This window comes from Bacillus sp. 196mf (assembly GCF_003217275.1).
In the GTDB taxonomy this organism is placed as follows: domain Bacteria; phylum Bacillota; class Bacilli; order Bacillales; family Bacillaceae_G; genus Bacillus_A; species Bacillus_A thuringiensis_S.
In genome coordinates, this window is the sequence record NZ_QJTG01000002.1 from 460,423 (window position 1) to 505,992 (window position 45,570).

The window sequence follows — 45,570 nt, forward strand, 5'->3', positions numbered from 1 at the left end:
CTAATATGGGGTATAGAATTCCAGAAGGCTGGCGGATATGTGGTGAAAATGTGTATGCTTGTCATAGTATTCACTATATAGCACTGACGTCCTATTTTTATGTCTTTTCAATATGGAATGAGAAAAATGAATGTTTATCGTGGGATGCAACAGTTGCATGGTGTAAAAAGTTAGGCCTTGCACACGTTCCATTGTTATATCGGGGCCCTTATAATGAAAAGGTAATTTATTCCATTTTAACTTGGTGAACGGTAGAGAAAATACAATGAATTGTAAATGAAATCTGTACGGGAATCTAGTACCGTATAGTACAGTGCATATGAAAAACTCCTCAATGTTATCTCTCAAAAAATAATAATTCTCGGCTTTATAAACTGTATTTTCAAAAATATTGCGAGCTTGTAAGAAAGATGAAAGGTAATTCAATATGAGATAAACAACTTTACTACTACAATGAAAAACAGAATCATTCTTAAAAATCATGAGATACGATATCAAGTTATTTGCGTGTTTAATTCATTTTACTAAATATTCCAGTTTCAATAAGGAAAGTCGAATCAGACTATTAACGAATGGTATATTATTCGTATTTTGGAAAAGTCAAAATGAAGACAAGTATCTTCTATCAAATCTCATTCTTGGTGTATACATTTGAAGGGAATTTCTCATATGAAATTAGTAAAAGTAAAAGATCTTAGTTAGGAGAAGGATGATAATGTTAACAAATTCTATGGGAAGGTGAAGAAAGAAGGTAGCGTAGGCCTAATCATTAGGGGGCAGACGCCTCTCTTTTTTTATGTCGCAAATAGCATTAATTCGTTAATTAATTTATATGAGATTATCTTAAATAAGTTAGTTAAGAAAGAAAAATAAAAGTGAGTAAAAAGATAAAAATACACAGGTACGTAAAAAATAAGGAAGTTGTATTTGCAAGTGTTTTAGTTGGGTGTGATATCAATTGTATTGGTAAAGGTGAATATTACGTTTAAATTGCCATGGATGGAAAAGGAGGGGTTTCAAAATCTATGGATGGTAAAGTGACGCGAAAGGAGTATGAATATACATTATCGGGTTTTGATAAGGAAGGTAAAGAAAAAGAGTTAGAATTTATTGCACAAAAGAATCTTCGTAAAGAAGCATTCCTACGTGTATATTATTCAGATAAAAAGGTGTAACAGCTTGGGAGGAAGTGCAGGAAGACGAGCTCCCGAAGAAAGCAAAAGAAAAACTAGGTGTGAAATAATCATTTATTTGTGATGGTGGATTCTTCTAGGTTGAGGGTCCGCCATTTTTTATTATATGTTATGTTGTAGTTTTTATATAAAGCATATTGAAAAGATAGGTTAAATCTTCTGGAATAATATCTCCATAATTAATAACTTGTACAATAACCTTTCAATTATCACTAAATCCATTCATATCAACAAGTTGTGCCATATATCCGTTTGTAGCAATATCTTTTAAAGTACGCTAAAAATACCTTTTATTTTATTTTATTTTATCTTATCTTTATCTTATCTTTACCTTATCTTTAAATTTTTATATTAAACTTGAAACCTTAAAGTATTGATGTATGAGTCTAAAAAGGGCGGGAGATAGGTGTTCATTACATAGTTTGTATATAACCAATTACCTTTGAAAAATTGAATTTCTTATACGAGGAGGAATATATGAAGGATACAAGTAAAAATCAAATTATAAAAGCGTTCCTTATTAGTATTTTAGGCTTAGGAACAATACTTGGAATGCTATATTTTAATCATAAAACCAATATTCAACAAAATAAAGCGCAAGCCACCGAAAAACGTGTATTGCAATATGAGTCTACCCTAAAAAAAGAATTAGAAAAATATAATTTAGGAGAGAAAACACCAATTTTATTAGGAATTATGTATCAAGAGAGTAGAGGTGAGGGAAACGACCCTATGCAGTCATCCGAATCACTTGGATTAAAGCCAAATGAAATTCAAGAGACAAGCTTGAGCATTAAACAAGGGGTAAAGCACTTTGCTAAAATGTACAAATATGGAACGGACAAAGATGTTAGCATAGATACAATTATTCAAAGTTATAATATGGGGCCAGGGTATATTGATTTTATTGCTAGTCAAGAAGTTAAACAACACTCGGAGGATTCGGCCAAAAAATTTTCTAAGATGAAAGTTGATCAAAATCCAGCCATGTATACTTGTGGTGAAAATAAAAATAATTTTAGGTATCCATATTGTTATGGTGATTTCACATATGCCACAAAGGTAAATGAAAAAACAAAACTTATTGAAGAACTTCTTCAAAATGTACATAGCTTTTCTAAATAAGTTGCAGAATGAAATATAATGATACCATCAGTTATTAACAATAATATCTAAGAAAAAACTACTTTCTTTCTTAGTTCGCATAATTTTCAAAAACAAATCCCGTAGATGTTAATATTTGTTATATAATATATTTGTCAAAACATTACCCCTAAAGTTTCTAAATTCAAGCTGTAAGATAGTTTGTTTGGCCCGTATTTTCACCTTGAAAGTGGAGTTTAAATATAGTTGCAATTTTTTGAGGGGGAAAAGTAAATGTTTATAAAAACAGAAAGATTATTAATACGAAAATTTGAGTTCAAAGATTGGCAAGCTGTTCATGAGTATACATCAGATATCAATGTTATGAAATACATACCTGAAGGGGTCTTTACTGAAGAAAATACAAGAAACTTTGTGAATGAAAACATTGGTGAAAACGCTAAAAACTTTCCTGTAGTATTAATTGATAAAGATATTCTGATTGGCCATATAGTCTTTCATAAATATTTTGGTGAGCATACATATGAGATTGGTTGGGTGTTCAATCCTAAATATTTCAATAAAGGATATGCTTCTGAAGCAGCAAAAGCTACTTTGAAATATGGCTTTAAGGAAATGAAATTACATAGGATTATAGCTACATGTCAGCCACAAAATACCCCATCATATCGAGTAATGGAGAAGATTGGAATGAGAAGAGAAGGCTATTTCAGGAAGTGTATACCACATGGGAATGAATGGTGGGATGAATATTATTACGCTATTTTAGAAGAAGAGTAGTGCCTAGGAACGCATCATTTAAATTGACACTCCTATTCTTAAATAGGCAAGTTGGCTATCTTTAATGGGGATCCTTGCTACTAAAGGCGAACTTTATTTCCGGTATCGCTGACGTGCAAAACTTTGTATAATCTGATCTTATCTCTAAATCACAACTGTTACTCCCATCACCATCAAGTTAAAGTTTCATTTTATTTTGCTAACTTGATGGTGATGTGACGTAACGTTAATTATTTGAAAATTTCAAAAATTCCCCTTAGTCATGTTAAAGGGACCTTGATCACGCAAATGATATGTAAGCCAATTTATTTTTGATATACAGATTATTTGTATAATAATTTTTATAAATAATTGCTAAATAGTAAATTTACATAAATGCTTTTAGAAGTTCTTGAATTAATGGGATTGCTCCACCTATAAATTTTAAAACTGCCATTGCGATTTCCATATTATTCTCTCCTCTTTTTCGTATTAAGATGTGATAAATCTTTATAACCTCATCATAGTAACCGCTTATAATAATAACAATACATTTTCGTATGCAATATTGCATATTTATACATTGGATCTCTATTATTCATTTTTTAATGGTACTATAGCGAGGTGAGAGTCTTTAAGAGTTCTCCTTAATAGGAGGAAATATGGAAAGAGTGCAAGCGATTTACAGTAATCAAAAATTTAAGAGTTGGGTTAAACAGGTATTAGCTGTAGGAGGAGTAATAGGGGGCTGTTATTTGGTGTTATATGTTTTCTGTTTCTTAGTTATCATGTAAATATTATACAACTAAACTAGTAGAGTCTTGCCTAGAGAGGTAAGGCTCTTTTATTGTAGTACCTGGAGATGAGCAAACTACATACAATATCTCTCAGGTTTTTCAGATCACTTTGTATAATTCCTTATTTAGAACACTAATTTCTATTATTGAAACTAAATAAACATCTATTTAAAAGTTTCAATTTATATTGAAAACAGAATTCCATTGATAAAAAATATGTTTTTACTAGATACATATTAAAAAGACAAGCATAAATTATATTAGATTTTGGCAAAGTCTTTTTGACTTGGAAAAGGATTTAAATCTTACTTATAGATTTGATTCCTTTTTATATACTATAATCATTATATTTCTACGTAAATATAATACATTAATAATGATTTAAAAGCAAGAATTTTAGTAGCGGTACGTTCACACATCCATCAACTTAAGATTTTAAAGTAGCTCTTAAACAAAAAAATTCTTTTTTTAATTGATTAATTAATAGTAAACAAGGAAGGTTGGCAAATTAACAACTAAAGAGATTTCTTCAGGTAAGCTAATAAGTAATCTATCAAAAAGTCCTTTACAAAATTTATACCTAAGTCAATTATAAGATCATGTAAATTTAAAATAATGTAAATATTATACATTTTTGCAAAAGGCACTCATTGACACTTGTGTATATAAGTAACTATACTCGTTACATCAAATTGAATGTGTGATAATACGATTTTATTATTATTACAAACATGTAAATATAAAAATAGAAAATCCCAATTTGATAAATACAATGGTAGAGGTGTTTATTTTAATGAAGCACAAATTAATTGCAACAGGTATCCTTGCAGGATCTATATTATCCTATTCTTCTAATATTTTAGCAGATACTCATACATTCCCTGATGTTCCTGTATGGGCCGATAAATCTGTTAATTATTTAGTTGATAAACAGGTATTGAATGGTTATCCAGATGGAACTTTTGGTTCAAATGACTCATTGGACAGAGCTTCGGCTACAAAAATTATGACAAAAGTTTTAGGGATACAAATTGATCCTAATGCAAAACCATCTTTTACTGATTCACAAAATCACTGGGCTACTCCTTATATTGCTGCTGCTGAAAGAGCTGGTATTGTTAAGGGTGAAGGTAATGGAATCTTCAATCCATCTGGAAAAGTAACTCGCGCTGCTATGGCTACGATGTTAGTAAATGCATATAAACTACAAAGCACAGCAAATCATAACGAGCAGGTTAGATTTGTAGATTTAAAAGGGCATTGGGGAGAAAAATACGCCAATATTTTAATAGATTTAAAAATCTCTAATGGTACCGAGAACGGTTGGCAACCAAATAGATTTATAACACGTGCTGAAGCTGCTCAACTTACTGCAAAAACAGATATGTTACAACAAAATTTAAACGATGAAAAAGAGATTATTACTGCTACCTCATATGAAGATTTAAATTTAACAGTGGCTTCGAAAATTACAGCTCAAGAGATTGATAGTTTTATTGCGAAATATCATTCGGATAGTCCTTTAGTTGGCCATGGGCAAGATTTTATCAATGCGCAAAATCAATATGGTGTGAGTGCTCATTATTTAGCAGCGCATGCGATTTTAGAATCTGGATACGGAAAATCAGAAATCGCATATCAAAAACATAATCTATTCGGTCTACGTGCATATGATGGAGATCCGTTTAAATATGCGAAATATTTACCAAGCTACGGCGATAGCATTGCTTATAATGCTAATTATGTACGAGAAAGATATTTGGAAGAAAGCGGTATGTATTATAACGGGCCAACATTAACTGGCATGAACGTGAAATATGCATCAGATAAAGGCTGGGCTAAGAAAATTGCAGGCATTATGGAACGTATTAAACCGTTTCGTGTAGAAGACTATACATATGCAAAAAAATTACCAAAGAATCCTGAAACATTAGATGTCGACGCGTTATCTAATGAAATTCCATATAAAATGTATGCAGACGATTCAAGCTCAAATGTTGTATCATCAGCTACTTACTATCAGGTACCTTATCCATTTAATTTAAAAATTAAAAGTAGACCAGATGTAGCTGTCGAGGAGAATAAAGTTGGTACAGTAACTCCTGGAACAACCATCTTTATTTATCGTGAAGATCCAAATGGATGGGTAGAATTCTCTTTTGAAGCGAATGGAGAAAAATACTGGACATTAAAAAGTAAATTAAGTATGTAATTAAAAAGATCTATTTCACTAGTTTTAATCTCATATAATTGAGAGACAAGTTTTTTACTTTCTTAAAATAAAGTTATGTATACAAGAAAAGTTAGAGAATTATTTTCTCTAACTTTTCTTCGCTAGTATTTGAAATTAAAAAGATGGTGGAGTTACTCCAAATATAACAGTGACTTTGTTTAAAGAAGTGTTTTCCCACTTATGCTTTGCATAAGGTGGGATTTTAACACTATCACCTGTATTGAGAAGTAAAACCGCATCATTTAGATATAGTTTCACTTGTCCTTCCATAATAAATGCTATTTCTTCCCCTTTATGTGCCACAGGCTCCATAGATGAAGCAGTTTGAGGTAACAGATTCATTAAAGCCAATTCTAGTGCTCCATCTAAATTAGGAGATAATAGCTCATACGAAACATTGCCGCTTTCAGGAAAAATTATTTTTTTCCTTTGGTTAGCTCGTACAACTAATTCTTCTGTATTGGTATCCTCTAAGAAAAAATTAAACAATGGAATATTTAATGCTACAGAAATTAATTTTAGTGTTTGTAATGAAGGATTTGTGATTCCTTTTTCAATCTGACTTAACATGGAAGGTGTTATATCAGCTAACTCTGCTAAACGCTTACTGGTTAATCCGGCACCTTTTCTAAATGCCCTAATTCTGTGACCAACATTAATATCGTTCATATATGTAATCCCCTTTAAATAAGTAAATAAAATTAAATAATTATTAATTTTATTTACTTATACTTAATATATTGTTAATATATACTTAATTATAATAAATTATGATTAAGTTTAAAACATCATATGTACATATGGCAGCAGCTGCGAAAAAGTGGGAAAAAGATTTACTTAGAAACAAAGGGGCTACTATTTTTGAATATACAGCGGGCTATAGTAAAGCAGTAGAAGAAGGAAGAATACAAGTTAATAAGAATCAAATGTGCTATTTGATTGACGATGAAAAATCAAAGCATTTATTTTAAGGTTATGCAGTAGCTGCTACTCGTCTGAATAATTGATATACAAATAAAAGTTGATGAATCGCATCCTCTATTTGTATATCTACCGTGTGGAGTAGGATTTGGTGGTGTTTCGTTCGGTTTAAAAATTATTGTACGGGATCATGGACATGTAATTTTTGCTGGGCCTACCATTTTCCGTATATGCTAATAGGTATGATGACCGTATTATATGATGGGATTTCCATACAAGATTTTTAATGAAAAGGATTCTAATAAGTAAAGGACAACTTAAGAGTAGACTTCAATGCTGTATTGTAAAATTTTTAAGGAAGTGAAAATAGTATGAAATCAGCTTTAAATAGTATTATGATCTCCTCGATTCTTGCAGTAGGAGGGATCCTTTCGCTTTTGTTTAATTTAATGGGGGATCAAGATTGGATCTGGAATTGGGTAGGGTTATTACTGGCATATCTATCTTTGGGCATTTTAATCGGTTTATATAATAAAACTGTGGATCACAAAACATTTCCTAAAATACTAAAAAGAACTTTGTTTATTTCCTTTAATGCTACTATATTAGGGATAATAATAGGGGTAACATACCAACTATTAGGAAAGTGGAATCTTACTATAATGATGTATTATTGGTTGATAATTTTATTATTACATTTAATTACTATAATAACATTAGTCATCCTAGTATTCGAAAACCGTAATAGTAAAAATTACAGATTACTATATAGTTTTATTATACTTTTAAACATTGTCCTTACCTTAGGACCAGTATTATTTCCAGTAGTTCTAACTATTATAGGAAATGCCATGAACGCTAGTGCAGGGCACTAATTTTCACCTATATAGATTATTAAAATGATTAGTCCAAAATTGAGATTGGTTAAGTTAAAAAACTTAATAAACAAATAGGATAGTAAAACTAAACGACATAAAGTGGAATGATTTGATAGAAAGAAGATTATAATATGAAAATTAAGCTTAAGAAAAAAAGAATTATAAGTGTATTGTTGGCTATTACATTAGTAGCAATAGGGTATTACATGTTTCAATCTATTACGAATCCTAAGCTGGTAAATGCGGAAGAGGCAAATAGTGTTCAACAAGTGAGCAGTCTACCTAAAAATGAATTGAAAAAATCGATACCTAATCGTTTTGATGGTAAAGAAAGAAAAGTTGTATATTTAACTTTTGATGATGGACCAGGAAAATATACAGCTAATCTATTAGATGTATTAAAGAAAAATGATGTGAAAGCAACATTCTTTTTAATTGGCGATAACGTGAAAAGGTTCCCAGATTTAGTGAAACGAGAGCATGTAGAAAACCATTATGTGGGCATGCATAGTATGACACATGATTTTAAAAAGCTGTACACCAATCAGGAATATGTTAAGGAAATGAAAGAAGATCAATCTTTAATTAGAAATGTTATTGGAAACACACCGAAATTAACACGTCCACCATATGGATCAATGCCTGGCTTAAATGAATCACTTCGAAATGAAGTGGTCGGAAATGATTTGAAAGTATGGGATTGGACAATTGATTCTTTAGATTGGAAATACAATAAATTACCTGTGGATGTAGCGGCCGCAAAAATTGTTCAAAATGTCTTAGCAGGTGCGACGTCTTCAAAGGAAATTGTTTTAATGCACGATATTCATCCACAATCTGTCGCAGCAGTTCCAGCAATAATAAAAGGATTAAAAGAAAAAGGGTATGAATTTGAAGCTTATGATGAGAATATTCATTTTCCAATAAACTTCTGGCATGATAATCGTATATAAAGAGATGTATTAGTTAAAAGAAAATCAGAATGGAATAAGCAAATCATATAGGGTTTAAATATTTGTAAGAGCGTGTTTAGATAGATGAAACACGCTCTTTTTACTGGGCTATTTTATTGTAGATTTAAGTATAGGCTTTCTAATTTTAGAAAAATTTATATGATTTTTTCATTCATTTCTACATAAGCGTTGGATATTTCGTATGTTTGTCTAGAGTGAAAAGAACTCATAAAAAACCGCCATTATTCACGTTCTTCTTCATATAATTGCACCGCACTTATTTTTTGTATGTGGTTAAAACTAGTTTTTAAGAAGCATATGTTTTAGCAACTGCAGAAATTCTGTATCACTTTTATCATCTTTTATATAATCCTGTTCGTAGTTAAAAATCATTCGTACTAACATAAAAGCTGTAAGCGGTAATGGGACCTTATGCAAAGCTCCTTGCTGATAACCTTTTTCAAGTAAATTACTTATCATGTTAATTGCTTCTTCTTCAGATTGTTTAAAACAAGTTGTAATTTCAGGTGAATGGTACTCTTTATATTCTTGAAAGAGTGTAGAAACAAATGGATCTTGATGATATTCTAGGCTGATATAATGAAGAATTTTTTGTATTCGAAGTAAAACATCTTTTTCTTCTTTATATAAATTAAATAATTGTGAGCGTTTAAGCTGAATATGACGCATATAGCAGTCACATAATATTTCAGTTTTATCTGTATAGTAATAATAAATAGTACCTTTACCAACTTTAGCTGTCTTTGCAATTTCATCAACCGTTGTGTTACGGACACCACGCGTAGAGAACAGTATTGTGGCAGATTGAATGATTTTCATTTTTTTATTTTCTTTTTCTAATTTGATCATTGTCTACACCCTATCCTTGAAATATTTAGCGAAGTTTTCTGTCTTTACATTCTGTATTAGTTCATTTCTAATTTTGTAAATCCTAATAGAAAGTCCTCTATTTGCTTCTTATAGAATAACATACACCATTCTTATTTCTAGTATATAACTATAATAGAATGCAACTGTATCACTTAGGATGAAAATGAAAGTTTAAGGTAATAATTTTTTAATCGGACGATGAGAATTCAAGTGAAAGGGGACGGTGATTTCTTTCTTGAGTGAATTATTTGATTTTTTATTCAATTCATTTTATTATATAAACATGACTAAAAGATGATTTTAGTCGGATTTTTTTACGAAAAACCGACTGATATTTGATTTTAGTCGGTTTCTATACTATTTGAGAGAAGGTAGACACTATGTGTGGAATTGCAGGGTGGATAGACTGGTCTAAAGACCTGTCTAATGAACAAGAAACGTTAAAAAAAATGACAGATGCTATCATTCACCGAGGACCTGACGCAGAGGGGCATTGGTTTTCAAAACGAGCGGCATTAGGTCATCGACGTCTCATCGTCATTGATCCTGAAGGTGGCCTTCAACCTATGCTGTATAAAGATGGAAATAATACGATTGGCCTTACGTTCAATGGAGAAATTTATAACTATCAAGAATTACGTAAAGAACTTGAGGAGAAAGGTCATGAATTTCAGACCAAGTCGGATACAGAGGTATTACTACACGCTTACTTAGAATGGCAAGAAGATTGTGTTCAACACTTAAATGGGATTTTTGCTTTTGGTATTTGGGATGAAAGATTTGGGAAATTGATGCTTGGTCGTGATCATCTAGGTGTGAAACCTTTATTTTTTGCTCAAAGGGGAAGTGCAGTTCTTTTTGGTTCAGAATTAAAAGTTTTACTTTCGCATCCATTTGTAGATGCAGAGGTAGATAAAGAAGGACTTTCTGAAATATTCTGCCTTGGACCAACACGTACTCCTGGTCATGCTATTTTCAAGGATATACATGAAGTGCGTGCTGGCCATTATATGACGTTTACCTCTAATGGCTCGACTACGACACAGTATTGGAAACTTGAAAGTAAAAAACATGTAGATGATATTGATACAACAGTCGAGACAATCCGCTCCATTTTACAAGATACGGTTAAACGGCAGTTAATTGCTGATAAACCAGTGGTATCTATGCTTTCCGGAGGTTTAGATTCCAGTGGTTTAACAGGTTTAGCAGGAAATGAATTTGGGAATAAAGGGGAACGCCTTCATACATATTCCCTGAATTTCATCAATGATGAAAAAGACTTTGAGCAAGACTTCCTTCGTTTTGATCGTGATGAACCTTGGGTGAAACGTGTGGCTGAATATGTAGGAACAAAGCATCATTCTATAGAGTTAGGATCAGATAGTTTAATAGAGTATTTATTAACTCCAATGCGAGCGCGTGATCTACCTGGAGTTGGAGAACTGGAAACGTCTCTTTATTTGCTATTTAAGGAAATGAAAAAAGACGCAACAGTTGCACTTTCAGGCGAATCCGCAGATGAAGTATTCTCAGGATATCCATGGTTCCATCAAGAGAAGTTTCTAGATGCAGAGATATTCCCTTGGAGTGTTAATTTATGGTATAGCACAGAAATTCTATCAGAGGATTTTAAAGCGAAGATTAGCCCTGAAAAATATCAAAAACAAAAATTTGAAGATGCGGTTGCTGAGGTTCCTTTTTTAGAAGGTGAAAGTGATCTGCAAATGAAGCAACGTCAAATGTCTTACATGTTTATTACACGTTTCTTGCCATTTATGCTAGAACGAAAAGATCGCACAAGTATGATGAATGGCTTTGAAGTACGAGTTCCATTTTGCGATTACCGGCTTGTAGAATACTTATGGAATGTCCCATTCGAAATGAAAAGCATAGACAATATTGAAAAAGGTATTTTACGTCGAGCTTTTGAAAATGTACTTCCAGAAGATGTGCGTTATCGCAAAAAAAGTGCATATCCAAGCACAAAGGATGCCTCTTATGTACAAGGTATTAGTGATTGGATGTTACATGTGTTGAACAATCCTGAATCACCTATTTTGCCATTGATTAATGTAGAAAGAGTTCGTGCTATTGCAGAAGGAAAAGACGAAGTAATTTCAGGTAATGATGCACGAGGTATAATAGATTATTTACTTCAAGTTAATAGTTGGCTTCAGGAATATAATATTAAATTAGTATGGTAGATGTAATTTTCAAATAAAGAGAATAGCTGAAACATCAATGACCTAAGTGAACCGCATTTCCAATGGATTAGATATTTATCTAATAATTGGAGATGCGGTTTTATTATTTTGGGGTAACTAGTTCTTTTAGCATAATAGCGATGTGTTAGTTCTAAAAACTCAAGAAAGCTTTAGAATACTATTATAGTTGGTCAAGGACATGAACTAGACACCTAATTATTTCAGAGGATTTCTCGATTTGCTCTGGATCAAAATCTGAAAGGTTCGCATTAAGAATATGTTTTAGTTTTTTCTCTCTTTCTAAGTGACAGTTTAAACCACTAGGCGTAAGTTGGACATTGACAACTCTCCGGTCGTTATTTGAACGAACACGCTCAACGTAACCAGCCTGTTGTAATCCATTGATTAATTGAGTAATACCAGCGGCGGTAGTTTCTGCTCGATCAGCTAATTCTTTGACTGACAATTCGCCTTCTTCAGCTAATACTTTAAGGGTTCGAGCATGGACCATTGAAACTGCCCCTAATGTACGAGTAGCTCGCCCTCTTAAACGTCCATCGGCTGCAGTCAGACTATATATAGCTTGACTAAGTTCGTCTATCGCAGTTAACTTATTTGAAGAATTTTTCATAACATCACCATTTTCCCGTTAACTAAGTACTTAATTATATGGTGTTAACATTAACATATGAAAAAGAGTAGAGTCAAATTAAGTAGAGACTGGCTATTCATTTTCCAAGCAATATTATATATGCTCACCTTAAATCATCAATAAAATAATAAGACGACTTGGTTTGTAGTCTTGACAAAAGTACATATTATACTTCATTATTATGACTCAACGTTCACAATCTCAAGGATGGGCTTTAGATATAGCCCTTGCACTTGGTGGGTTTGATGCTTTGCATCCTGAAGCAAAGGCAACTATGGAACAGTTAGGACATGACCACACTGATTTTGATAAAGTTTTTTCTCAAGTAAAGAGTGGAGCAATGATACCAAAAGCATGGGCGACGGTTGCTTCTCAGGCTCAAGAACGTGCAAAACATTATGAACAAAAGGGATTCACTGTTACTGCTCGTGATCTATATCAGCGAGCTGCTGTTATGTGGGGACGTGCACAATATTCATATTTTAATGATGATCCACGAAAATTGGCATTTCGAGAACGTTGTAACGAATGTGTGGCAGCTATTTCATCACTTGGAGGAGGAACAGTACAACGTATAGTACTAGAATTTGAAGGCAAACAGATATATGCACTACTTCATTTGCCCTCAGGTGAAGTTCAGAATGCACCAGCAGTAATATTAGGTCCAGGTATGGATATGATTAAGGAAGACTATATACAGATTGCGCAACGTTATTATACGTCTCGTGGTATCATAGCTCTATCAATTGAAGGACCGGGTCAAGGTGAATCTGTATCTGAAGGTCTAAAAGTCGATTTGACTAATTACGAACGCGCCGTTAGTTGTTATATCGATTTTCTATTAAAACGGCCTGAGGTTGATCCAAAACGGATTGGATTTTTTGGTATCAGTATGAGTGGGTATTGGGGGATGCGAGCTGCTGCGAGTGATAATCGTATAAACGCTATAGCCACTTTTGAAGGTGTATATGGTGAATTTGATACCATCTTTAACAGAGCTCAGCCGAGTTTCAAAGCCAATTTTATGTACATGTCTGGTTACACTGATGAAGTTGCTTTTGAAAACGAGTTGAGTAGCCAGATGAACCTGTGGAAATTGGCGCCAAAGATTACTTGTCCAGTCTTCATGGGAATAGGAGAATTTGATGAACTTACCCGTTTGGAAGAAGCATTAAGTCTTTATGAGTTTGTAGAAGCACCAAAGGAGATACGCGTCTATGAGAATGAATTTCACCCGCTTGGTGGAGTAGCTGCAGAAATTTTTCGTTTTGGTGCAGAGTGGGTGGAACTTGCACTTGAAGGAAACTTTAAAGCTAACCATGATGAGCGTTATTACATGCATCGTGATGGGGGTGTTACTGAAGGGACAGCTTTTCCAACTTATTGGCTTGGTGCCCAGCCGGCGGAAATTAAAGCACGCAAAAAGTGTAATAAATTAAACGCTTGTAATAATTAACAAATTTATACTGATTAAAAAAGAAAACAACAAAAATAGTATGTAGCTTTTTTACACTATTTTTGTTGTTTTCTTCAAATTTTTAGACTCCTCATAATTATGGACATTGATGAGGATATTCAAAGTGCGGAAGACTTCGAATTGCTGAAAAACACGGAGGAAAGTTACAGGAAATGTTAAGGGATTTATAAAGTAGGAAGACAAACTATATTTTTTCTTGAGCACAACTAGCATACATATATTCTCTAGGGATCCAGACCCGAATTGTTGAGACAGACAATGACAAATCTACGGTCTGAGGAACATGACCTTCATAAAAGGCTAAGTATCATTGGATGGGATTGCAAGACAAATCAAAGTCCCTATTTTTGAATTTTTAAGTTGATGGATGTGTGGCGGTACCCCATAGCTATTAAGTTAATATTTTAAATTACCCCCATAACGAAAATTTTATATCACTACAACAGTCATTTATGAGAAGTTAAGGCATTTTATTTATTGCTATGCTGTTTTCTTGTGACACAGAGTACAATTATAGACAACATCTAAAATATTAAAGACTTTCTTTTTCTCATAACAGTGGAACTTTCGCCATTTTTCTGTAGGAGGATAAACAGGCGAAGCAGAATTACTTGAGTTGAAAGTTCTTGATACAATCCGATATAAGCTTAGTAAATTTCGTGGGTTTGTCCTGGTTATAGCTAGAATGAATTTGACAATTGTTACAGAAAAAAGAACTGACATTCTTACAAATCTGGAAAATTGAAAATGGCTGTTTATGAAACTTTCAATATTTATAATTAAAGTTGGTGCTACTTCTTTATTGCATTAGATAGCAATGTAATTTATAATACGTTTAAATGATTAAATTCTTAAACGGAAGGTAATGTTAGCGAAATGAACTGTAATGATAAAGTAATGCATATTTTAGAAAATTTAAGACCATGTTTCCAAGGGTTGGGAGATCCAACTCGTCAGCAAATTGTATCGCTTTTAATTGATAAAGATAGCTTGAATGTGACGCAAATTGCGGAGCATATTCCCATGTCAAGACCTACTGTATCTCATCATTTGAAAATATTGAAACAATCAGGGTTACTTCGAGTTCAGAAAAAAGGCACTGAAATGTATTATTGTCTTGAATTTAATGAAACAATAAATCTTTTAAAAGAACTTGTTTCTTTAGTTGAAGATGAATGTAAGAATTAGGTACTCATTTATAGTTTAGGGGCACCCTTTGTCCCTTTTTTTAGCGACATTATGTTAAAAGGTTTAAGTTTTTAATCATTTAAACTTATGATTTCACACTAATTAAAATGGAGGTTTCAGATGAATAAGAAAACAGTATTAATTGTTGGTGGGTATGGTGTTGTTGGTAGTCAAATTGCTCAAATTTTACATGATCGACATCCTGATTTGGAAATTAGATTAGGAGGAAGAACTTTAGGGAAAGCGTTACCTTTTGAATCAGATAGAGTAAAAATAGTCACTGTAGACAACACAACAGATGATCCGTTAAGAAATTTGGATGATAATTTCACATTAGTTGTTAATGCGGTTAATGACCCGCAAGATAGACTACTTCTATCTGCAGTTCAAAAAAAAATTCCATTGGTTGACATTACTCGTTGGACTGAACGTTTTAAGAGTTCTATTGATCGATTAAAAAATGTTGAGGTCCAATCCCCTGTTGTATTAGCTTCAGGGTGGATGGGAGGGACAGCAGCCCTTTTTGCTAAAATGTATTCAAAAGATATTCAAGAGGTTACGGTTGATATCAACGCACTATATTCTCTTCAAGACAAAGCAGGACCAAATTCAACAGCATATATGGACCGGTTAACGATTCCATTTGAAGTCAAAGCTCGAGAGGGAATGCGACAGGCTTATCCAATGACTGATCCGATCAAAGTCCGCTTTCCCAACGGTTATATAACCAAATGTTATCGTTTGGATACTCCTGATCACGTAACCCTGCCAGAATCAATTCATGCTGTTTCGGCTAACTTTCGGATTGCTTTTGATAGTAAAATATCTACATATGGACTGGTTTCTCTGGTGAATACAGGAATTTGGAAACTGATTAGTGGAGAAAAATTTAATGACTTACGAAAAAATATTCTTTATAAACCCGGAAGTGGAAGTGCACATAACATAGTTATTCATCTTAAAGGTTATGATGCTAATGGTGTATTGCATAGGCGATGTGTGAACATATCAGATCCGTTAGGACAGACACATCTTACTGCTTTAGGAGCAGCTGTCCAAGCAGAGAACATTTTACAAACATCTGATATTATGGTTCCGGATTCTAAAATTTACTTTCCGGAAAATTTATTAGATTTGGGTATGAATGCATCTGTAATTTTAGATTTTTATAGGGAATATGGGGTTAATATTACGAAAGAAAATATATAAAAGGTATCGTTCTATTCGTGGTAGTACACATATGGCTATCAAGCAAAGAAGAGCAAATACCCCAAATAACTTAATGGCAGTTTAGTTTAATAAGAACCAATGGTAAAATGATGAGAATTAATTATGCTATGGGGCTGGTCAGTTGTAATTTTATAAAGGAGTTGTGAAAAGTTGAAATATCGCAAAGCAAATATCGATGATATTGATAAATTGGTCGAGTTAAGAAAAAGCAATTAGTTGATGAGGGGATAGAACCTAATATAGATATTGGTAGAGAACTATATGCTTTCTTTAAAAATAAACTAAGTGAAGGTACTTTAATTGAATGGCTAGTGGAAGATAATGAAGAAACTATAGCTTGTGGTGCAGTAATTTTTTATGAATTTCCACCTTGTTACACCAATAAGACTGGAAAAAAGGCTTATATCACAAATATGTATACTAATGAAAATTATCGTGGGCAAGGAATCGCAACAAAGCTGTTAACTAAATTAGTTGATGAAGTTAAGATTTCAGGTATCTCACAAATATGGCTTGGGGCTTCAAAAATGGGTAGACCAGTGTATAAGAAGTTTGGTTTTATGGAAACTGATGAATTTCTAGAATTAGGGTGTTTTTGCCCATCCACCGAAAAAGGGGAATAAGACAAGATATTCCAATGTGGAAAAGTAACTCTAAAATCAACCTTTATTATATATTTTGGAGTTACTTGACGTTAACTTTTCTACGGAAAGTTGACACTTTTATCCTATGCCTAAAGGCGGACTGAATTCCTGCATAGGTTTTCCAGTATCACTGAATTTGTAATGAAAAGTTGTGAACAATTGAAAAAATAATGGTTGAAATAATGAAAGGTGAAAAGGAGTTTATTTCTAATAAGCGAAATATTATATTGTATTGTTTTATCCTAAATTATTTGTAAAGGTGGATACATAATGACAGTAAAGAAGCTTTATTTCCTCCCAGCAGGTCGTTGTATGTTGGATCATTCTTCAGTTAATAGTACACTTACACCGGGTAAACTACTAAACTTACCTGTTTGGTGTTATCTTTTGGAGACAAAAGAGGGACTTATTTTAGTAGATACAGGTATGCCAGAAAGTGCTCTTAATAATGAGAATCTTTTTAAAGGTACATTTGTTGAAGGACAAGTTTTACCTAAAATGAATGAGAACGATAGGATCGCAAATATTTTAAAGCGTGCCGGATATGAGCCAGAAGATCTTCTTTATATCATTAGTTCTCACTTGCATTTTGATCATGCAGGAGGAAATGGCGTTTTTACAAATACACCAATTATTGTACAGCGTGCTGAATATGAGGTAGCACTCTACAGAGAGGAATATTTGAAAGAATGTATATTGCCGAATTTAAACTATAAAATCATTGAAGGAGATTATGAAGTAGTGCCAGGTGTGCAATTAATATATACACCGGGACATACGCCAGGTCATCAGTCATTATTAATTGAGACGGAAAAATCAGGTCCAGTGTTGCTAACTATTGATGCATCATATACGAAAGAAAACTTTGAAGATGAAGTACCGTTTGCTGGGTTTGATTCGGATTTAGCTTTATCTTCAATAAAACGTTTAAAAGATGTTGTTAAGAAAGAAAATCCGATCATTTTCTTTGGCCATGATATGGAGCAAGAAAAGGGCTGTAAAGTGTTCCCGGATTATTTGTGAGATAGCATATAAAAAGTCATGGGCTCGTTTGAGGTGACCCCGAAAGTTAGGTCATGACTTTTTGTTTTGGGGTGTTATAAAATTCTTAAGTTGATGGGCATGGGGTAATAATATGAATTGGAGGTTCCTTTCTAAGAGTAGGGAGTCTCTTTAATCTCGCTACCGATAATCAAATGATATGTTAATTAGATTTGAATATTGTATGCATCGTCTTTTCTTCAATAAATATTAAGTGATAAACTTCATATGTAGTATATAAGGAGATTATCTCATAGGTTATTTGCAAATATTAGATGGGGAGTATTTGACACATACATAACCTAAAGATTTAGATGAAATTAATATAGATAAGTATTTACTACGATTGCCTTCCTATTTTTCTTAGAATTTTTTTAGTGAATCAAAATTTAAATTGCGTATACATCTTTTGTATTAGTAGACCTAAGTCTAAAAGTATGTACAATTACACCATTTGACTAATGGGTAAACTTCACAAATTGATATATACTAGTATTGTGTCTTGCCTTTTTAGGTGTAGTACACAGCCGGTGATTGGCTAGTGGATGTCCTTCCATTTTGCCAGTGCCGGTTTTTTGTTGGATAATAGAGAAAATGAAGTTTTTATAAGGAAAGAAGGGGTTGTTTTGAAAGATGTAAATTCTATCTTTATGAGAGAAAAGATTGCTAGTTTTTATCTTTATTTTATTTCTTTTCTTGGTTTGGTTACTATAACTATATCTTTACTTGAAATTAAAATCCCTTCTCATCTAACAATACTAATATTGTTGTTACTTTTTATGGGGATTGCAGAGTATTTTCCTGTAAGATTTTGGAGAGGAACTAGTTCGCTTACCTTTCCGATAATTTACGCTATGAGTTGGCAGTTTGGAATCCATATAACTATTGTTGCTATTGTACTTGTCACGCTAATTATTCACCTGCATCGTCGTTCACCGATACAAAGAATGTTATTTAATAGTACTCAACATGCACTTAGTTTGATCTTTGCCAAATGGTTTTCAGACAAATGTATGTCCTTAATAATTAATAAGATAGGTATGTCAGTTCTGTATGAGAATTTAATATCTTTGTTATTATTTTGCGTGTTTTTTTGTTTTTTCAACAATCGCTTTTATGATTTGTTAATGATACTTCTTCCGCAGCCATATTCAATTTATCAATGGTATAAAAAAACTATTACGGTATTTCTTTGCGAAACTTTTGGTTTCTCTTATGCGGCACTGATGCATGTACTAATTAGTACATATAGTGTGGAAGTAAACGAAATTACAGTACTGTTTTTCTTTTTTCCACTTGTAGCAACTTCAGTAATTAGTTCTTTTTCTGTACGGATAAGGATGGAAAAGGAACGATTATATGAGTTATTTCTTATTACGACCGAAATTAGTCGAGGATTAACCGGAGGAAACTTGAAACATATTAAACAAGCACTTAAAGGTTTTTTTGGCATACAAGCATATGTAATATGGACAAAAGATGATGGTAACTGGAATATTCTATTAAAAGATGGGAAAGTCCGTTCTGATATATCTGATGATTCAGAAAAGTTAGAGGCGTTTGAGGGACTTTCTAAAAATCTTGTATTTAATGATTGGAAAATTGGTACTGCTCCTGAAGATGAAATATTTGATAGTGTTATACGCTCACTTGTATATTTTCCTCTTATAGTAAATGATGAACTAGTCGGAATGTTTGTTGCAGGGAAAAGTAGAAATGCGGGTTTCTTTCCGGAAGATGTACAGTCGTTAGCTACATTTTCTAACCAATTAGCTAACGTAGTTAAAACAAGGTTATTGATTTCTGAACAGGAAAAAAGAATGATCTTAGAAGAAAGGAATAGAATCGCCCGTGAAATTCACGATGGTATTGCGCAAACATTAGCCGGGGTGATATTCCAATTAGAATCCGCTCGGAAAAAATACCGTGATAAACCAATTGATATGCAGCAGGTAGTAGAGAAAAGCATAAAAGATTTAAGAGGAAGCCTAGGAGAAGTTCGCTACTCTATTTATGCTTTAAAGCCATATCCGACGCAACAACTAGGCCTTAAGCAGGCGATAGCAAGTAAAATAAAATCTTTAAAACAAGAATATGAACTAGATATTACATATCATGAAAGGGGTCATGCACGTGCGCTTAGTTTTTCAAAAGAAAGGGTTATTTTTGATACATTACAAGAGAGTTTGCAAAACATTGTAAAACATGCGCAAGCAAAAAAGGCTGATGTTTTAATCAGTTATCAAAGGGAGCACGTGCTTTTAAGAGTTAAGGATAATGGAGTTGGCTTTTCACTATTTGAGTCTATGGTTAAAACGAAGAATGAGCCACATTATGGTATATTACATATGAATGAACAAGCTGACCAATTAGGGGCTACTTTACAGATTGATAGTTCTGTAGGAAAAGGGACAGAAATTACACTGTTAATTCCAGATTCACAAACAAGGGGTGCGTAAAATGATTAAAATATTAGTAGTAGATGATCATGCTTTTTTACGGGATGCAATTCGGAGCATACTAGAGGATGAATCTGATATAAAAGTGGTTGGAGAAGCTAGCTCTGGAGATGGAGTATTGGGAAAAGTAGAAGAATGCCGACCAGATTGTATTTTGATGGATATTAATCTTCCAGGGAAAAATGGGATTGAAGCTACAGAGTTAGTGAAAAAAAAATATCCGAGTTGCCGTGTACTTGTGTTTACAATGTATGAACATGACGAGTATTTAATGGATGCACTCCAGGCCGGTGCTGATGGTTATTTATTGAAGGATTCATCATCAGATCAGGTAGTAGCAGCAATTCGAATGTTATATCGAGGCGATTCAGTCATTCATCCGCGTATGACTAAAAAATTAATTACATATCATCAGCAAAAAATGAAAGTAGAATCAAATGAAAATGAACTGACGGAACGTGAAAAGGAAATTCTCTTTGAACTAGTAAAAGGACTTAGTAATAAAGAAATTGCTGAAGTTTTATATATTAGTGATAAAACAGTTAAAATTCACATCAATAAAATTTTTAAAAAGCTAAATGTGAAAAGTCGATCGCAAGCAGTGATTTATGCAGTCCGAAATCAATTAGTTCCGCTAGATTAAATAAGAAATCTATCAAAGAACTATCGTGTCGCTTTATTCTGTATTACAAAGAATAAAGGACAAGGTAGTTCTTTTGTACTATGTAGGCATAGAATCCTTAGAGAAAAGATACTCCTTTTGTTTAATTTTCAGAATAATCAAAATGTGGAATAATAAAAATAGAATTACATTTTAATCTTGTTAATAATTCATTTTGTGAAAATCTTTTGTTGGAAATAAATGACGGAGGGCTCTTATAGAAAGAGTAAAGTGAGTGGTTAGCTATGTAAGGTATGGGGATGGTAGTAGTGTTGGAAGTCTTTCATGATACAAAAGATTAAGATTAATAGAGTTTCCAATGCTACATGGGAATTTAAGAATCAATTTGTTTCAAAAAATAATATTAATAATGGGGAGATGTAATATGAAACGAGGGAAATTTGGAAAGATTCTTATTGGAACGTTAACAGCTGGAATGTTATTGTCTCAAGGAATTCCATATAACGTATTAGCGGAAGAGGTAAATACATCTACTTTAACTGGAATTGATGATGCAAATGTTATCTTAAAAGGTCTTACAAAGGAACAACGTAATGCCTTAAAAACGTTAGATACAAAACCAGGTTTTGTTATTTCGCCAGGTATCAATACAACAAGTCCTAATAATGTGAATGTGATTATAGAATTTAAGCAAGCGCCTAGCAAAATAGAGGTATTAAAACAAGCGGCTAAAGGGAAAAAAGTAGCTCTTTCAAATGCGGAACAAAAGGTAGAGGCATCACATAAAGGATTTAAAGCAGAGCTTGAGCAGCTTCAAAAGAATAAAGAGAAAGGAACAAATGTAAAATCTGCAAAAATAACAAGAGAATATAAGAATGCTTTTAATGGTGTAGCGATTTCTTTACCAGCAAATATGATCGAAGACTTAGTTCGTACCGGTATCGTTAAGCGCGTATGGGAAGATCATGAGGTTAAAATTGATTTGCCGAAAGAAACAACTAAGACTGCTGTTGAACCGAAAATGGCGGATAGTGTACCGCAAATTGGTGTGGACAAGCTGCATGATGAAAAAATAACAGGGAAAGGAATTAAGGTAGGTGTACTGGACACAGGTATTGATTACAACCACCCGGATTTGAAAGATGCATATAAAGGATATCGTGCAAAACAAGGTGAAGATCCAAGTAAAATAGATCCGAACTCCATAAAAGGATGGGACTTTGTTAATAATGATGCTGATCCAATGGAGACAACGTATAAGGATTGGCAAAATTCTGGAGGATATCCTGAGATTTATGAGGGGAGTGCATATTATACATCCCATGGTACGCATGTAGCTGGGACAATTGCTGCAGACAAACAGAATAGTGTGGATTATGCAGTGAAGGGTGTTGCTCCAGATGTAGATTTATATTCATATCGCGTATTAGGTCCATATGGAAGTGGACAAACAAGCGGTATTCTTGCTGCGATTGATAAAGCGGTGAAAGACGATATGGATGTTATCAATTTATCACTAGGAGCGTCTATTAATGATCCTTTATATCCTACTTCTGTCGCAGTGAACAATGCGATGTTAGCTGGTGTTGTTACAGTAGTAGCAGCAGGTAACAGTGGTCCGGAAGAAGGTACCATTGGATCACCTAGTGCAGCGGCACTTCCAATTACAGTTGGAGCCAGTGATGCTGCAATGACGATCCCAACGTTTTCTATCGATGCAGGTGATTTACATGTGGATAAGATGATGCTACTTGGAAAAAGCTTTACTGATAAGATTGAAGATTTGAAAGGTCAATCCGTATCAGTTGTATATGCAGGGCTTGGAAAATCAAATGATTTTACAGGAAAAGATGTAAAAGGAAAATTAGCTCTTATCCAACGCGGTGAGATTACATTTGATGAAAAAATTAAGCATGCTAAGGAAGCAGGCGCAAAAGCGGTAATCGTATATAACAATGTAGATGGTGAAATTACAAGTTATCTTGGGGAAAGTACTTCGTCTATTCCATCGTTCCGCTTAACAAAAGTAGATGGTGAGAAATTACAAGTAAAAGCTGTACAAGGAGATGTGTCGTTAGCGTTTGGAGAACTAAGTAATATAAAAATAGAGGGAGATCACTTAGCTGATTTTAGCTCCCGCGGTCCTGCAACTAAGACAGATGATATTAAGCCAGATATTGTAGCACCAGGTGTGTCTATTTTCTCAACTGTTCCTGAATATATTAATGATCCAAAAGATGGAGATAATTATCCGGTAGCGTATGGACGTATGTCAGGTACCTCTATGGCAACTCCTCATACTGCAGGGGTAGCGGCACTTATTTTACAAGAACATCCAAACTATAGTCCATTTGAAGTAAAAGAAGCACTCATGAATACCGCAGTTGATTTAAAGGAAGAGCGTTCTGTATTTGAGGTGGGCTCAGGACGAATTGATGCATATCGTGCAGTTCATGCAGATACATCTATCGAGGTTGTTGATAAAACATCAAACGTTGTAGGTGATGAAGAAGTAGAAATTGAAGAAAAAACAGGTTCTATTGCATTTGGGTATAAAAATCAAATTGAAAATGGGCCTATTAAAGATAGTCGAAAAGTTTTAATTAAGAACAGCAGTAAAACAGATGGGAAAGAGTTTAAATTAGAGGTGAAATTTTCACCTACAAGTGTAGGTGTGCAAGATGCAGCGAAGAATGGTGTGAAGCTAAACGTACCAGATTCTATTAAAGTAGCTCCTGGTGCATCAGAGGAAATTAACCCTGAAATTACCATTCCAGAAAACGCTGAATTTGGTAGATATGAGGGCTATATTCATATTTCAAATAAAAACAATGAAAAAGAAGTATATCAAGTACCATTTGCAGTTAAATTCACAGAAAAAGGGATTGCGTCTGTAGATTTACTGAGAGATGCAATGGCAACAGATGCTTCTAAATTCCATCCATTTATGGAAAGACCAAGTTCGCCGTTGTCATTTAAATTAAATAGTCCTCTCGAAACCATTGATGCAATTGTGAAGGACCGAACGACAGGGAAGGCATTAGGAGTCGTTGGTACACTTAATGCAAGTAGTCTAACACCGAATGTTGAATATATGATGTTTTCTGGTATGGGAGGGTATGTACTTCCATTCACAGGAAATCCAGCTCATCCAATTGCGGATAAACCTGTTATGTTGCCTGATGGAGATTACGAATTGAACTTCGTTGGATATGATAAAGAAGGAAAATCTTATACAAAAGGCGATAGCATTATCATTGATAATGTAATACCTGAAATGAAATTTAAGGATGTACAACCTGGTATACACGAAGTCAATGATTCTATGTTTAAAGAAGAAGACGGCCAGCGTGCATTATGGGTGCATGGTAATATTTATGATTCTACAGTAGATGCATTAAAGGCAAAAGGCTTGCAATATGATCAAAAAGCGAATCAAATTGTATATTATCAAAACTCAGCCTTCCCATCGGGATGGTTGAATACAATTCAAGCAAATGGTGATTTTAAATTTGGAGTACTTCCAGAGGAAATAAATGAGCCGTTAAATTTAAAATTATTTGGATATGATCTTGCAACTGCAGGGAATATGGCAACTGGATATAAAGATTACGTCTTTGTAAAAGAAGGGACAGAATACGCTGTTCCAAGTTATGACAAAGATAAAATCAAATTAGGAGAGAAAATTACATTAACTTTGAATCTTAATAATGTAAAACAGCTTATGTCAGGTACATTTGAAATTCCTTATTACAAGCAGCTATTTAAATTTACAGATGTGAAACCAAATCCAGCACTTACGGAATATGTAGAACAACATGGATTGAACCTTAAATTAGAAGATCCGAAGATAAGTGAAGCAGGAGCTTGGGAAAACAAGGTGAAAGTTGGCGCATCATTGGAAGGAAAAGAATTTAAAGGATTAGATGGAGATAAACCATTTTTAGATGTTACATTCGAGATGACGAACGATGAATACTTTAATGATTTGACTGCATTTGGAGTAGATAAGTTCTCTTATACAAAAGTTGGTGCATCAGAAGGCATTGAGATTCCTGCGTTTAAAGATAAATCTTTTGCTATTGTTTCGAAACATTCAACGGTTACAGGATATATTGGCCCGGAAGCTTTCTTGAATGAAGAGGGGTATTTAGGTAAGAAAGACTATACAAAACTAGGAGCAAAAGTGTACGCAGTTGGAAAGGATGGAAAGAAATATACAGGAACGATTGGTGATAACGGACAATTTGAAATTCATAGTGTTCCAGTAAGCGATAAAGAATATGATATTTTCGTAGAAATGCCAGGTCATTTAAATAGTAAATTAACAACAAAAATAGGGAAAATGCAGGATGGAGAATTAGTGGGACAAAACTTTAGAGCTGACATGGATGATAACCTTGCAGGTGATGTAAACGGCGATAAAATGGTAGATATTCAAGATGCTAGAATAGCAGCTTTATCGTATGGAAAAGGAAAAGTATCTGTAAAAGATGGAGATATAAATCAAGATGGTGTTGTAGGTGGAACGGATGTTCGTTTAATTGAGAAAAACTTCTTGAAAAAGGGCCCAGATGCTAAAGGAAACGAGAAACCGAAAGAAAATGTAGGGCCAGTGACGTTAGAGAAAATTTTACGCTCTATCGGTTTAGAACCAAAAAAATAAGTGGACAAACTTCTAGAGTAAATAAAGGCATCAGACAATGGATATTAAATGAAATGGATTGGTTAACAAATGACCGGAAATGATTTACGGTAACATTACCGGTCATTTTAAGAGTCATAGTCGTTTGGGTACATGAAGTAACTAGTTTAAAGTAAGTTTGCTTTCATTATGGGACAAGGAAGTTGCTTAATTATTATTGTTATTTGTGGGATGGAAATAAGGTTTGTAGTTTAAACTTTAACAATAGGGGGACTTGTGAAATGGGTATGAAGAAAAAACTTGGTATGGGTGTTGTAACTGCAATGCTTGGCTTATCCTTAATTGGCGGGGGAACATATGCATATTTTAGTGATAAGGAAGTATCACAAAACACGTTTGCAGCGGGTACTTTAGATTTGAGTGTGAATCCAGAAGTTGTTATTAATGTCGACAATCTGAAACCAGGTGATGAAATGGAACGTGGTTTTCAATTAGTAAACAAAGGAACCTTAGCAATAGGAGATGTGAAACTCCTGACAGATTACAGTGTAATCGATGCGAAAGGGGATAATGGAAATGCTGATTTTGGTGATCATATCCGTGTTGATTTCTTGTGGAACTTGGATAAAAATGAGGTTCCAATTTGGTCTACTACATTATCTGAATTAAAGGTAGCTATGCAAAATGGAAATATTCCTAATCTTGTAAAGAACGGTATTGTAGATCGAGAAGGAAATGGACTTGCTCCAGGTGATGATGATACATTTTATGTAATGTTTACATTCGTAGATAACGGTGAAGAACAAAATGTATTTCAAGGAGATGCGTTGAAATTAAATTGGACTTTTAATTCCATGCAAGCAAGCGGTGAAGAAAAGTAAGTGTAATAATTTGTATACTATATGTGTGAGACATATCGTATACAAATGAAAAGAACTGTTTTGAAATGAAGGCGTTTATCCTCAATGGTAAAACTCCTTATAAAAATATGGGTGAAAAACTTGATGATGATTTCCCTTTTAAAACACATCGTAAAAATATTTTGCGATGTGTTTTGTTGTAAGTTGGAGAGTACAGAAATATTAAATGATTATCCAGCTTTTGAGATACTTTGAGGGAATTTAGCACCTTACGCTAGCTTAGCAGCTTTCCTGAAGGGGATTTTGTTTTTTTACATGACGAAATGCTTAAAAACATAATATAAAATAAACATGTTTGATTTTCATCCATGTTTAATTTTTATAAACATCCATTACTTTAAACGTTTGACAAACGAGCATTAAGTCTGGAGTAAAAGTAAGTCCATACCGACTTAATTCCCAAGTGAAAAATTTAACGTGCTCACTATACCAATAATCATAGCTTAAATCGCCTTCACCCTCAGATCTTGCAAAATTACTTGTTACTTCATTCATTTTTAGTAAATCGATCTTTGTATATTTTATAATTGCTAATGGATTATTGTCTCCATCCAATACAATATCGTACTGACCAACTTTTTGAATTTCTTCCCCTTCAAGCTCATAAACACAATGTGCAGCGCATGTTCCTGTTTTGATTCCTTTAACTACTAAACTTCCTAATTTATCTCCCATTTCTTTGGAACCATCTCCAAACATCCATGCATCTGGAACACTCATGTTTAACTCATTTTCTTTAGAGTACATATACCAATATTCTTCTATCTTATTAACTGACATCTGTCACTCATCTCCTTAATATTTAAATATTTTGAATTTAACACACGGCATATTATCTGTCAATATTTTAGAAGAACTTGCAATACAACTACATCGATAAATGTTTATAAAAAATATAACTCTTCGTAAACATATTTTCCATTCTGTATATTAATGCGAATAAACGAAACTCATACTGTTATTCTGCTGAAATCGTTACGGAAAAGTAAAATAGTGGATAAAAGAACAAACTATAAATGGTTTTATTTACCAATAATATTTTCTTTGTTTCGTAGCATATTAAACGTACAGGAGGTGATATATGATGGCAAACAATCGTAACAACTCTTTAGTGGTTGCAGGTGCAGAAAGCGCACTAGATCAAATGAAATATGAAATTGCACAAGAATTCGGCGTACAATTAGGCGCGGATTCAACTGCAAGAGCGAACGGCTCTGTAGGTGGAGAAATCACAAAACGTCTCGTTGCTATGGCAGAACAGCAACTTGGTGGATATAACAAATAATGCTAGGTATAAAGTAGAAAAAGGAGAGATTATATCTCTCCTTTTTTTGTAAAATATTCGATTATGAATATTTTATTTGTTATCTATCTTGTCTCTTATTACTTGTATCTTCCAGCCACTTAGAAACATATTCTTGCATACGAGATTCTAATGATTGAATCGTTTCATTTGAGATAGTGAGTGCTTGATCCGCATACTTTTTCGGGAACATGTTGCGCAAAGTAGGTTCATTTTCAGCACCATCTCCTGGTTCACGGTAATCTTCAATGATGTAATCATCCCCATTTTTTGTGACCGTCACACGGATTGGAAGTAAATGTCCTGCTTGAGAAACTGTCTGTGTTTCGCGGTTGTATCCTTGCATGAGGGAATGAAGGTAGACATACATTTTTTCATCCTTCATTTCAGTTCCATAGATTACATGCGTCTCAAATTGTTTTTCTGTATGATTTAATTTGTCTTGATTCCAGGCAATGATACTTTCTGAAATAAGGGATTCTAATTTGCTGTTTAGCGGAATCTCCGTTACATCCTTTGCATCATTTTGGACAGAATCACACCCTGTTGCAATGAAAACGAGTATGACAATACTTACGGTAATTATTATCTTTCTCAAAATCTTATTTTCATATGTTAATGCAAAACGTCTGCTCATCAATTCACTCCATTTCTCTTTGTGCTAATCATCCACTGACATAACTCTTTTATATGACAATAGTAAAATCGTCTTCAAACTAGAAACTTATTCTATCCAAGGGAATATATTGAATTATATAATACATACTATACATTCTTACACATAACGGGAGAGACTCTATGAGAAAAGTTATAATGTATTGCGGGATCTTTATTATGATTCTTTTAAGCGGTTGTATCCGATTCGGAAAAGACATTACAGATACAATCTATCTCATTCCTGAAGCATACGAAGGAGACCTTTTGGTTATATACAATGTTCCAGGAGCTGAGTTGTTGCCAGAAGAAGATGGATTTCGTGTCGTCACTTTTTCTGCAGACGGGACCGCAGTTACATCTACAGCCGATATGAAATATGGGGAAGTCAATGACACGTATTACACGGTTAACAAGGAAGGTAAGCGCACCAAACTTGATGAAAGCTGTATACGCGTTGGTTCAAATGGAGGCACTACTGAAAACATTGGTAAAGAAAATGAGCATACATTCTCATACACGAAATTGGCAGTTACAACTAGTGCTTGCTCACAAAGCTTCTCATCATACGGGAGAGAAGTACCAGAAAATCAAGAACATCCTGTAGAGAAGAAACTGAGGGAATTATTGGTGCTCGTAAAAGAGCAGTATATGAAAGTGAAATACTAAATTTTCAAAAGGGTGAATGGATGATGTTAGGAATAGGGTTGATTGTAGTAGGCGTTTTACTTGTCAGCGTTGTATCTTACCGAGAAATAAAGAAAGCAGGGGGCGTAACCTGGATTGAAATTCTAGTATATCCCTTTTTATTATTAATAGGCGCGTTACTCGAACATTTTGATCTGCCAGAGTTTTTAATATTTTTAGGTTTGGTATGTATTGTTTTTGGTAGCTGTATGGTCATGGGCGTCAATATTCTATAACATTAAGAGCAAAGCATCTAGTTCAGATGCTTTTTTATTTTATTTTGTAATTTTTATTTTTAATGTCTATCACACTAGTTAGCCAGACATACAGGGTTCCAAGTGCTGGTAAAAAACTTAGCAAGTTGAATGTATTCTCTATAATATAGAATGAAATAAAAATGGAGGAAAAATAAATAGAAAATGGAAGAAAAATGTATACGTCACGTTTTAAAGATTTTAAACTTTGCACTTTATTCACCTCAGCTTTTCTGGCATTATGTTTTAAATAAGAACCCGTAAATTTGCAGATTCTCCTGGTGATGATTTTAAAATATGTAACTTAGTTTTAATCATAGAATGTATTGAATCACTATAAAAATCAAATATTAATTTTCTAAAGAATCCTATACAAACCTTATTGCGTTAGAAATATAGACCTAATTATAACCGTTGTAAATGGATCCAATTAGATTTCGGCATCCCAGTATCCGCATCATAACTAGTAACACATCCTGTCATCCCTTTTAAAATACCAACATGGATTGTTGCATCCGCATTAACTGTTACAATTTTCATCACATTCAGCTCCGTTTCGATAATATGCTTTGACTTCCCGCGTGATCATTTATTCGTTAGATAACAAAAAACGCACCGTAACCCAGTGCGTTTCAGACAAATATACCTATATGTTTTACTTTGTAATTTGGAAGGAGCCACCATAATAATATGAATTGTCTACTTTTAGTACTGCCACATATGTACCTGGTGTGTAAACCGTTGTAATTGGTGTTTTGAACCTAGAATAGTAGTGGTGTCCAGCCTCACCTGCAGAAATGGTTTTGTAGCGTTGCAATTTACCTTCTCCGTTCAATCGATAAATCTTTACAACACCTACATCTTTTCCGCCTATATATACCGTCGTATCAAACGTATCACCTTGTTTTAACGTACCAGGGGCTAATTCTTGTAGATAGTCCACGTTGTGATGCAATAAGAAATACGTCTGCCATGGCCAATCATCCACAACAGCTGAAGCTTGCTTAATCGTATTTACTTCAGCGCGCGCTTTATCAGGTAGCGTACTGTCTAAAACGATAAAACCCGAAAAGGTTAAGGCACCGATTAAAGCAAATGAACATAATTTTTTCATATTAAATTCCTCTCGTTTATCTGACATTGTCATAGTCCAATTACAGGTATTAGGTTGTCATCCATTAATTGGATTATTATTCTAAAATCAATATATCATTTTCTTTTAATTTAATCAAATTAGAATTTTCTAACAAGTGATGAGGATAGATAAAATTCCATCTTTCTCCGTTTTTTCTATCATACAGAAGAAAGAACAGAGGCGATAAAGAAATTTTATTCCGCTCTCTTTTCAAATTAACAACATTTCCCGTTTGTACGGTACGAGACTATATTAAACATAAAATGACACGAAAGGGGATTGGAATTAGCGAATATTTACATGGAATCTAGGAGATGCAAGCTCAACATTTCATAACGGATCGATGGTTCCATTTCAACAGACTCCGAATCCGACAGTAATTTTGTTCTGTTTACTCATGAGGTAACGGAAGAGAATTTAGAAAAACTTGCTACAATTGCTCATCAGTATACAGAGGATACCATCCATTGTTACAATTACGGCAGTGTAGAAAAAGTAGGATAAAAGAAGAAAACATACTGTTCCAAATTAATATTCCGTGTGTTTTTTTGAACATACATTCCTTTATTTAATGTATATATTGAATATATGGATATACTGTGTTATGATGTGAATTAGAAACTCGCGTGTTTCAAATACAACATTTTTATCTTCTTGATGACCTCTTATCTTTCCGTAAGAGGTCTTTTTTTATCCCTCCTCATTTGCATAGCCGTTAAAATACTATGAACAGATACTAGGAGACTACTACACTGTGATACTCTCTAGTATTTTTTCTTTATCCATATTATCTATTGTTGAGTAAATGATTAATTGTTAATTTTTGTATAATCTTTATAAAATAATAAAGGGGTATATATGAATAGGTATGTCCTTTTTATGTAATGATAATGCGAATTGAAGTGTAATACTGAAACGGTAAACGAGAAGAATCAGGGCCGAAACAGATAGTAAGGAAAGTAAAACAGTAACAGCAGACAATACTTATAATGAAAACGTTCATAATGGACTGTCTATGGATGGAGAAAAAAATACGAAAAGATAAAAGGGGCAAATGAATATGAACAGAGCCTTTAAAGGTATCGTATTAGCAGGTCTAAGTGTTAGCGGGTTGTACAATAGAAACATATGTCCTAACGCAGTCCAGAATATAAGCATGTAGATAAAGTATTCTTAGCTGATAAAATGGTAGAAGACAAGAAGACTATAGCAATGAAGAAATTGAAAGAGAACTAAGAGGTTTAGCATCCTGACTTTCTAAATAACATGAGTGTTTCTATAGAATGAATCCTTAGGAGGGCTATTGTGGAACCTTTAATCAATGGTATTTTATACTTTGTATTTTTTTTTGGAGCACTGTTTCTTATACTGGGTACTGCATTGGTTTTATTTATAGTGGCTGCATTACTAATAATCTGGAAGGAGAATCTATCATTTCTAATGATTAGTTTAGGTATAAATATACTTGTCATTCCATTGTCTTTTTTTATTGGCGGGATGGCAACAGATTCCCCTGGTAGTACGATGCACGATTTTTGGAAAGTATTTTTCTTTATTCAGGTAATTCCGTTCCCTCTAGTACTGCTATCTTTAGTTTGGTGGCTTATTCGTCGAAAAAAAGCAAAAGTTCATGTGTAGCGTTTTTAATGCAAATAAGCTGTCCGTTTGGGGAGTTTATTGTATTTATTACTAAACGTGATTATTTCCAAAATGAATGCAATAACACTATACAGTTAAATAGAAGGTGAAACATATTGAAATCTTATCAAACGTTAGCCCACTTGTATGCATTAGGACTAGGCTGCGGGCTTTGGGATAGAGAGGAGGTAATTTCATGGTGCGATAGGTTGATTGAAGCAAATGAGCACCCGCCATATGAAATTATGGAGATATCTTTAATGTCTAAAGCAAAGCTGATATATATAGAATCGGCTTTACTGTCATATAGCCGCATAGTTGATGAAAAATACTCGGTAAATATCCTTCTTTCTGTCTTAAATGAAAAGTTAGTAGCTCAGAAATGTAATGTGAAACAAGCGCTTACTTGCTCCACTCGTTTACTAGTAAACAGAGGCGTATATTGGGAATAGGAATATTTTGATTTATACAGCCTTGATGATAGCTATGATATTGCACAGGAAGGGATCCATTTTAATAAAGAAGATGTGATTACTGCTTATATCGATACATTAGGTGCTTTTCGCGTCCATTTTAACGAGTTTGAAGATCTATATTTGCAAGTCATGAAACAGAAGTGGCAAGGGTAGAAGGCAGGAAAAGGAATCATTGAATCGTAAGAGTTACTTCCTGTATTTATCACCAAATTTATCTAGCCAAGACGAGTCTGTCTTCGTGTTGATGAATTTTTGTCTCTTAATAACTTAATGCTATCATCTTTAATTTTTCCGACAGCAAGCAAAGCTAGCATTTTTAATGCATAATCAGACGCTTGTAAAGGAGCATCACTAATTAAATTTTTACCAGAGAGTAATTTATTTAATTAGTAGAAAAAGGAAGGGACCTATTTGGCTCCTTCCTTTTTCTCATACATACATAACGCTTGTTGACAACTTATGAAATAATAGCATTCATCGCTATTAAAATATAGCACTAAAAGCGATTTAATGGATATGCAATTATACATATCTGTTTAATTGCATGAATGGGAACAAAATGATTTAACTCTTCCGGTATGGAAACAAATAGATTCAGGTATATTTAGGGTAAGAAGACCTGATTATTGATTGCTGGTTAAATCATATTTCTACGTATCTGAAACAAATTATTTCACTGGATTGTATGTTATAGATGGTGAGGGATTTATGAAATGTAGATTGTTTCTTGGTTTTTTGCTCGTGATTTTACTTTGAGGATACATCGGAAAAGAAGTTACGTTATATACGATTCAAAAAGGGTTATTAGTTAGTGCATCCATAGATACGCTCCGTTTCCTGTTTCCTATCCTACTAAATTACCATTCCAAGCAGATTCCTTCTCTTTCAAACAATTCATCCATTGAATAAAGATAATTCCGCCATATGTATCGGAGGGCATGAAGCTTTCTTAATACCATTTGGAATATATTTCAATATACTTCCGATACTATAACAGATCGAAAATTTCTCTATTGGAGGTATATAATGGCATATCCATTTCGTAACTTAGTATTTGAAGGTGGCGGAGTAAAGGGAAGCGCTTATATAGGTGCCATCCGTGCACTAAATGAAGAAGGGATTTTACCAGAAATACAACGATTTGGGGGGACTTCAGCAGGAGCGATTACTGCATTACTTTTAGGTCTTTCCATTCCATTCGCAGATCTTGTAAAAATCCACAAAGACATGAATTTTAAAGCGTTTAAAGATGATGATTTTTCGATTGTACAAGATAATATTCGTTTATTTTTTGATGGTTTTGGTATCTATAAAGGGGATTTCTTCACTGAGTGGGTAGGAAAGATCGTTGAAAAGTGGACAGGGAGTAAGGACACAACCTTTCAGCAGTTATATGACAAAACAGGAAAAGACGTGTTTTTCCAAGGAACGAACATTTCTACACACCAGCTTCGTACGTTTTCTCGCGAAACGACACCTGATGTCCCGTTAGTAGTTGCTGTGCGGATTTCGATGTCCATCCCATTCTTTTTTAAATCTGTGGAATGGGATAAAGATTATTATGTAGACGGAGGTGTACTGGATAACTACCCAATTCGTTTATTTGATCGGAAAAGTTTTGTGAATAAAGAAGAACACTTCACGACCACAGATACGATTGACGAGGTTAATAAACTGGTAAGCAATACGGAGGATCATTCTACACTAAGAAGCTTACACACGAAATACAATGCATCTTTCTTTGATCCTGCAGATGAAATTGTCTACAACAAAGAAACACTGGGTTTCCGTTTAGAATCTCAGGCCGAGATTGCCATGTTAAAACATATCGCAACTTCAACAGAACATCATATTGGCCATTCTCTTATTCATTTTGCATGGAATTTGTCTCAAACGATGATCAAAGGTCATGAGAGCGGAAAAACAACCAAAGAAGATGCTGCCCGTACTGTATTTATCAATACATTCTTTACGCCGTCGTTTAATTTCGATATCACAGAAGAAGAAAAGAAAACACTCATGAATTCAGGCTATACTTCTACTAAAGACTATCTACATCAGTTTAATACGTCTGAAGTAAAATTGTTTAATCGACCATAAAGCCGAGTGCAATGCACTTGGCTTTTTTTAATCGTCCTGTAAATTCTTTTTTTAGTAGCTAATAAAAATTCAGATAGACTATGCATAGAACAAGAGAAAGGAGATAACAGAAAGTAATAAATATAAGTTTTGATGACTTCTTATTTTGTAAAACTAGGGTGTAGAAAGGGTGAAACAGGTGGAAGAAAAACGAATTATGATTTATACAATTTTTCGGCTAACACAGTACAAAAGAGAAGCCTAAAACGGTGGATAGGAATGTATCAAAAAATGAATAGAGTAGCAAGACGGATTTATTGTGAAAGTAGGGATTTTCCTTTTTCTTTCTACTGATAATAAAGCGTTATGTAGACTGGGAATGTATAAGGTATTCATTGCTATTCCTTCAAAATGCTGATGTTACATCATATTAAAATAACCTCTAATTTAAGTATTGAAATTCTCTAAATCTCAATGTATTATATTCTTGTATTTTCTCACTTTGCTAAGCCTAGAAAACATCATCACTTCTGAAAGAACTCGAACTCCAGCGGGTTCTTTGAATTTACTTGAACTTATTTTTGAATCATTGTATTATATTTCCGAGTCTTACTCATATAAATCATTATCAGGAGAATCTGCAAATTTGCAGGTTCTTTTTTATTTTATTGAAAGTAAAATTTTAGCCAGTCATTTATTTTCATATTTTTGGTTTTTATACGTGTTTGGTAAAAATCAATGAGTTGCAAAAAAATACTATGCTGAAATCTAGTTCGGTATAGCAATGTGCATATAAAAGATCCCACTTTGCTATATCCCCTAAAAAGAGTCATAAAAATCTATATTTTTTTAATTCAGTTGCATACTACAAAACTTCTTTTAAAAGAAATGTATGTACATACACATTATATTTTGTTCCATAACTCTCTAACTTTTGTTCACGAGAGTCTGTTAAGTAAAGGATTATTGGCGGGTGGTGCAATAGGTGCAGAAGATGTGAAAACAAATGAAAAAGTACAAGTTGCTGTTGCAGGTAAAGAGGGAAATATAACGTATAAAGAAATTGATAAAGCAGAATCTCCATTGTTATTTGGAATGTATCCTTTATGTTAAGATCCGAATGGGAAGTTTGTTTTTTCTGATAATTAATATTTATACAAATTGTGTAATTAGTATACGGAAGTGGTTTTAAATTTCATTAATGTATTCCTTTTCATCTGAATGAATTATTTATTGCAACAGATTTCCCGTCCAAAATAAGATGTTCAAACAAAAGACAATATAAGTATCTTTATAATGATTTTTCAATATAATCAATGTGTTTATGAAAGGAACTCTGTGTTATTTTTGCTTTTTTACTAACTAATACAGCTTCAAACAAAGGACACAATTGCTACATACTAAGTGTGATTTATTACCTATTCAAAATTCTGTCTATTCAATCTTTCTAAAAATAAAAAAAGATTAAACTTATAAATATACAAGTTATAATGAGGGCGTCGAGACACAATTTATTACCTCTAGAGAAAATATCAAACCTTGTTTTGGATTAAAAATTCTAAAGAACTTGCCAGTAATTTTTTAAAATTGGACATACTGATATGATTACTATACGGTGGATAGCGGATTAGAAGGAAAGTTTATTCAACTCAATAAAGAAAGCGTTATCAAATGAAACTTGTTTTGAATCGATCATTCTAACAACTTAGATTCAACTACAGCTAAAAATAATAAATTATGGGGGTGCTTATATGAACATAAATGTAGCATCTATTAAAGAAAAAAAGATTGTTAAATACAAAAGTTGTTTTGATGTGATTGGGCCCATAATGATAGGCCCTTCAAGTTCACATACTGCAGGTGCTTTGGCTATTGGAACAGTTGCTAATAAATTATTTCAAGGTCTTCCCAAAAAAGTTGTGGTAAAGTATTATGAATCATTTGCTGAAACCCATAAAGGTCACGGAACTGATTTTGCAATTATTGCTGGTATATTAGGCTTTGCTGCTGATGACAGCAAAGTGCCAGATGCTATTAAAATAGCAGAGTCTAAGGGAATTGACATTACCTTTATTGAAAAATTGGGTAATAGTCCTGCTGGTCATCCAAATACGGCAGATGTATATGCAGAGGATGAAAGTCGAAGTATTAGAGTAATGGGGATTTCGGTCGGTGGTGGGTTGATTGAAGTCAAACATGTTGAAATTGATGGATTTAGCTTAAATCTGCAGGGGCCATTGCCAGTTGTTATTGCGATTTCAGAAAGAGCTGACTTTGAATTTGTTTTACGCAGGATCTTTAAACAATATGATGTGGAAATTAACAACTTTCATAGTTTGGAAGATAAAACAAAATATTTATATGCATTCGCTTTGGATTCGATATTGCCAGGTAATGCTCAGAAGGAATTAGGAGATTTAAGCAATATAGCTAATCTTATTATTCTTTAGTCACATTTAGGAGTGAAAAATATGTATATGGCCATAAAAGAAATTGTGGATGCAGCTAATAAAAGCCAAAAGCAAATTTATGAATTAGCAATCGAACAGGAAATCAAACAAACTAAAATTTCTTATGAAGAAGTATGGAGTAAAATGGAACGAAATTTAGCGACTATGCAACATGCAATAAATAAAAGTATCGAGGGCGACGGTGTATTTTCTCCAACAGGTTTGACCGGAGGGGATGCTGTAAAAATTAAAAACTATCGAGAAAATAGGAAAACTCTTTCTGGAGATTTGATGGTGTTAGGGATTCAAAGTGCTATCGGTGTTAATGAAGTAAATGCTGCATTAGGAGCTATTTGTGCAACTCCAACAGCAGGTGCGAGTGGGACGACTCCGGGAGTCCTATTTAGTATTAAAGATACGTTGCAGTTAAGTCATGAAGATATGATTCATTTTCTATTCACTTCAGCGTTATTTGGAACGATAGTCGCAAACAACGCTTGTATTTCAGGAGCGTACGGAGGATGTCAAGCTGAAGTAGGAAGTGCCTCAGCGATGGCGGCTGCAGCTGCGGTAGAAGCTGCGGGTGGAACGCCACAGCAATCTTCTGAAGCTTTTTCGATTGCATTACAAAATTTACTCGGTTTAGTTTGTGATCCGGTCGCTGGTTTGGTAGAAATTCCTTGTGTAAAGAGAAACGCCATTGGAACGGCAAATGCTTTAGCAGCAGCGGACATCGCATTAGCCGGCGTAAACAATCTCATCAATGCTGACGAAGTGATTGAAGCCATGTATAGAATTGGAAGACAGATGCCTCGCGAATTAAGAGAGACAGGTTTAGGTGGTATTGCAGCTACACCTACAGGAATTGCCATTAAAAATAAAATCTTTGGGGAGAAACAATTAAATCAATAAGTTATCGAGTGTATTGTGAAATTTTTAACAATCTTTACTCTATTGTTCGCCTAAGGATGTCTGTATATTGGGGGAGTTATCAATAAAATATACTACTATATAATTAAAATATTTTATAAGTGGTAATAAACCCTTCAGGTTGATGCTTCGCTAATTTTTTGATTTTTATTAACCTAGAAGGGGGATATTCGTTGTGGCGCACTATATAAGCTATTCATTTTTCAAGAACGGTCTATATTCCTATATCTAAAAAAAGAAAATTAAGAATAGGACACAAGGAGGAATTATTATATGGATGGGAATACTGCAAAAAACATAGAATTTCAAGCTGATAACACTGCAGTAAAAAATGAGCAATATCTAGACCCTAAAAAGTGGCATAAACAGGATACTACCTGGGCATTGAGCCTTTTTGGAACAGCAATTGGAGCAGGAGTACTCTTTTTACCGATTAATGCAGGTTCAGGTGGTTTATTATCATTGCTGTTAATTACCATACTTGCATATCCTGTTATGTATTATTCACATAGGGCGCTTGCTAAAATGATTTACGCTTCGAACTCTGCCGATGAGGGGATTACAGGTACAATAAGAGAGTATTTTGGAAATAAGGCAAGTATCATTTTTAATATTGTGTATTTTGTCTCCATTTATACGATCGTGCTGATGTACTCGGTCGCACTTACAAATACCGCTAGTAGCTTTATCGTGCATCAATTGCACATGTCGGAGCCTCCAAGGTCCATTTTATCGCTTGTCTTAGTACTCGGTCTTATCGCTATACTAAATTTTGGTCAAGATATAACTGTAAAGATCATGAGCATGCTAGTGTATCCTTTTATAGCTTCTCTCCTTTTTATCGCAATATCTTTGATTCCACAGTGGAATACGTCAATGCTTAGTTTTTCAAGTGTTTCTACTGCTTCAACAGGAACAGGATATTTAGGAACGATATGGATGATACTTCCAATCATAGTATTCTCGTTTAATCATTCGCCTATGATTTCGTCATTTGTTATGAAACAGAGAGCTACGTATGGAATAGATGCTACTGATGCTAAATGTGCTCAAATACAAAAAGTTTGTTATATTATGACATTCGTAGTTGTTATGTTCTTTGTTTGGAGCAGTACCTTAAGTTTGACTCCAAATGATCTTAAGGTGGCAAAAGAACAGAACTTGTCAATCCTATCATATCTTGCTAATGAGCTTAATTCGCCAGTAATCACTATTGCAGCTCCTATCATTGCATTTGTGGCTATTACAAAGTCTTTCCTTGGTCATTATATAGGAGCGTATGAGGTAATGCGTGACATGATTATCAAGTCCAGTAAAAAACGTGGGAAAGATATAGGAGAAAAAACAGTTAAGACAATGATTCTTACTTTTGTCGTATTAACATGCTGGTATGTTGCTTATACAAATCCAAGTATTCTTGGAATCATTGATGCCCTTAGCGGTCCGCTAGTTGCTGCTATCTTATGTATACTACCAATGTATGCAATCCATAAAGTATCAGTACTTGCTAAATACAAAGGGAAATCGAGCAATGTATTTGTCATTATTATAGGTATTCTTACTGTCCTAGCAAGTATTAAGTCATTATTCTAATCCACTATTGTTAGTATCGATGCAAAAATCGTGGGATATGGAAAAAAGAAAGATTCTTATCGGAACTGAATTCTATATTGTTAAACTAAAGAAATCATGGTTTTGGACAAACTCCTCACATTGGAGAGTTTGTCTTTTTTTATTATATGCATAACTTTTATCATTTTAACCAAGAAGACCCCTTCCTCAAGGAACGCGAAATAAGTAGGTGGGAGATGAATTGGCTAAAATGATAAACTGGTGACCCAGTATGTAGAAGTGAAAAAGGGGAAAACTATTGTATAATTATCGATAATTTAGGGGGCGCCAAATGAAGCATAATAAAGAAGTAACACTTGGGGATTACGTTCAATTTTCATATCGTAAAAATCCTAATTTGCAATTAATAGGATTTGTGGTGAATGTTTTACAAAATACAATTGTTGTAGATATTGCGGAAAGAATGGATATCGAGATAGATGATTTTAGGCAGGTTGTAAAGCATGGTTATTATAATAAAGTGGTTCATAAGCAAATAAAGAATAGTGTTTCATAAAAAAGTGCTCCTATATAAATTTAGGAGCACTTTTTATGGAGAGAATTTCCGCAAAGTTTTTTTGTCAGAGGTATAAAATTTTCATATGAAAATACGTTTTGAAGATATTTTCTTATTTGTTAATTAATAATTTTTTCAATCTTTATAGCTGTTATGAATTTAAAATATTATTCATAAAAATTTCACATAATTTTATTAAAAAGAAAAATACTAATACTTGTTTTAATACTTTACCTAGAGTTATTAAAACAAATTTACTAACTGCGAAACAAGGAGGCATCACTGTGGACATTCGTGAAGGATTAATTCCAACAGCTTTAGGTACAGCAGTGACAGCAGCAGGTTATGCTCTTAAACAAACTCGTGGAACTAATAAAATGATTGCAAATACAGTATTTGGTTTTGGTTTAGCACACGTCGTTTTAGGTGTAATCGATCTTGTTGAACATCGTCGTTAGAACGAAAGGCAAGCATTGATATATGCTTGCCTTTTTGGGAGTACATTTATTATTCATTTTTCAAATATGTTTGTATGACGTAATCATTATCAATGTAATTAAATAGTTACACTACAAGGAAATTAGAAAGTAAAACTGTGAGCATTGAATTTTATGAAATGAGATGGTGATGGAATGGAATTTTCTTCTGAAAGTAATACGTATCATGCTGGTGACATTGTTTATATTTTTTACCGAAATCCTCATACTCAAGACGTAGCTAACATACAAGCTGCAGCAGTTGTAAATAATCCTGAAAGACCTAATGAATTAGCACTATTTCTTTACGAAACGTATTATCCACTAACAAATGAGATGGCTATATATGCTACCGAAGATGAGGCAAACCAAGCTTACACTTACTATTATGGTGATATTTCAGAGGGGATGTTAGAATGAATAAGCCATTTATGCCTAAGCTCGTATATTTTGAACCGAAAGCACTAGATTATCCTTTGGGGAAAGAGCTGTTTGAGAAGTTTTCAAAGATGGATGTTGAAATTCGACATACTACTTCTCATAATCAAGTAAGAGATTTGCCAGGGGATAACGATTTTCAAAAGTATCGAGTAGCAAAATCCACGCTGGTTGTTGGTGTTAGAAAAACACTGAAATTCGATACTTCCAAGCCTTCAGCAGAGTATGCAATTCCTTTTGCAACGGGATGTATGGGACATTGTCATTATTGTTATTTACAAACAACGATGGGAAGTAAGCCTTATATACGAACGTATGTAAATGTTGAAGAAATTTTAGATGCTGCTGATAAATACATGAAAGAGCGTGCACCTGAAGTAACAAGATTTGAAGCGTCGTGTACTTCAGATATTGTAGGAATCGATTATTTAACGCATACCCTTAAACGGGCCATTGAGCATTTTGGAGAATCTGAATATGGGAAATTGAGATTTGTTACGAAATTCCACCATGTAGATCATTTACTTGATGCTAAACATAATGGAAAAACAAGATTTCGCTTTAGTGTAAACGCTGATTATGTGATTAAAAACTTTGAACCAGGAACTTCTCCCTTAGCTAAGCGAATTGAGGCAGCAGGAAAAGTAGCTAGAGCTGGATATCCTCTTGGTTTCATTGTAGCTCCTATTTACCTACATGAAGGCTGGAAGGAAGGATACTATCATATGTTTGAACGCCTAAATGCTGAATTACCTCTTGATGCACGGGATGATATTACATTTGAATTTATTCAACATCGTTTTACAAAGCCAGCTAAGAGAGTGATTGAAAAAAACTACCCGATGACAAAATTAGAATTAGATGAAGAGAAAAGAAGGTATAAATGGGGGAAATATGGAATCGGAAAATACATTTATCAAAAAGAAGAAGAAGAGGATATAAAAAATTATCTCTATTCCTATATGAAACAGTTCTTTCCTAATGCAAAACTAGAATATTTTACATAAAAGAAACGAACAAAATTCATTACATCATCAATCTAAAAAATTACTCACTCAAAAAAGTGATATTGGTCAACAATTCGCTAATAAATCATTTGAAAAATTTATATACGAAAGTCTTTTATGTAAAAATATGTTTCATTATGAGCTGAATCCCAACAGTTAAACAGAAAAATACAGTGGTTGCTCTGAGTTAATGGAGATAGAAGAAAGAGGATTTGTAGTAGGCGCGTCTTACGATATTGTTAAGGAAAAGAAATCAAATCCAATTATGAAAGGGACGTATCAGATGGTACTTCCCAGTAAGTTAGCGCAGCAAGGTGGAAAAGGGGCAGGGAATAATTATATTAATGTGAGTGCAAAAGCAGATAGTGTATTTGAACAAATACGAATTATTGCTAAAAAAATTAGTCGTGAATTATTTTTTCCGCATATACAAGTGATTATTTTTTCTGAAAAATTACTCTCGAATTCTAATGTTTTACAGAATACGCTAGATGTACATATTCGTGATCATGAAATGAGAAGAAACATCCGTCTATTTGTTTCTCGAGGGTACTTTGGCGGAGTTGCATTTTAGCGATTATAAACAAGTTATGGATGAAAAACGCTTAACGAAGGATATTTCAAAAGAGATGGAGCAAAGGATTCAAAAATCAATAAAGCTTGTTCAAAAAAATATAAGGTGGATGTATTAGCATTAGGAGAAGTATATAAGCGGAATAATTATAAAGAATGGAAGAAAATAAGTAAGAATTGGGATCAAGGTGAAAATTATTTTAGTAATGCTGACATTAATGTTTATGTTCATCCAGTAATTGAACATTCAGGCTCAACTTTACCGAAGAGAGTGAAATAAGGTGATTTAAGTCGTTAGCGGATTAGAAATACGCTAAACGATATTAATGCTGGTTCTGCATTTTCAATCAGTGCAGACTTATGTACTTTAAACGTGATTAATAAATTATATTTGGCTTATTATGATCCTTTGGTTAGCACTAGTTAGAGTTATAGTAAAAATATTAAGTAGAAACGACTTATTTTTAATAATAAGAGGAAATATGTTACTGAAAAGTAAGGAGACAAATTATTACTTTTCTAAAGAGTCATTAGGTCCGTACAATGATGCATTAAAGTGATTCAGAAGGGATTCTGAATGCTAAGAGAGTGAGAATGAATTACAAAAGAAAGGTGCATAGGCGCCTTTCTTTTTTTGAAGGGATTTTTTGTTACGAGTTAGTACAAAATTGGGTTCAGGGGGTACTATAAAATTTTAGCTTGATGGCGATGGGGTAGCATCCACGTCTATCAACATCACTACACCTATATTTAATACTGCGTTACGTGCCTTTAATCAAGTGAAAAACAAGACCCATTTTGTAAAAACTGAAACCAACGTTTTCTAAACTGAATTTGAGCCATATCTGCATGAACATGGGCCTCCATTTTTAAAGCTTCTGGTATAGGTCTAGGATGTTGACTTTCTACAATAATTTGATCCTCTTTTAGTACTCTTAAACTAAATTTAGCTAAAATTTGGTCTAGTAAAGGGAAGTACTTTAAAAATGTCCTTCCGGTATATCCCATAATTAATGTCTCTTCTTCATCAATTGGTGTAAACGTAATATACGGAATAAATGACTCATTCTCCTGTTTGCCACTGTGAAGCATCCACTGATGTGGGAATTTGTATTCAAGGTAAGCATCACCATTTGAGAATATAAACTGATCCAGTGTTCCCTCCAGCTTATAATTGGTTGATTCGGCTTTTGTTTTTCTACCAATCGTTTTTTTATGTATATAAGCAAGATGAGCAGTATCCAGCACAGATTCGATTGATCGAGTAAGGTGTGCATTCCAAGTGGCGTGGAAGAAAGAGAGTTTAAAAGGAGTGTTCTCCATTACATGAAAAGTTTGCCATTCAGGTGGAGTTTCCTCACTATCAGGGTATATCCAAATCAACCCAATTTTTTCTCTTACAGGGTATGAGAAGGTATGAGCAAATTTCGGGATAGGTTTATTGGGTTGGGATGGAATTCTTACACAAGTACCACAACTATCGAATTCCCAACCATGGTAGGGACAGACTAGTTTACCATTTACTACTTGTCCCAGTGATAAGTCAGCGCCACGATGAGGGCAGTAAGGTGATAGAGCCTGAACTTCGCCTTTTTCATCCCGATATAATACAAAATCTTTGCCAGTAACTCTTTTTTTACTGGGATCTTTTTTATATCTTTTACATAACTCACAGCATACCAATTACGTGGGAATACTCTATTTATATTTAGAGTCATTTATTTTCTCCTTCTTTTTTATTCACCTAGTAGATATTAGTGGTGTCTACTGTATACTGTCTATTCTATGCTATAAAATATTTTAAATGTTCGTTTAAAATTAATAAATCTACAGTTTAATCAAATCATTATGAAAGCCTGCATAATCTCTCTAAATGTAACAAAAATGACTAAAGTACAATAGATTTTAAAAAGGAGAAAGTTTTATTTTATTGAAAATTGAGATATTAAGCAATATTCCTATTGCTATTAAATTCACCATTAAAGAACTTCCACCAAAACTTACAAATGGAAATGGAGTACCTGTAAGAGGAAATAGTCCCGTAATACCACCTAAATTTACAACTGATTGCATACCAATCATACATCCTATACCAATTGCTATAAAACTGCCGAATGGATCTACACATAATTGTGCAATTTTTAAGGAGCGAAGTACTATAGTCAAAACTCCAACCAATAGAATAAATACACCAATAAATCCTAGTTCTTCAGAAACTATTGCCATTATAAAATCAGTGTGTGGTTCTGGAAGATACCTGTTTTTTGTATGTTATTTCCAAATCCACGACCAGTGATTCCTCCAGAGCCCATGGCAATAAAAGAGTTTACAAGCTGGTATCCATTTCCTTGCGCATCAAGAAAGGGATTGAAAATCGTAGTAATACGTGTCTTTTGAACTTCTGATAAACTATATTGAATCAAATAATATAAAATAGGTAACCATAAAATAGAACCGATGGTAGTTCTTTTGATTAGTAGATTTATATTTATTCCTGAACAAAGAAATATGCTAAAACCTATACCTAA

General features: G+C 33.6%; 36 protein-coding genes and 9 pseudogenes. 34 read left to right on the plus strand and 11 right to left on the minus strand.

Annotated features, from left to right (window positions below):
- Window positions 1-2 precede the first annotated feature (2 nt).
- The 4 genes and pseudogenes from ATL10_RS06475 to ATL10_RS06490 all read left to right on the plus strand — a co-directional run.
- Window positions 3-233: pseudogene (locus ATL10_RS06475) on the plus strand (RNA ligase family protein); the annotation flags it as partial.
- A 762-nt stretch (window positions 234-995) separates the two neighbouring features.
- Window positions 996-1,243: pseudogene (locus ATL10_RS06480) on the plus strand (YxeA family protein).
- 427 nt (window positions 1,244-1,670) lie between these two features.
- Window positions 1,671-2,318 carry a lysozyme family protein gene (locus ATL10_RS06485; protein ID WP_000655741.1) on the plus strand — a complete coding sequence of 216 codons (648 nt, stop codon included), beginning with the start codon at window positions 1,671-1,673 and terminating at the stop codon, window positions 2,316-2,318.
- A gap of 252 nt (window positions 2,319-2,570) precedes the next feature.
- Entirely contained in the window at window positions 2,571-3,077 is a 507-nt protein-coding gene (locus ATL10_RS06490) for a GNAT family N-acetyltransferase (RefSeq protein WP_000470143.1), read from the plus strand.
- A 367-nt stretch (window positions 3,078-3,444) separates the two neighbouring features.
- Here ATL10_RS06490 and ATL10_RS06495 read toward each other — a convergent pair whose 3' ends face one another.
- Complete coding sequence (locus ATL10_RS06495) at window positions 3,445-3,630, minus strand: hypothetical protein (protein ID WP_002094014.1); 186 nt, start codon at window positions 3,628-3,630, stop codon at window positions 3,445-3,447.
- Between the two features lie 1,016 nt (window positions 3,631-4,646).
- Between ATL10_RS06495 and ATL10_RS06500 the strand changes: the two genes are divergently transcribed.
- Complete coding sequence (locus ATL10_RS06500; RefSeq protein ID WP_025118711.1) at window positions 4,647-6,065, plus strand: S-layer homology domain-containing protein; 1,419 nt, start codon at window positions 4,647-4,649, stop codon at window positions 6,063-6,065.
- Between the two features lie 135 nt (window positions 6,066-6,200).
- On the opposite strand, the gene ATL10_RS06505 is transcribed toward ATL10_RS06500, so the two are convergent.
- Window positions 6,201-6,755: a helix-turn-helix domain-containing protein gene (locus tag ATL10_RS06505; RefSeq protein WP_000997928.1), complete on the minus strand. Its 555-nt coding sequence runs from the start codon at window positions 6,753-6,755 to the stop codon at window positions 6,201-6,203.
- Window positions 6,756-6,886: 131 nt separating this feature from the next.
- On the opposite strand from ATL10_RS06505, the gene ATL10_RS06510 reads away from it, so the two are divergent.
- The 3 genes from ATL10_RS06510 (at window position 6,887) to ATL10_RS06525 (ending at window position 8,838) form a co-directional block, all read left to right on the plus strand.
- Window positions 6,887-7,057, plus strand: a complete 171-nt coding sequence (locus ATL10_RS06510) for a serine dehydratase (protein ID WP_306802062.1) — start codon at window positions 6,887-6,889, stop codon at window positions 7,055-7,057.
- A gap of 321 nt (window positions 7,058-7,378) precedes the next feature.
- A complete protein-coding gene (locus ATL10_RS06520) occupies window positions 7,379-7,882 on the plus strand; it encodes a DUF3902 family protein (protein WP_110496608.1) in 504 nt (167 codons plus the stop codon).
- A gap of 134 nt (window positions 7,883-8,016) precedes the next feature.
- Window positions 8,017-8,838 (plus strand): peptidoglycan-N-acetylglucosamine deacetylase, encoded by an 822-nt coding sequence (locus ATL10_RS06525; protein ID WP_110496610.1) that lies wholly within the window; start codon window positions 8,017-8,019, stop codon window positions 8,836-8,838.
- Between the two features lie 300 nt (window positions 8,839-9,138).
- Here ATL10_RS06525 and ATL10_RS06530 read toward each other — a convergent pair whose 3' ends face one another.
- Window positions 9,139-9,708 (minus strand): TetR/AcrR family transcriptional regulator, encoded by a 570-nt coding sequence (locus ATL10_RS06530; protein WP_000593069.1) that lies wholly within the window; start codon window positions 9,706-9,708, stop codon window positions 9,139-9,141.
- Window positions 9,709-10,109: 401 nt separating this feature from the next.
- Here ATL10_RS06530 and asnB point away from each other — a divergent pair, with 401 nt between their 5' ends.
- The gene (gene asnB, locus ATL10_RS06535; RefSeq protein WP_071714852.1) at window positions 10,110-11,936 is read left to right on the plus strand and encodes an asparagine synthase (glutamine-hydrolyzing); all 1,827 of its coding nucleotides are present in this window, start codon (window positions 10,110-10,112) and stop codon (window positions 11,934-11,936) included.
- A 181-nt stretch (window positions 11,937-12,117) separates the two neighbouring features.
- Here the strand turns inward: asnB and ATL10_RS06540 are convergent, their stop codons facing one another.
- Entirely contained in the window at window positions 12,118-12,567 is a 450-nt protein-coding gene (locus ATL10_RS06540) for a MarR family winged helix-turn-helix transcriptional regulator (RefSeq protein ID WP_000798525.1), read from the minus strand.
- A gap of 202 nt (window positions 12,568-12,769) precedes the next feature.
- Between ATL10_RS06540 and ATL10_RS06545 the strand changes: the two genes are divergently transcribed.
- The gene (locus tag ATL10_RS06545) at window positions 12,770-14,044 is read left to right on the plus strand and encodes an alpha/beta hydrolase (protein WP_061660955.1); all 1,275 of its coding nucleotides are present in this window, start codon (window positions 12,770-12,772) and stop codon (window positions 14,042-14,044) included.
- A 501-nt stretch (window positions 14,045-14,545) separates the two neighbouring features.
- Here the strand turns inward: ATL10_RS06545 and ATL10_RS32305 are convergent.
- A pseudogene (locus ATL10_RS32305) lies at window positions 14,546-14,694 on the minus strand (IS4 family transposase); the annotation flags it as partial.
- Between the two features lie 247 nt (window positions 14,695-14,941).
- On the opposite strand from ATL10_RS32305, the gene ATL10_RS06555 reads away from it, so the two are divergent.
- From ATL10_RS06555 to ATL10_RS06590, 8 genes and pseudogenes are all read left to right on the plus strand, one after another.
- Window positions 14,942-15,253 (plus strand): ArsR/SmtB family transcription factor, encoded by a 312-nt coding sequence (locus ATL10_RS06555; protein WP_000995770.1) that lies wholly within the window; start codon window positions 14,942-14,944, stop codon window positions 15,251-15,253.
- Between the two features lie 120 nt (window positions 15,254-15,373).
- Window positions 15,374-16,462 carry a saccharopine dehydrogenase family protein gene (locus tag ATL10_RS06560; protein WP_098235915.1) on the plus strand — a complete coding sequence of 363 codons (1,089 nt, stop codon included), beginning with the start codon at window positions 15,374-15,376 and terminating at the stop codon, window positions 16,460-16,462.
- Window positions 16,463-16,633: 171 nt separating this feature from the next.
- A pseudogene (locus ATL10_RS06565) lies at window positions 16,634-17,106 on the plus strand (GNAT family N-acetyltransferase).
- A gap of 291 nt (window positions 17,107-17,397) precedes the next feature.
- A complete protein-coding gene (gene aiiA, locus ATL10_RS06570; RefSeq protein ID WP_000216603.1) occupies window positions 17,398-18,150 on the plus strand; it encodes a quorum-quenching N-acyl homoserine lactonase AiiA in 753 nt (250 codons plus the stop codon).
- 644 nt (window positions 18,151-18,794) lie between these two features.
- On the plus strand, window positions 18,795-20,627 hold the full coding sequence (locus tag ATL10_RS06575) for a GAF domain-containing sensor histidine kinase (RefSeq protein ID WP_090976624.1): 1,833 nt from the start codon (window positions 18,795-18,797) through the stop codon (window positions 20,625-20,627).
- A 1-nt stretch (window position 20,628) separates the two neighbouring features.
- Complete coding sequence (locus ATL10_RS06580; RefSeq protein ID WP_000590664.1) at window positions 20,629-21,270, plus strand: response regulator; 642 nt, start codon at window positions 20,629-20,631, stop codon at window positions 21,268-21,270.
- A gap of 403 nt (window positions 21,271-21,673) precedes the next feature.
- A complete protein-coding gene (locus tag ATL10_RS06585) occupies window positions 21,674-25,915 on the plus strand; it encodes a S8 family serine peptidase (RefSeq protein WP_110496612.1) in 4,242 nt (1,413 codons plus the stop codon).
- Window positions 25,916-26,175: 260 nt separating this feature from the next.
- Window positions 26,176-26,775 (plus strand): TasA family protein, encoded by a 600-nt coding sequence (locus ATL10_RS06590; protein ID WP_090976628.1) that lies wholly within the window; start codon window positions 26,176-26,178, stop codon window positions 26,773-26,775.
- Window positions 26,776-27,126: 351 nt separating this feature from the next.
- Here the strand turns inward: ATL10_RS06590 and ATL10_RS06595 are convergent, their stop codons facing one another.
- Window positions 27,127-27,594, minus strand: coding sequence for an ASCH domain-containing protein (locus ATL10_RS06595; RefSeq protein ID WP_090976630.1), 468 nt, complete (start codon window positions 27,592-27,594; stop codon window positions 27,127-27,129).
- A 304-nt stretch (window positions 27,595-27,898) separates the two neighbouring features.
- Here ATL10_RS06595 and ATL10_RS06600 point away from each other — a divergent pair, with 304 nt between their 5' ends.
- Entirely contained in the window at window positions 27,899-28,099 is a 201-nt protein-coding gene (locus tag ATL10_RS06600) for an alpha/beta-type small acid-soluble spore protein (protein ID WP_000002881.1), read from the plus strand.
- A 79-nt stretch (window positions 28,100-28,178) separates the two neighbouring features.
- On the opposite strand, the gene ATL10_RS06605 is transcribed toward ATL10_RS06600, so the two are convergent.
- Window positions 28,179-28,754, minus strand: a complete 576-nt coding sequence (locus ATL10_RS06605; RefSeq protein ID WP_110496614.1) for a peptidase M56 — start codon at window positions 28,752-28,754, stop codon at window positions 28,179-28,181.
- Between the two features lie 161 nt (window positions 28,755-28,915).
- Between ATL10_RS06605 and ATL10_RS06610 the strand changes: the two genes are divergently transcribed.
- Both ATL10_RS06610 and ATL10_RS06615 read left to right on the plus strand, forming a co-directional pair.
- Window positions 28,916-29,440 carry a DUF6843 domain-containing protein gene (locus ATL10_RS06610; RefSeq protein ID WP_090976633.1) on the plus strand — a complete coding sequence of 175 codons (525 nt, stop codon included), beginning with the start codon at window positions 28,916-28,918 and terminating at the stop codon, window positions 29,438-29,440.
- Between the two features lie 20 nt (window positions 29,441-29,460).
- Entirely contained in the window at window positions 29,461-29,694 is a 234-nt protein-coding gene (locus ATL10_RS06615) for a hypothetical protein (RefSeq protein WP_002152897.1), read from the plus strand.
- A 423-nt stretch (window positions 29,695-30,117) separates the two neighbouring features.
- Here the strand turns inward: ATL10_RS06615 and ATL10_RS31775 are convergent, their stop codons facing one another.
- A complete protein-coding gene (locus tag ATL10_RS31775) occupies window positions 30,118-30,252 on the minus strand; it encodes a hypothetical protein (protein ID WP_255259031.1) in 135 nt (44 codons plus the stop codon).
- Between the two features lie 115 nt (window positions 30,253-30,367).
- On the minus strand, window positions 30,368-30,826 hold the full coding sequence (locus ATL10_RS06625) for a DUF5065 family protein (protein WP_023521971.1): 459 nt from the start codon (window positions 30,824-30,826) through the stop codon (window positions 30,368-30,370).
- Between the two features lie 1,326 nt (window positions 30,827-32,152).
- On the opposite strand from ATL10_RS06625, the gene ATL10_RS06630 reads away from it, so the two are divergent.
- The 13 genes and pseudogenes from ATL10_RS06630 to ATL10_RS06700 form a co-directional block, all read left to right on the plus strand.
- Complete coding sequence (locus tag ATL10_RS06630) at window positions 32,153-32,485, plus strand: hypothetical protein (RefSeq protein WP_000433527.1); 333 nt, start codon at window positions 32,153-32,155, stop codon at window positions 32,483-32,485.
- Between the two features lie 116 nt (window positions 32,486-32,601).
- Window positions 32,602-33,114, plus strand: a pseudogene (locus tag ATL10_RS06635) (protein kinase).
- 873 nt (window positions 33,115-33,987) lie between these two features.
- Window positions 33,988-35,061, plus strand: coding sequence for a patatin-like phospholipase family protein (locus tag ATL10_RS06645; RefSeq protein ID WP_000331130.1), 1,074 nt, complete (start codon window positions 33,988-33,990; stop codon window positions 35,059-35,061).
- Window positions 35,062-35,898: 837 nt separating this feature from the next.
- On the plus strand, window positions 35,899-36,153 hold the full coding sequence (locus tag ATL10_RS06655; RefSeq protein ID WP_000557539.1) for a hypothetical protein: 255 nt from the start codon (window positions 35,899-35,901) through the stop codon (window positions 36,151-36,153).
- Between the two features lie 638 nt (window positions 36,154-36,791).
- Window positions 36,792-37,490: an L-serine ammonia-lyase, iron-sulfur-dependent subunit beta gene (sdaAB, locus tag ATL10_RS06660; protein ID WP_001024890.1), complete on the plus strand. Its 699-nt coding sequence runs from the start codon at window positions 36,792-36,794 to the stop codon at window positions 37,488-37,490.
- 21 nt (window positions 37,491-37,511) lie between these two features.
- On the plus strand, window positions 37,512-38,402 hold the full coding sequence (gene sdaAA, locus ATL10_RS06665) for an L-serine ammonia-lyase, iron-sulfur-dependent, subunit alpha (RefSeq protein ID WP_110496615.1): 891 nt from the start codon (window positions 37,512-37,514) through the stop codon (window positions 38,400-38,402).
- A gap of 291 nt (window positions 38,403-38,693) precedes the next feature.
- Window positions 38,694-40,013 carry an aromatic amino acid transport family protein gene (locus ATL10_RS06670; protein ID WP_090976637.1) on the plus strand — a complete coding sequence of 440 codons (1,320 nt, stop codon included), beginning with the start codon at window positions 38,694-38,696 and terminating at the stop codon, window positions 40,011-40,013.
- A 310-nt stretch (window positions 40,014-40,323) separates the two neighbouring features.
- The gene (locus ATL10_RS06675) at window positions 40,324-40,548 is read left to right on the plus strand and encodes a DUF2187 domain-containing protein (protein WP_090976639.1); all 225 of its coding nucleotides are present in this window, start codon (window positions 40,324-40,326) and stop codon (window positions 40,546-40,548) included.
- 284 nt (window positions 40,549-40,832) lie between these two features.
- The gene (locus ATL10_RS06680) at window positions 40,833-41,006 is read left to right on the plus strand and encodes a hypothetical protein (protein WP_000354585.1); all 174 of its coding nucleotides are present in this window, start codon (window positions 40,833-40,835) and stop codon (window positions 41,004-41,006) included.
- A 174-nt stretch (window positions 41,007-41,180) separates the two neighbouring features.
- The gene (locus tag ATL10_RS06685; protein ID WP_000396091.1) at window positions 41,181-41,444 is read left to right on the plus strand and encodes a transcriptional regulator SplA; all 264 of its coding nucleotides are present in this window, start codon (window positions 41,181-41,183) and stop codon (window positions 41,442-41,444) included.
- On the plus strand, window positions 41,441-42,469 hold the full coding sequence (gene splB, locus ATL10_RS06690; protein ID WP_001039638.1) for a spore photoproduct lyase: 1,029 nt from the start codon (window positions 41,441-41,443) through the stop codon (window positions 42,467-42,469). Before ATL10_RS06685 ends, splB begins: the two co-directional genes overlap by 4 nt.
- Before the next feature lie 172 nt (window positions 42,470-42,641).
- A pseudogene (locus ATL10_RS31780) lies at window positions 42,642-43,322 on the plus strand (Ger(x)C family spore germination protein); the annotation flags it as partial.
- A 181-nt stretch (window positions 43,323-43,503) separates the two neighbouring features.
- Window positions 43,504-43,602: pseudogene (locus tag ATL10_RS06700) on the plus strand (HXXEE domain-containing protein); the annotation flags it as partial.
- 211 nt (window positions 43,603-43,813) lie between these two features.
- On the opposite strand, the pseudogene ATL10_RS06705 reads toward ATL10_RS06700, so the two are convergent.
- Both ATL10_RS06705 and ATL10_RS06710 read right to left on the minus strand, forming a co-directional pair.
- Window positions 43,814-44,760 (minus strand): annotated as a pseudogene (locus tag ATL10_RS06705) (Rieske 2Fe-2S domain-containing protein).
- Between the two features lie 187 nt (window positions 44,761-44,947).
- Window positions 44,948-45,570, minus strand: a pseudogene (locus tag ATL10_RS06710) (FtsW/RodA/SpoVE family cell cycle protein); the annotation flags it as partial.

Bases quoted from the DNA above. Each gene is read 5' to 3' on its own strand.
- ATL10_RS06685 (WP_000396091.1), top strand. From the start codon at position 41,181: ATGGAATTTTCTTCTGAAAGTAATACGTATCATGCTGGTGACATTGTT.
- ATL10_RS06525 (WP_110496610.1), top strand. From the start codon at position 8,017: ATGAAAATTAAGCTTAAGAAAAAAAGAATTATAAGTGTATTGTTGGCT.
- ATL10_RS06485 (WP_000655741.1), top strand. From the start codon at position 1,671: ATGAAGGATACAAGTAAAAATCAAATTATAAAAGCGTTCCTTATTAGT.
- ATL10_RS06600 (WP_000002881.1), top strand. From the start codon at position 27,899: ATGGCAAACAATCGTAACAACTCTTTAGTGGTTGCAGGTGCAGAAAGC.
- ATL10_RS06675 (WP_090976639.1), top strand. From the start codon at position 40,324: ATGAAGCATAATAAAGAAGTAACACTTGGGGATTACGTTCAATTTTCA.
- ATL10_RS06615 (WP_002152897.1), top strand. From the start codon at position 29,461: ATGATGTTAGGAATAGGGTTGATTGTAGTAGGCGTTTTACTTGTCAGC.
- ATL10_RS06540 (WP_000798525.1), bottom strand. From the start codon at position 12,567: ATGAAAAATTCTTCAAATAAGTTAACTGCGATAGACGAACTTAGTCAA.
- ATL10_RS06645 (WP_000331130.1), top strand. From the start codon at position 33,988: ATGGCATATCCATTTCGTAACTTAGTATTTGAAGGTGGCGGAGTAAAG.
- ATL10_RS06510 (WP_306802062.1), top strand. From the start codon at position 6,887: ATGGCAGCAGCTGCGAAAAAGTGGGAAAAAGATTTACTTAGAAACAAA.
- ATL10_RS06530 (WP_000593069.1), bottom strand. From the start codon at position 9,708: ATGATCAAATTAGAAAAAGAAAATAAAAAAATGAAAATCATTCAATCT.
- ATL10_RS06495 (WP_002094014.1), bottom strand. From the start codon at position 3,630: ATGCAATATTGCATACGAAAATGTATTGTTATTATTATAAGCGGTTAC.
- aiiA (WP_000216603.1), top strand. From the start codon at position 17,398: ATGACAGTAAAGAAGCTTTATTTCCTCCCAGCAGGTCGTTGTATGTTG.
- ATL10_RS06545 (WP_061660955.1), top strand. From the start codon at position 12,770: ATGACTCAACGTTCACAATCTCAAGGATGGGCTTTAGATATAGCCCTT.
- ATL10_RS06585 (WP_110496612.1), top strand. From the start codon at position 21,674: ATGAAACGAGGGAAATTTGGAAAGATTCTTATTGGAACGTTAACAGCT.
- ATL10_RS06670 (WP_090976637.1), top strand. From the start codon at position 38,694: ATGGATGGGAATACTGCAAAAAACATAGAATTTCAAGCTGATAACACT.
- ATL10_RS06520 (WP_110496608.1), top strand. From the start codon at position 7,379: ATGAAATCAGCTTTAAATAGTATTATGATCTCCTCGATTCTTGCAGTA.
- ATL10_RS06500 (WP_025118711.1), top strand. From the start codon at position 4,647: ATGAAGCACAAATTAATTGCAACAGGTATCCTTGCAGGATCTATATTA.
- asnB (WP_071714852.1), top strand. From the start codon at position 10,110: ATGTGTGGAATTGCAGGGTGGATAGACTGGTCTAAAGACCTGTCTAAT.
- ATL10_RS06605 (WP_110496614.1), bottom strand. From the start codon at position 28,754: ATGAGCAGACGTTTTGCATTAACATATGAAAATAAGATTTTGAGAAAG.
- sdaAB (WP_001024890.1), top strand. From the start codon at position 36,792: ATGAACATAAATGTAGCATCTATTAAAGAAAAAAAGATTGTTAAATAC.
- ATL10_RS06560 (WP_098235915.1), top strand. From the start codon at position 15,374: ATGAATAAGAAAACAGTATTAATTGTTGGTGGGTATGGTGTTGTTGGT.
- ATL10_RS06555 (WP_000995770.1), top strand. From the start codon at position 14,942: ATGAACTGTAATGATAAAGTAATGCATATTTTAGAAAATTTAAGACCA.
- ATL10_RS06490 (WP_000470143.1), top strand. From the start codon at position 2,571: ATGTTTATAAAAACAGAAAGATTATTAATACGAAAATTTGAGTTCAAA.
- ATL10_RS06610 (WP_090976633.1), top strand. From the start codon at position 28,916: ATGAGAAAAGTTATAATGTATTGCGGGATCTTTATTATGATTCTTTTA.
- ATL10_RS06595 (WP_090976630.1), bottom strand. From the start codon at position 27,594: ATGTCAGTTAATAAGATAGAAGAATATTGGTATATGTACTCTAAAGAA.
- ATL10_RS06505 (WP_000997928.1), bottom strand. From the start codon at position 6,755: ATGAACGATATTAATGTTGGTCACAGAATTAGGGCATTTAGAAAAGGT.
- ATL10_RS06580 (WP_000590664.1), top strand. From the start codon at position 20,629: ATGATTAAAATATTAGTAGTAGATGATCATGCTTTTTTACGGGATGCA.
- ATL10_RS31775 (WP_255259031.1), bottom strand. From the start codon at position 30,252: ATGAAAATTGTAACAGTTAATGCGGATGCAACAATCCATGTTGGTATT.
- sdaAA (WP_110496615.1), top strand. From the start codon at position 37,512: ATGTATATGGCCATAAAAGAAATTGTGGATGCAGCTAATAAAAGCCAA.
- splB (WP_001039638.1), top strand. From the start codon at position 41,441: ATGAATAAGCCATTTATGCCTAAGCTCGTATATTTTGAACCGAAAGCA.
- ATL10_RS06625 (WP_023521971.1), bottom strand. From the start codon at position 30,826: ATGAAAAAATTATGTTCATTTGCTTTAATCGGTGCCTTAACCTTTTCG.
- ATL10_RS06590 (WP_090976628.1), top strand. From the start codon at position 26,176: ATGGGTATGAAGAAAAAACTTGGTATGGGTGTTGTAACTGCAATGCTT.